Origin of the sequence: Streptomyces yatensis (assembly GCF_018069625.1) — a bacterium.
Taxonomy (GTDB): domain Bacteria; phylum Actinomycetota; class Actinomycetes; order Streptomycetales; family Streptomycetaceae; genus Streptomyces; species Streptomyces yatensis.
Genome location: NZ_CP072941.1, coordinates 1,324,286 through 1,381,956, shown reverse-complemented (window position 1 = coordinate 1,381,956; position 57,671 = coordinate 1,324,286). Strand labels below are relative to the sequence as shown.

Genomic DNA, 57,671 nt, shown 5'->3' with positions numbered 1-57,671 from the left:
GTGACCGACATCAACCGCGGACGGCCGGCGCACAGCACCCGCGCGTCGATCAGCACCGCCGACACGCGGTCCAGCAGCCGCAGCGCGGTGCCGTCCATGGGCACCACACCGTCGCGCGCCAGCACATCGCCCAGCCGGGCGGCGAACGCCTCCCGCCCCATGGCGGCCGCCTTCGGCACGGTGGCCATCAGCGCCTTGGCGGCCTGCGCGGGGTCGCGAGTCCACGCCAGCAGCCCGCCCGCACCGGACAGCGAGGCCAGGGAGGTGCGGTCGATACAGGTCTCCACCGGTCCGTGCGGCAGGGGAGCGGGCCGGGGGGCGGGCGGGTGCGAGCGCTCCGGGAGCCCGTCGCCGCCGGTCACCAACTCCGGCTCCCGGCTCTGCCATACGACCTGCCGGCCGCGGATCTCGGCGAGTTGCAGCACGCGCTGCAGCGCGTCCAGGGCGAGCGGGGCCTCGCCCCTGGTCAGGGCGTGCACCACGGCGTTCGACACGCCGATCAGGGTGTCGGCCTGGGCGCGGCCGAGCCGGGACTCCAGCAGACCGCGCACCCGCGGCTGGATCTCCGCCATCACCAGGGGGACGCGCAGTGCGGGGGAGAGCGCGGGCATCATCGACACCCGCCGGATCGTGGCCGCCACCAGGCCCAGGCAGTCGGCGGCGAGCGCGGTCGCGGCCAGCGTCGCCGGCGCGGAGGCGAACGGCGGCTGCGGACGGCCCGCCGGAAAGGAGTCCACGTCCGTGCCCTGGGCCGCCTCGACGCGCTCGACCACCTTCAGTACGTCCTCGGGGCCGAGCTGGTCCTCGTCGAAGTCGACCAGCACCTGGCCCAGCGCCGCGTTCACCCCGGCCCAGTTGACGCCCGCCACCCGCCGCAGCGCGTCCTCCACCGCGCGGGCCAGCCGCTCATGCCCCTCCCCGTGGCCGGTGAGCCCGAGGACCTCCACATGGGCCCGGCCGGCCCGGGCCCACACCCTCCGGCTGGAGCGCCGGTCGCCGGTGTCGCGCAGGACGTCGGCGATGTCCGCGAGGCGCAGCCGCAGACCGCTGATCCCACGGGACGGGGCGGAGACGAGGCCCGTGAACCCCGTGAACACAGTGATGGGCAGCAACGGCTGCTCTCCCCTCGGTCCTGATATGCCGAGATCGCAAATTCGGCCTATGCTTACCTAATTCAGTCACAAAGTAACCAAATTGACATCCGGTAGGAGGAAGGCGTGAGCGCAGCGACGACATCGTCCAAGACGACCGACACCCGGAAGACGGGCGCGTCCTCGGGGAAGGACCGCACCGTCACCTTCACCGTCCCCCGCGCCGCCATGGCCACGGCCAACGTGGCCACGATGCCGATCAGGACCGCGCGGCGGATCCTGCCCGCCAAGGGCGGGCTTCCGCTCTACCTCGGCCTCGGCGCGATGGGCCTCGCCGGAGTGCTGGAATGGCCGATCGCGGTAGGCGTCGGCGTCGGCTACGCCGTACTGCGCAACCCCCCGCCGGGCGCCGAGACTCCGAACGCGAAGGGCGCCGCGGCCTGAGCGTCGGCCTGGCCCGGTGTCACGTCCGCCCGGTGTCACGTCGGCCCGGTGTCACGTCGCCCCGGTGTCACGTCGGCCCGGTGTCACGTCGGCTTGGTGTCACGTCCGCCCGGTGTCACGTCCGTGACGAGCCGTGGTCCTCCAGCCGGACCGGCGGCAGAAACTCGCTCAGCAGCGTCCGATGCCACCAGGCCCCGGTGGCCCGCCGTTCCGCCGGGGTGGTGAAGCGGTAGAGATACAGCCGTGCGCGCAGATGGGTGGGCGGCGCCTCGGGGAACGGGGTGGCGCGCAGCAGCTTCACCGTCGCCGGGTCGTTGACCAGCAGCTTGCCGATCAGCGGAGTGAACCAGGACCCGGCGTAGGCGGGCGAGAGCCCCGCGAACCACATCATCCAGTCCAGCCGCAGATGGTACGGGGCGTACTGGCGCGGCATCCGCCGCACATCGCCCGGCTTGCCCCGGAACTCGTAGTCCTTCCAGACCGTGTCCGGGGTGAGGACCGCGTCGCCGGTGCCCTGGATCACCACCTCCTGCCGGCTGCGGCTGATGCTGCCGAAGGCCCCGTAGGTGTTCACCAGGTGCAGCGGGTTGAACGAATAGTTCATCAGCTGGCGGCCCGACAGCAGATTGCGGGCCGGCCAGTAGCTGAGCACCAGCACCAGCGCGGCCGCGGCCAGCACCACCACCTCGTACCAGACCGGGGGAGCGGCGAGGGCCGGCGGCCCGGGCAGCCCCAGCACCTCGGCGGCGCGGCGCCCGTCGACCGCCGGGAGCGCCAGCAGGATCGTCAGCCAGTTGAGCCAGGAGAAGTTCCCGGAGGCCACCAGCCACAGCTGGGTGACCACGACGATCCCCGCCGCCACGCTCGCGACCGGCTGCGGGGTGAACAGCAGCACCGGCACGATCAGCTGCGCCACATGGTTGGCCGCCACCTCCGCCCGGTGCAGCGGCCGCGGCAGATGGTGGAAGAACCAGCTCAGCGGCCCCGGCATCGGCTGGGTCTCATGGTGGTAGTAGAGGCACGTCAGGTCCCGCCAGCAGCGGTCCCCACGGATCTTGATCAGTCCGGCTCCGAACTCCACCCGGAACAGCAGCCAGCGCAGCAGCCACAGGACGAGCACGGGCGGCGCGGTGTGCTCATTGCCCAGGAAGACGGCGAGGAACCCCGACTCCAGCAGCAGGGACTCCCAGCCGAAGCCGTACCACACCTGTCCCACGTTGACGATCGACAGATACAGCAGCCACAGCACCAGCCACGCCACCATCGCGACCGCCAGGGGCGCCCGGTCCGCGGCCCCCACCAGCAGCGCGGCCGACAGCGCGGCCCCCAGCCAGGCGCAGCAGACGAAGAACCGGTCGGAGTAGTGCAGATGGAACAGGCTGGGCGAGCTCCGGAACGGCACCCGTTCGAGGAATCGCGGCACCGGGGTCAGCCCCCGCTCGCCGAGCAGCGCCCGGCCCTGCAGGGCCGCCGTCAGAAAGGCGATCAGATAGACGGCGGCCAGCCCCCGTTGAAAGACCAGTCGGCTCAGCCAGTAGTCGGATGAGGTGAACCACTCCATGGGGGCCGCTCCCTGAGCCGGTCTGCCTTCGGCCTGCATGTATCGGTACCACCTTGGGCGGGTGCCCGCCATGTGCCGGCTCATACGGCGGACCGGGTTCATTCGGTAGGGGGCCTAGGGGGGTGAGGGGTTAGGGGTTATCCGTGCCGTGCCCGGTCCGTAGCGTCAATGCCCGGCATGGATCCGGAGGGAACCACTCAATGCTTCTTCTCGAGCACCGCCGAACCCCGCGCACAGCGATGACAGCGATGGCACCGGCGAAGGCGGCGGTGGCCGCCCGGGCCGGGAGACACAGATGACCGACCATCCGGTCCGGACACCGGCCGGCCGGCCCGTCGGGATCCTCGGCACCGGCTCGTATCTGCCGGCCGAGGCCGTGTCCAATGAGCTGGTGGCCGAGCGCGCCGGGGTGACCGCGGAGTGGATCTCGGCCAAGACCGGGATCCGGCGGCGCCGTTACGCCGCCGACCACGAGGCCACCTCCGACCTGGCCGTGGAAGCGGCCCGCGCCGCCCTCGCGGACGCCGGGATCAGCGCCGGTCAGCTCGGCTGGATCGTGGTCGCCACCTCCACCCCCGATCATCCCCAGCCCGCCACCGCGTGTCTGGTGCAGCACCGGATCGGTGCCACGGGCGCGGCCGCCTTCGACCTCAACGCGGTCTGCAGCGGCTTCGTCTTCGCCCTGGTGACGGCGGCCGGGCTGCTGTCGGCCGGCTCCGGCGCCCCCGCCCCGTACGCCCTGGTGATCGGCGCCGATGTCTACTCCCGCATCATCGACCGCACCGACCGGCGCACCGCGGTGCTCTTCGGCGACGGGGCGGGGGCGGTGGTGCTCGGGCCCGTGCGCCCCGGCTACGGCCTCACCGGATCGCTGCTCACCAGCGACGGCGCACTCCACGAGCTGATCCAGGTGCCGGCGGGCGGCAGCCGCGCACCGGCCTCGGAGAAGACCCTCGCCGACGGGGGCCACTTCTTCCGGATGCGGGGCCGCGCGGTCAGCGAGTACGTCCTCGCCGAGCTGCCGCGGGCGATACGGGCCCTGCTGGCCGCGCAGCGCACGGACGCATCGAGCGTGGACCACTTCATTCCCCATCAGGCCAACGGTGTGCTGCTGGCCAAGGCGCTCCCGGACCTCGGGCTGCCGCGGGCACGCACGCATCTGACGGTGTCCGAGCACGGCAACACCAGCGCCGCCTCCATCCCGCTGGCGCTCGACGACGCCCGGCGACAGGGCGTGTTCACCGACGGGGAGTTGCTGCTGCTGGCCGGTTTCGGCGGCGGGATGTCGCTCGGCGCGGCGCTCGTCAGGTGGCAGGACGGCCACGGCGGTTCGTGAGCTACCCAAGGTCCCAGCCAGTGAAAGGACTCATCGGCATGGCACAGCGCTTTCCCACCGTCGCGGTGTTCGGGCTCGGCACCACCGGCTGCCACCTCGTGGACGCCCTGGTCCGCGGCGGTCGGCGGGTGATCGCCGTGGAGCGGGACGAGGCGGCGCTGCGGCGCGGCCGGGGGCGGGTGACCGCGGCGGAACCCGCCGTCGCGTTCACCACCGACCCGGCGGCCGCCGCACGGGCCGACCTGGTGGTCGAGGCGGTCCCCGAACGGCTGGAGACCAAGCGCCGGCTGCTCGCCCGCGCCCACGCCGACTGTCCGCCAAAGACGGTGTTCGCCACCACGACCACCGGGCTCCCGGTGACCGAGATCGCCTTCGGCTCCGGCCGGACCGACCGCACGGTGGGACTGCACCTCTTCCCGCTGGGCCCCGACCGCGAGGACCGGGCGGTGGAGGTGGTGGGCACCCCGCTCACCGGCGACGCGGTCCTGGCGGACGTGCGGGAACTGGTGCGCGACCTGGGCCGGATCCCGGTGCCGGTGGCCGACCGGCCGGGCTTCATCGGGGGCGCGCTCACCATGGCGTACCTCAACAACGCCGTGGCCATGTACGAGCGGCGCTACGCCTCGCGCGACAGCATCGACACCGCCATGACGCTCGGCTGCGGACTGCCGATGGGGCCGCTGGCCCAGCTGGACGCCATGGGCCTGGACACCGCGCGGGACTCCCTGGAGGCGCTGTACGAGCGCACCGGCGATCCGCGGTACGCGCCCGCGCCCACCCTGGCCCATATGGTCACCGCCGGTCTGGTGGGGGTGAAGGCGGGCCGCGGCTTCTACGAGTACGAGGCGGGCGGCGCCGCCCGGGGCGGCGAGGCGGACGGCCTCGGCGAGCCGGTGCCGGCACGCGCGGTGCGGCGGATCGGGGTGGTGGGCTCGGGCACGATGGCCGTCGGCATCGCGGAGGTGTGCGCGCGCTCCGGCTATCCGACGGTGCTGGTGGCCCGCAGCGAGCTGCGCGCCAAGGAGGCCACGGCCGCCGTGGAGCGCTCGCTGGAGCGGGGGGTGCGGCGCGGCAAGCTGGCGCCCGGGCTGCTCACCGAGTCGATGGACCGGCTGGCCGCGGGACGTGACCTTCAGGCGCTCGGCGCCTGCGACCTGGTGGTCGAGGCCGTGGCGGAGGACATCGACGTCAAGCGGGCCGTCTTCGCCGATCTGGACCGGGTGTGCGCACCGGGGGCGGTGCTGGCCACTTCCACCTCGAGCCTGCCCGTCATCGAATGCGCGATGGCGACGCGGCGGCCCGAGGACGTCATCGGGATGCACTTCTTCAACCCGGCGCCGGTGATGCGGCTGGTCGAGGTGGTGCACACCGTGCTCACCTCCAAGGAGGCGCTGGGCACGGCGCACGCGGTGGCCGCGGCGCTCGGCAAGCGTGCGGTGGACTGCCCGGACCGGTCCGGTTTCATCGTCAACGCCCTGCTCTTTCCCTATCTGAACAGCGCGGTGGCGATGGTTGAGGAGGGCTGGGCCACCGCCGAGCACATCGACACGGTGATGGCGGCCGGGCAGGGCTATCCGATGGGTCCGCTGCGCCTGCTGGATGTGATCGGCCTCGATGTCTCCCTCGCCATCCAGCGCACTCTGCACGGCACCTTCCGGGATCCGGCCCTGGCCCCGGCCCGCCATCTGGAGCGGCTGGTCGAGGCGGGTCACCTGGGCCGCAAGGGCGGCAGGGGGCTGCACCTCCACGAGCGCTAGCGGCGGGCCACGGGGGGATGCCGGGGCCGGGGGCACACCGTCCCCGCCCCGGCATCCGTATGCCCCGCGCGATGACAATGGGTATGCACGTGCCATTGGAATAGTCCAAGGGCTTGGATGTGTGGCTGTGGAATTCATTGTGACAGGGATTGGCGCGCCATCCCTCTGTCCGCTTTATGGCATGAGAATTCCCGGCGAATCGCTTGCGGTTACCAGCGGCAACAGACATAAGAATCGCATTAGCGATCAAAACGGGCAAATAAATGTTCGAAGGGGGTCCGCGGTGCCTCAATGGATGACCACTTGGTGTCGAAGTCAAGGATGTCATGGGTTATCCCGGGTCCTGCTAGGGGGTCTCGTGTATGCTGGCCCTTCCGAACAAATGCCCACGTGAACGGGGGTGGCGCAGGGTTGTCAGGGTGTTGGTGCACTTCGGCTTCGCGGTGTCGCCCCAGGTAGGGGCCGGCTCGATCGCATCGATTTTGTCGATCGTCGGGCAGTCCGCTCAGAATTGGTAATTCGTTAACGATGATTTTACGTGCGGCGATGGTGGCGTGGCCGGTGGGCGTATAGCTTGCTGGAGGTCGTTCGGGCTGCCGTGAGCAGTGCTTCGCGTCGCATTCGGGGGTGCGAGCAATGGTATTTTCATCGGCCAGAGCCAGACAATTCGACGCACAATTCGACAGACTTCGTCGGACGTTTTCCCGATGCCTTTCCGGGGAAGCGGGCATCGTGCTCGTCGAGGGCGCGGTCGGTTGCGGCAAGACCCATACGCTCGAAGCCGTCACCGCCCATGCGGCGAAGGCCGGAGCCCTTGTCCTCAAGGCCTACGGAACGTCGGCCGACCGGGCTCCGCTCGGCACGCTGCGCCAGCTTCTGGACTCGCCCCGGCTGCCCAAGGCGACCGCCGACCATCTGCGCAAGGCACTCGACCAGGGCGCCCTCGATGCCGCACAGCCCCGTGAAACCCCTGGTGGCGACCCCGCCGGCGGGACCCCGCCACATATCCAGGCGGCCCGGGAGTTCCGTGCCGCGCTGCATGAACTCGCCTCACGCGAACCGGTGGTGATCTGCGTCGACGAACTCCAGCTCGTCGATGCGGAGTCACTTCAGTATCTGCTGTATCTGGCGACCCGTTCACGCTCCGCCAAACTACTCATGGTGTTCGCACAGGCGACGGACAGCGACCAGAAAGACGCGGTCTTCAATACCGAACTGCTGCGTCAACCCAATTTCCAGCGGCTGCGGCTGGAGAGGCTGTCCTGGGAGGAGACCGCGCATCTGCTGACCACCCGTCTGGGACTCCCGGATTCGGCCGATGTGGCTTACACCTGGTACGAGGTGAGCGGCGGTAATCCGTTGTTGCTACGCGCGGTGATTGACGATTACCGCACCGCCGGGGCGCCCCCACGGCACGGTCGCGCCGTGGAACCCGTGGTGGGTGACATGTTCGTCCAGGCCGTACTCACCTGTGTCTACCGCAGCGGGCGCACCGTCTCCCGGCTCGCCGAGGGCATCGCGGTGCTCGGCGCCTCCGCCTCCCCCGAACTCCTCGGCCGGCTGCTGCGCATCGGCTCCGCCGGCACCCGGCGCGGCGTCGCCGCGCTGGACGCGGCGGGCCTCGTCGACGGTCTCGCCTTCCGTCACCCGTATGTGGAGGCCGCGGTGCTGGAGGACATGGACCCCGAGGTCCGGCTGGACATGAACCGCCGCGCCGCCGTCCTGCTGCACCAGGGCGGCGGGGCCACCCTCGCCGTGGCCCGTCATCTGCTCGCCGCCCAGGGTGCCGACGAGCCCTGGGCGGTGCCGCTGCTGCGGGACGCCGCGCAGCAGGCCCTCGCCGAGGACGACGCCAAACTGGCGGTCGCCTGCCTGGAGTTGGCGTACACGGCCTGCCAGGACGAGGAGCTGCGGGCCGGCATCAGGATCGGCACCGCCGGGATCATGTGGCGGCTCAACCCCTCGGCGTCCGAGCGGATGCTGGAGGAGCCGCTGGCCGCGCTGTACGCCGACCGGCTGCCCGCCGCCCATATCGGACGGCTGATCGAACTCTTGCTCGCCCACGGCCGGATCGAGGAGGCGCGCGGCGCCATCGGCCGGCTCAACGCCGTGATGAGCGACGCGGGACCCACCTCGATGGCCCAGTTCCGGATGGCCGCCCGGTGGGCCCAGGACTCCGGTGCGCCGGACCGCCTCCCCGGGGCCGCGGCGCGCCAGGGCGAGGACGGCGGCGCCTCCTCCCGTACCCCGCTCAGATCCCGCAGACCCTCCTCGCTGTCCACGATCACCGCGGCGTTCAGCGGCTTCTTCGGCCGCGGGGGGAGCGAGGAGTCGCCGGTCGCCGCGGCGGAGAAGGTGCTCGAGGTCTCGCCGCTCACCGACGCCACCTTCGAACCCATCGTCAACTCGGTGAACGCGCTGGTGTACGCGGGCCGCCCGGACAAGGCGGCGCCGTGGTGCGATTCGCTGATGGAGGAGGCCGAGCGGCGCCGGGCACCGGGCTGGCGTGCCATCTTCGCCTCGATCCGGGCCGAGATCGCCCTGCGGCAGGGCAACCTCGTGGAGTCGGCGGCCTATGCCACCATCGCCCTGGACATCGTGCCCGGCAGCGACGGAAGCGTCTTCATCGGCGGCCCCCTGGCCAGCCAGATCCTCGCGTACACGGCGATGGGCAAGTACGACGCGGCGGCGCGGCAGCTGAGCCGCCCGGTCCCCGAGGCGCTGTTCAAGAGCATCTACGGACTCGGCTACACCCGCGCCCGCGGCCGCTATTACCTCGCCACCAACCGCATCAACGCGGCGCTCGGCGAATTCCTGATGGCCGGCCGGCTCGCCCAGCTGTGGGAGCTCGACCAGCCCGCGCTGCTGCCCTGGCGCTCCGACGCCGCCGAGGCGTGGCTGGAGCTCGGCGACCGGGAGAAGGCCGCGAACCTGGTCTCCGAGCAGCTGGCCAGGAACGGTGCCGGGGACTCCCGGGTCCGCGGCGTCTCCTTGCGGTTACTCGCCGCCGCGGGCGACATCGAGAACCGGTCCCGGCTGCTCGGCCAGGCCGTGGAGGAGCTGCAGTGCTCCGGCGACCGGCTGGAGCTGGCCCGGGCGCTGGACGATCTGGGGCGTACGCTGCGCGGCTCCGGGGAGCTCGGACGGGCCGACGCCATCACCGGCCGGGCCTGGCGGATGGCCAAGGAGTGCGGGGCCGAGGAGCTGTGCGACCGGATCCGCCTCGACTCCGGTCTGCAGGCCCGCGATCCAGGGCCGGTGGTACGGCCGGTGTCCGGACCGCTCGGCCCGAAGCCGGCGGTGCCGCCGTCCCTGGGGACGAAGCTCAGCGAATCCGAGGCCCGGGTCGCCGCCCTGGCGGTGGACGGTTATACGAACCGGGAAATAGCCGCCAGCCTGTTCATCACCATCAGCACAGTTGAGCAGCATTTGACGCGGGTGTACCGCAAGCTGAATATCAGGAGTCGCCAGCAGCTGCCGACCGCGCTGCGGGCCCAGGTAGATGAAATCGCCTGAGCGCTGACGGGGGCGAGGTCCCGCGGAAGGGGTGGCGGCAGGATGCCACCCCTGTTCCATGACCACCCCTGATTACCCCCCTATCGCCGCGGCAGACCTGGAGCGCGGGCCGACGGCGTTGATAGCTTCTGGCCGCATGAAGGGCATAGTCCTCGCCGGAGGAAGCGGTACCCGACTGCATCCTTTGACACATGCGGTGTCGAAGCAGATCCTTCCCGTCTACAACAAACCGATGATCTATTATCCGCTGTCGGTGCTCATGCTCGGCGGCGTCAGGGAAATCCAGATCATTTCCACCCCGCTCCATGTGGGGCTGTTCCGCGCGCTCCTCGGCGACGGCCGCCGGCTGGGCCTTTCGATCGAGTACGCCGAACAGCCGGAGGCCAATGGCATCGCCGAGGCATTCATCATCGGAGCCGAGTTCATCGGCGACGACCAGGTGGCGCTGGTCCTCGGCGACAACATCTTCCACGGGCCCGGGTTTTCGAAGATGCTGCACAACGAGGCAAGCCATGTCGACGGCTGTGTGCTTTTCGGCTACGGGGTCAAGGATCCCGAGCGCTATGGTGTCGGGGAAATGGACGAGCAGGGCCGGCTGATCTCCCTCGAGGAGAAGCCGGCCGCCCCCCGGTCCAATCTGGCGATCACCGGCCTGTATCTCTACGACAACGACGTCGTGGACATCGCCAAGAACGTACAGCCCTCCGCGCGCGGCGAACTGGAGATCACGGACGTCAACCGGGTCTATCTGGAGCGCGGAAAGGCCAGACTGGTCGGACTCGGCCGCGGATTCGCCTGGCTGGACACCGGAACCCATGACTCGCTGCTGCAGGCGGGGCAGTATGTGCAGCTTCTGGAACAGCGCCAGGGCGTGCGGATCGCCTGTCTCGAGGAGATAGCCTTCCGCATGGGTTTCATTGACGCGGCCGCCTGCCACGAGCTCGGTGCGGAACTCGGCAAGACCGAATACGGAAAATACCTGATGGATATCGCGGCCAATCATCGCTGAAGGGTTGTCTCCAGTGCGCATAGTTGTGACCGGCGGCGCGGGCTTCATCGGCTCCCACTTCGTCCGGCAGACGTTGACGGGGGCGTACGCCGCCTGGGCGGACGCCCAGGTCGTGGTGGTCGACAAGCTCACCTACGCGGGCAACGAGGCCAACCTGGCCGAGGTCGCCGACAGCCCCCGGCTGCGCTTCGTCCGCGGCGACATCTGCGACGGCGAGCTCGTCGGCGAGCTGCTGCGCGGCACCGATCTGGTGGTCCACTTCGCCGCCGAATCGCATGTCGACCGCTCGATATCCGGCGCCGAGGAATTCGTGCGCACCAATGTCCTGGGCACCCACACCCTCCTGAACGCGGCCGCGAACGCGGAGATCGGGAAATTCGTCCACGTCTCCACGGACGAGGTCTACGGCTCCATCGAAAGCGGCTCCTGGAGCGAGGAGGAACCGCTGGAGCCCAACTCGCCGTATTCCGCGTCCAAGGCATCTTCCGATCTGCTGGCCAGGGCCTTCCACCGTACCCATGGACTGCCCGTCTGTGTGACCCGCTGCTCCAACAACTACGGCCCGTACCAGCACCCCGAGAAGGTCATTCCGCTCTTTGTCACCAACCTCATGGACGGCACACCGGTGCCGCTCTACGGCGACGGCGGAAACGTCCGGGACTGGCTGCATGTGGACGACCACTGCCGCGGTATCGCCCTGGTCGCCGAGAACGGCCGCCCGGGAGAGGTCTACAACATCGGCGGCGGCACCGAACTGACCAATCTGGACCTCACGGAACGGCTGCTCGAACTCCTCGGCGCCGACCGGTCGATGGTCGAGAGGGTGCCCGATCGCAAGGGCCATGACCGCCGTTACTCGGTGGACATCGCGAAAATCTCCACCGAACTCGGCTACCGCCCCGAGATGTCGTTCGAGAACGGCCTCGCGGAAACCGCCAAGTGGTACCTGACACACCGCGGTTGGTGGGAGCCTCTCAAGAAGAGGTGACCACCCCTATACCCACGGTTAGGGGTGCCGATGGTTAGGGGTGGTTGAGGCGACTCCCGAGCCCATACCGTCGACTTCCGGATCATGGTCAGTCCAGTCGCGTCGTATCTCCACTGAGAGAAGAGTCTGAGGTCGTGATGTCGGAGAACTCCCTGGTGCGGCACGGGCACATCGCGGTCATCGGTATGGCATGTCGCGTACCGGGCGCATCGACACCGGATGAGTTCTGGCAGTTGCTGCGCAATGGAGAGAGTGCCATCACGGAGATTCCGGCGGACCGGTATGCCGATGAGCTCCGGGACGCCGGCATTCGATTCGGCGGGTTCGTCGAAACGGCAGCGGAGTTCGATCCTGAGTTCTTCGGGATTTCACCCCGCGAGGCACTGGCGATGGACCCCCAGCAGCGGCTCGCGCTGGAACTGTGCTGGGAGGCCCTGGAAAACGCCGGACTCGTCCCCGCACATCTCGAGGGCAGCCGTACCGGCGTCTTCATCGGCGCCATCGCCGACGACTACGCGACCCTGGTCCACCGCCGCGACCCGGCCGCCATCACCCAGCACACCCTCACCGGCCTGAACCGCGGCATCATCGCCAACCGGGTCTCCTACGCCCTGGGACTGCGCGGCCCCAGCGTGGCCGTGGACACCGGACAGTCCTCGTCCCTGGCCGCCGTCCACCTGGCCTGCGAGAGCCTGCGGCGCGGCGAGACCGAGACCGCCGTCGCCGGCGGCGTCCAGCTCAACCTCGCCCCCGACAGCTTCATCGCCGCCTCCCGGTTCGGCGCGCTCTCCCCGGACGGCCGCTCCTTCACCTTCGACGCCCGCGCCAACGGCTATGTGCGCGGTGAGGGCGGCGGCCTCGTCGTGCTCAAGCGGCTCGCGGACGCCCGACGCGACGGCGACCCCGTACTGGGCGTGATCCGCGGCTCCGAGGCCAACAACGACGGCGGCGGCAGCAGCCTCACCGCCCCCGCGGCCCACGGCCAGGAGGCCATGCTGCGCGCCGCCTACGAGCGCGCCGGGGTCGACCCCGCCCGGGTCCAGTACGTCGAACTGCACGGCACCGGCACCAAGGTCGGCGACCCGGTCGAGGCCGAGGCACTCGGCGCCGTCCTGGGCGCCGGCAGGGCCGACGGCGCGCCCCTGCGCGTCGGATCCGCCAAGACGAACGTGGGCCACCTCGAAGGCGCCGCCGGGATCACCGGCCTCATCAAGACGTTGCTCTCGCTCACCCACCGCGAACTGTTCCCGAGCCTCAACTACGAGACGCCGAACCCCGCCATCCCCCTGGACAGCCTGGGCCTCACGGTCCAGACCGCGCTCGCCCCGTGGGCCCCGGAGGCGGACACCCCACGGCTCGCGGGCGTCAGCTCGTTCGGCATGGGCGGCACCAATGTGCACATGGTGCTGGAGCAGGCGCCCGCCGAAGTCCCGGTCGTGGAACGGCCGCTGGACCTCGACGTGGTGCCCTGGGTGCTCTCGGCCCGCGGCGAGGCCGCGCTGCGGGCCCAGGCGCGGCGGCTGCGGTCGTACGTGGCGGCGCGCCCGGAGCTCGACCCGGTGGATGTGGGCCACTCACTCGCGCTGAGCCGGTCCGCCTTCGGCCACCGGGCGACGCTCGTCGGCCGCGACCGGGACGAGCTGCTGAGGGGCCTCGACGAACTGGCCACGGGTGTGGTCCCGGGCACGGTGGCGGGCCGCGGCGGCACGGCGTTCCTGTTCACCGGGCAGGGCGCCCAGCGGCTGGGCATGGGGCGTGAACTGTACGGCGCCTTCCCGGTGTTCGCGGCGAAGTTCGACGCGGTGTGCGCGGAGCTGGACCGTCATCTGGAGGGTTCGGTCCGGGAGGTGGTCTTCGGCGCGGACGCTGAGGCGCTGGACCGGACGGTGTTCACGCAGACCGGGCTGTTCGCCGTGGAGGTGGCGCTCTTCCGGCTGGTGGCGTCGTGGGGTCTCGCGCCGGATTTCGTGGTGGGGCATTCGGTGGGGGAGCTGGCCGCGGCGCATGTGGCGGGGGTGTTCTCGCTGGAGGACGCGTGTGCGCTGGTGGCGGCGCGCGGTCGGTTGATGCAGGCGCTGCCCGAGGGTGGTGCGATGGTGTCGCTGAAGGCCGCGGAGGCCGAGGTGCTGCCGCATCTGGCCGGTTACGAGGACCGGGTGAGTGTGGCCGCGGTCAACGGCCCGGCGGCGACCGTCATCTCCGGTGAGGAGTCGGCGGTGCTGGCGGTGGCCGAGGCGGTCGGAGGCAAGAGCAAGCGGCTGAGCGTCTCGCACGCCTTCCACTCGCCGCTGATGGAGGGGATGCTGGCCGAGTTCGCCGAGGTGGCGGGCCGGATCGGCTACTCCGCACCGCGACTGGCGATCGTCTCGAACGTCACCGGCGCGTTGGCCGGCGAGGAGGTGTGCTCGCCGGAGTACTGGGTGCGCCATGTGCGTCAGGCGGTCCGCTTCGGGGAGGGCATACGGTTCCTCGAAGGGCAGGGTGTCACCCGCTATGTGGAGATCGGCCCGGCCGGTGTGCTCTCCGCCATGGGCCAGGAGTGCGTATCCGGCCCGGCGGCGTTCGTACCCCTCCTGCGCAAGGACCGTGACGAGGTCGAGGCGCTGCTGTCCGGGGTCGCCCAGGTGCACACGCACGGTGGTGAGGTGGACTGGGAGAGGGTGTTCGCCGGGCGCGGTGCGCGCCGGGTGGAGCTGCCCACCTACGCCTTCCAGCGGCAGCGCTACTGGCTGGACAGCGACCTGCCCGGGATCGAGGAGGCCGCCACCGGTGAACCCCTCTCCTGGCGCGAGGAGTTCGCCGCCCTGACCGACCCCGCCGAGCGCGAGCGCGTGGCGCTGGAGCTGGTCCGTACGCACACCGCCTGGGTGCTGGGCTCCCGGGGACCGGACACCGTCGACCCCGAGAAGATCTTCAAGGATCTCGGCTTCGACTCGCTGATGTCCGTCGAGCTGTGCAACCTCCTCAGCACCGCCACCGGAACACGGCTCGCCGGGACTGTCCTCTTCGACCATCCCACCCCGCTGGCCCTCTCCCGCCACGTCCAGGACGTGGCGGTGGGCTCCCGGACGGCCACGGCCCCGGCCCCGCGTCCGGCCGCCGCCCGGCACGCCACCGGCCACGACGACCCGATCGCCATCGTGGCGATGAGCTGCCGCCTCCCCGGCGGGGTGCGCACGCCCGAGCAGCTGTGGCAGCTGGTCGGCGAGGGCCGGGACGCCATCGCGGGCTTCCCCGCCAACCGGGGCTGGGACCTGGAGGGGCTGTACGACCCGGACCCGGCCCGCCACGGCACCAGCTATGTGCGCGAGGGAGGATTCCTCTACGAGGCCGACCAGTTCGACCCGGCCTTCTTCGGCATCAGCCCCCGCGAGGCCCAGGCGATGGACCCCCAGCAGCGGCTGCTGCTGGAGGCCGCGTGGGAGGCGTTCGAGCGCGCCGGGATCGATCCCACCACGCTCAAGGGCAGCGACGCCGGCGTCTTCGTCGGCACCATGCCGCAGGACTACGGGCCGCGGATGGACGAGGCGTCGGAAGGGTTCGAGGGCTATCTGCTGACCGGCGGCACCACCAGCGTCGCCTCCGGCCGGATCGCCTACACCTGGGGACTCGAGGGCCCGGCGGTCACCGTGGACACGGCGTGCTCGTCGTCCCTGGTGGCGCTGCACATGGCCGTACGGTCGCTGCGTGAGGGCGAGTGCTCGCTGGCGCTGGCCGGCGGCGCCACCGTGATGTCCAGCCCCGGGATCTTCGTCGAACTGAGCCGCCAGAAGGCGCTGTCGCCCGACGGCCGCTGCAAGGCGTTCTCGTCCGACGCCGATGGCACCGGCTGGGGCGAAGGCGTGGGCATGGTGCTGCTGGAGCGTCTGTCGGACGCGCGACGCAACGGCCACCGGGTGCTGGCGCTGGTCCGTGGCTCCGCCACCAACCAGGACGGCGCGAGCAACGGCCTCACCGCCCCGAGCGGACCGGCCCAGCAGCGCGTCATCCGGCAGGCGCTGGCCGACGCCGGGCTCACCACGGCCGATGTGGACGCCGTCGAAGCACACGGCACCGGCACCTCGCTCGGCGACCCCATCGAGGCGGGCGCCCTGCTCGCCACGTACGGCCAGGACCGCCCCGAGGACCGGCCGCTGTGGCTCGGCTCGCTCAAGTCCAACGTCGGCCACCCCCAGGCGGCCGCGGGCGTGGCCGGGGTCATCAAGATGGTGATGGCGCTGCGCCACGGCACGCTCCCCAAGACCCTGCACGTACACGAGCCCTCGCCACATGTCGACTGGACATCCGGGGCCGTGGAACTGCTGACCGAGGCCCGGCCGTGGCCGGAGCCGGAGACCCCGCGGCCGCGGCGCGCGGGCGTCTCGTCCTTCGGCATCAGCGGCACCAACGCCCACGCCATCCTGGAGCAGGCCCCGGCCGAACCGGCCGCCACCTCGGAGGAGCCCCGCCCCGCCGCCCCGGGCCTGCCCGTACTGCCCTGGGTGCTGACCGGGCGCACCGAACAGGCGCTGCGGACCCGGGCCGAGCAGCTGCGCGACCACCTCGCCGACCACCCCGGCACCGACCTCGCCGCACTCGGCCGCGCCCTCGCCACCACCCGGACGGCCTTCGGCCACCGGGCGGTGATCCTCGGCCGGGACCGGGAGCGGCTCCTGGACGGGCTCGGCGCGCTCGCACAGGGCGCCCCGGCGCCCCATGTGGTCCAGGGCACGGCGGGCGGCCGTCGGAAGACCGTGTTCGTCTTCCCCGGGCAGGGCTCGCAGTGGATCGGGATGGCGCTCCCGCTGTGGAACGCCTCACCCGTCTTCGCGGAGCGGCTGGAAGCGTGCGCCGACGCCCTGGAGCCGTTCCTGGACTGGTCGTTGCGCGATGTGCTGCGCGGTGAGCCGGGCGCCCCCTCGCTGTCCCGCATCGACGTGGTCCAGCCCGCGCTGTTCGCGGTGATGGTGTCGCTGGCCGCGCTGTGGCGCTCGTACGGCGTCGAACCGGCCGCGGTGGTGGGCCATTCGCAGGGCGAGATCGCCGCCGCGTACGTGGCCGGAGGGCTCTCGCTGGAGGACGCCGCCAAGGTGGTGGCCCGGCGCAGCCAGGCATGGGCCGAACTGAGCGGCAAGGGCGGCATGCTCTCGGTGCTCGCCTCGGCCGAGACAGTCGCCGAACGGCTCCGGCCGTGGAGCGAACGGCTCGGCATCGCCGCCGTCAACAGCCCCGCGACCGTGACCGTCTCCGGCGACCCGGAGGCCCTGGACGCCTTCATGGCCGAACTCGCCGCCGACTCAGTGAAGTCCCGCCGGGTGCCCGGCGTGGACACCGCCGGACACTCCCCGCAGGTCGACGGCTTGCGCGAGCGGCTGCTGCGCGAGGTGGCGGGGGTGCGGCCGCGCGCCTCGCGGATCGCCTACTACTCCACGGTGACCGGCGGGCCGCTGGACACCACGGAGCTGGACACCGACTACTGGTACCGGAACATGCGCGAGCCGGTGGACTTCGAGCGGGCCACCCGGGCGCTGCTCGCCGACGGCCACACCGCGTTCATCGAGTGCGCTCCGCACCCCATGCTCGCCATGTCGCTCCAGCAGACCGTCGAGGACGCCGGCGGGGACGCCGCCGCCATCGTCGGCACGCTGCGCCGGGACGAGGGCGACCCGGAGCGCTTCGCCGGCTCGTTCGCCGAGGCGTACGTCCAGGGTGTCGAGCCGTCCTGGGACACCGTGTTCGCGGGCGGCCCGGAGCGCGGCGCACCGGACGTGGAGCTGCCGACGTATCCGTTCCAGCGGCAGCGGTACTGGCTGGACAAGCCGGTCGCGGCGAGCGATGTGGCCGCCGCCGGACTCGCCGCGGCCGGACATCCGCTGCTCGGCGCGGCGGTCGCGCTGGCCGGGGCGGACGACCATCTGTTCACCGGCCGGATCTCCGCACAGGACCACCCCTGGCTGACCGAGCGCACCGGCCCGGACGCTGCCGTGCTCCCCGGCAGCGCCCTCGCCGAACTGGCGATCCGGGCGGGCGACCAGGTCGGCCGCGACCGGATCGAGGAACTCTCCCTGGACACGCCGCTGGTGCTGCCCGAGAAGGGCGCCGCGGTCATCCAGGTGCGCGTCGGCGCCCCGGACGGTGGCGGCCTGCGCGCCCTCAGCGTCTACGCGCGCGCCGAGGGCGCGGACTCCGACGAGCCGTGGACCCGGTACGCCACCGCGGTCCTGGGAGCCGGTGCGCCGGTCGCGGACCCGGGCCTCGCCGTGTGGCCCCCGGCCGACGCGGTCCCGGTGGAGGTGGCGGGCGGCGCCGTCGCGGCCTGGCGGCTCGGTGAGGAGCTTTACGCCGAGGTGGGGCTGACCGAGGCCGAGGAGGCCGACGCCCAGCGCTACGGTCTGCACCCGGTGTTGCTGGAGTCGGTGCTCGACGCGGTGGCGGCCCCGGGCGACGGCGGCGGGGCGCGGCTGGCCTCCTCATGGAGCGGTGTCGTCCTGCACGCCACGGGCGCCACGGCGCTGCGGGTACGGCTGACACCGGCCGGTGGCGACACCTACGCGGTGGCCGCGGCCGACCCGAGCGGCGCCCTGGTGGTCTCGGTGGACCGGCTCGTACTGCGCGCGGTGGACACGCCCGAACCGATCGGCGGCCGCTCCGCCCTCCACCCGTCGCTGTTCCGCCTGGAGTGGCCCGCCGCGCCCGCCGCTGACGCCACCGCGGCCCCGGCGACCTGGGCGGTGCTCGGCGACGATCCGCTCGGGCTCTCCCCGGCCGTGGACGCGGTGCCCCATGACGAGGCGGCGGACGTGCCGGACGCGGTGCTGGTGCCGTGCACCAGCACCGCCGGGGGCGACGGGGACGTGGCGGAGGCGGCCCACGCGGCCACCCACCGCGTGCTGGCGCTCATCCAGCGGTGGATCTCCGATGAGCGCCTCGCCTCCTCCCGGCTGGTGTTCGTCACCCGGGGCGCGGTCGCGGCCGTCCCCGGCGAAGAGGTGCCCGATGTGGCACACGGCGCCGTATGGGGGCTGGTGCGCTCGGCGCAGTCGGAGCACCCCGGACGCTTCGTCCTCGTCGATCTCGACGGCCACCCGGAGTCGGTCGACGCCCTCCCGGGCGCGGTGGCCTCCGGCGAACCGCAGTGCGCGGTGCGCGAGGGCCGGGCGCGGGTGCCCCGGCTGGGCCGGGTGGCCAGGGGAGCCGGGGCCGCGGGCACACGGCCCACCGAGGCCCCCGACGTGCACCGACGGCTGGACCCCGAGGGCACCGTTCTCGTCACCGGCGCCACCGGCACCCTCGGCGGGCTCCTCGCCCGCCACTTGGTGACCGAGCACGGCGTACGGCAGCTGCTGCTGACCAGCCGACGTGGGCCCGCCGCCGAGGGCATGGCCGAACTCCGCGCGGAACTGGCCGCGTTGGGGGCCACCGTCACCGTCGCCGCCTGTGATACGGCCGACCGGGAGGCGCTCGCCGGGCTGCTCGGCGCGATACCCGCCGCGCATCCGCTGACCGCCGTGATCCACGCGGCGGGGGTGCTCGACGACGGAGTCGTGGACGCGCTGAATCCCGAGCGGCTCGACCGGGTGCTGCGGCCCAAGGCGGACGCCGCATGGAACCTGCACGAGCTGACCGCGGACCACGACCTCGCCGCGTTCGTCCTCTACTCCTCCGTCGTCGCCACCATCGGCAACGCCGGACAGGCCAACTACGCCGCCGCCAACGCCTTCCTGGACTCCCTCGCCCAGCACCGCAGGGCCCGCGGCCTGGCCGCCCAGTCCCTCGCCTGGGGCCTGTGGGAGCAGCGCAGCGGTATGAGCGGCCATCTCGCCGACGCCGATGTGCGGCGCATGGCGCGCTCCGGTATCCGTCCGCTGCCCAGCGCGGAGGGCATGGAACTCTTCGACGCCGCGCGGACGGCCGGGGATGCCACTCTGGTGCCCGTCCGGCTCGATCTGGCGGATCTGCGCAGGCGGGCCACGAGCGGCACGCCCGGCCAGGACGCCGTACCCGCCTATCTGCGCGGCCTGGTCAGGACGCCGGTCCGCCGGGTGGTACGGGCCGGTGGCGGCGGCGGGGCCGCGGAAACCGACGAGAGCTCGCTCGGCCGTCGGCTGGCCGCCCTGGCGGCGGCCGACCGGGACCCGTTCCTGCTGGACCTGGTGCGGGAACACGCGGCGGCCGTACTGGGGCTCGCCGCCCCGGAGGACATCGAGGCCACCCGCGCCTTCCGGGAGGTCGGCTTCGACTCCCTGACCGCCGTGGAACTGCGCAACCGGCTGGGCGCCGCCACCGGGCTGCGGCTGCCGACCACCCTCCTCTTCGACTATCCGACCCCCGCCGTGCTCGTGGACCACCTGCGGCGCGAGGCGCTCGGCGAGCGGGAGGAGGTGGCGGCCGTGGTCGCCGCCGTCCGGCCCGCCGACGACGATCAGATCGCCATCGTGGCCATGAGCTGCCGGCTGCCGGGCGGGGTCCGCGGCCCCGAGGAGCTGTGGGCACTGGTGGCGGACGGCCGCGATGTGATCTCGGCCTTCCCGGCCGACCGCGGCTGGAACGTCGAGGAGCTCTACGACCCCAACCCCGATACGCCGGGCAGGAGTTACGCCAAGGAGGGCGGCTTCCTCTACGACGCCTACCACTTCGACCCCGAGTTCTTCGGGATCTCCCCGCGCGAGGCGCTCGCCATGGACCCGCAGCAGCGGCTGCTGCTGGAGACCTCCTGGGAGGCGCTGGAGCGGGCCGGGATCGACCCGCACACCACGCGGGGCGGCACCGGCGGCGTGTTCATCGGTTCCACCGGCCAGGACTACGCCTCGGGGCTCGGTGAGATCCCCGAGGACATGGAGGGGTATCTGCTGACCGGCAAGGCCGCCAGCGTGGTCTCCGGCCGTATCGCCTACTCCCTCGGCTGGGAGGGCCCGGCGCTCACCATCGACACCGCGTGCTCCTCCTCCCTGGTCGCCATCCACCAGGCGGCGCAGGCGCTGCGCCAGGGCGAATGCTCAATGGCGCTGGCGGGCGGCACCACGATGATGTCCACGCCGAGCCTGTTCATCGAGTTCAGCCGGCAGCGCGGCCTGGCCCCCGACGGCAGGTCGAAGGCGTTCTCCTCCGACACCGATGGCACCAGCTGGGGCGAGGGCGTCAGCATGGTGCTCCTGGAGCGGCTGTCCGATGCGCGGGCCAACGGCCATGAGGTGCTCGCGCTGGTACGCGGCTCGGCCGTCAACCAGGACGGCGCCAGCAACGGCCTCACCGCCCCCAACGGCCCGTCCCAGCAGCGGGTGATCCGGCAGGCGCTGGCGAACGCCGGGCTGTCGGCCGCCGAGGTGGACGCGGTCGAGGCCCACGGCACCGGCACCACGCTCGGCGACCCGATCGAGGCCCAGGCCATCCTCGCCACCTACGGCCAGGGCCGGGAGGCCGAACGGCCGCTGTGGCTGGGCGCGTTGAAGTCCAACATCGGCCACACCCAGGGCGCGGCCGGTGGCGCCGGTGTCATCAAGATGGTCATGGCGATGCGCCACGGTCTGCTGCCCAGGACACTCCACGTCAAGGAGCCCACCCCGCATGTGGACTGGACGGCGGGAGCGGTCGAGCTGCTGACCGAGGCCAGGGACTGGCCGGTGGGCGAGCGGGTGCGCCGCGCCGCGGTGTCCGCCTTCGGCATCAGCGGCACCAACGCCCACCTCATCCTGGAGGAACCGCCCGCCGAGCCCGCCGCCGACCCGGAGCCGGAGCCGTCTGTGCGCACCGGCGTGGTGCCGTGGGTGGTGTCCGGCCGCACCGAGGTCGCGTTGCGCGCCCAGGCGGAGCGGCTGCGGTCGTACGTGGCGGCGCGCCCGGAGCTGGACCCGGTGGATGTGGGCTATTCGCTGGCCCTGGGCCGGTCCGCCTTCGGCCACCGCGCGGCGGTCGTCGGCCGCGACCGTGAGGAGCTGCTGAGCGGACTGGACCGGCTCGCCACGGGCATCACCCCCGGCACGGTGGCCGCCGAGGAGGGCAGGACGGCGTTCCTGTTCACCGGGCAGGGCGCGCAACGACCCGGTATGGGAAGAGAGTTGTACGCGGCGTTCCCGGTGTTCGCGGCGGCCTTCGACGCGGTGTGCGGGGAGCTGGACCGTCATCTGGAGGGTTCGGTCCGGGAGGTGGTCTTCGGCGGGGACGCTGAGGCGCTGGACCGGACGGTGTTCACGCAGACCGGGTTGTTCGCCGTGGAGGTGGCGCTGTACCGGCTCATCGAATCGTGGGGTCTCGCGCCCGATTTCGTAGTGGGGCATTCGGTGGGGGAGCTGGCCGCGGCGCATGTGGCGGGGGTGTTCTCGCTGGAGGACGCGTGTGCGCTGGTGGCGGCGCGCGGTCGGCTGATGCAGGCGCTGCCCGAGGGCGGCGCGATGGTGTCGCTGAAGGCCGCGGAGGCCGAGGTGCTGCCGCAGCTGGCCGGTTACGAGGACCGGGTGAGTGTGGCCGCGGTCAACGGCCCGGCGGCGACCGTCATCTCCGGTGAGGAGTCGGCGGTGCTGGCGGTGGCCGAGGCGGTCGGAGGCAAGAGCAAGCGGCTGAGCGTCTCGCACGCCTTCCACTCACCGCTGATGGAGGGGATGCTGGCCGAGTTCGCCGAGGTGGCGGGCCGGATCGGCTACTCCGCACCGCGACTGGCGATCGTCTCGAACGTCACCGGCGCGTTGGCCGGCGAGGAGGTGTGCTCGCCGGAGTACTGGGTGCGCCATGTGCGTCAGGCGGTCCGCTTCGGGGAGGGCATACGGTTCCTCGAAGGGCAGGGTGTCACCCGCTATGTGGAGATCGGCCCGGCCGGTGTGCTCTCCGCCATGGGCCAAGAGTGCGTCTCGAAGGCCGCCGCCGCGTTCGTCCCCTTCCTGCGCAAGGACCGTGACGAGGTCGAGGCGCTGCTCGCCGGGGTCGCCCAACTCCACGCGCACGGTGGTGAGGTGGACTGGGAGAGGGTGTTCGCCGGGCGCGGTGCGCGCCGGGTGGAGCTGCCCACGTACGCCTTCCAGCGGCAGCGCTACTGGTTCGACCCCGCCACGCCCGGAACGCCGACCCTCGCCGCCACGGACGCGCCCGCCGTGGAGGCACGCTTCTGGGAGGCGGTCGAGCGCGAGGACCTGGAGGCGCTGACCACCACCCTGGAGATCGACCAGCAGACGCGGCTCAGCGAACTGCTGCCCGCGCTCTCCTCCTGGCGCCGGGGCCAGAGCGACCGCGCCACCGTGGACTCCTGGCGCTACCGGATCACCTGGTCCCCGGTGTCCGTCGAGGAACGTCCGGCGCCGCTGTCCGGCACCTGGCTGCTGGCCGTGCCCGAGGGCCGGGCCGACAGCGCGCGGGTCGCCGCCGTGGCGGCCGCCCTCGACCGGCGTGGCGCGCACGTCACCCCCCTCATCCTGTCCACGACCGGCCGTGACGCGCTCGCCGAACGGCTGCGCCAAGCGGTGGCCACCGCGGGCACCCCGGCCGGTGTGCTCTCGCTGCTCGCCCTCGACGACGGCCCGCACCCCGAACACACCGCGCTCACCACCGGTCTGGCCCTCAACGTGGGGCTGATCCAGGCGCTGGGCGACGCGGGGATCGCCGCGCCGCTGTGGCTCGCCACCACCGGCGCCGTGTCGGTGAGCGAATCCGATCCGCTCGGCAGCCCCGCACAGGCCGCCACTTGGGGCCTCGGCCGGGTCGTGGCCCTGGAACACCCGCAGCGGTGGGGCGGTCTGGTCGACCTCCCCGGGGAGTTCGACGAGCGGACGGCCGACCGGCTGTGCGCCGCGCTCGCCGGCATCGACGGCGACAGCGGTCCGGAGGACCAGCTCGCCCTCCGCGACGCCGGGGTGTTCGTCCGGCGACTCGTCCGGGCGCCGCTGCGCACACCGGGCCGGGAGAGCTGGAAGCCGCATGGCACCGTGCTGATCACCGGCGGCACCGGCGGGCTCGGCGCGCAGGTCGCCCGCTGGCTGGCCCGCTCCGGGGCCGAACATCTCGTGCTCACCAGCCGCCGTGGCCCGGCGGCACCCGGCGCCGCCGAACTGCGCGACGAGCTGACCGCGCTCGGCGAGGGCGGTGTGCGGGTGACGGTGGCGGCGTGCGACGTCCGCGACCGCGACGAGGTGGCGGCGCTGCTGCGCCGGACCACCGCCGGGGGCGACCCGGTGCACGCCGTCTTCCACGCCGCGGGCGTCGTGGAGTTCTCCCAGCTCGCCGACAGTACGGTGGCCGACTTCGCGGAGATGGCCGACGGCAAGGTCCTGGGCGCCGCCCATCTGGACGAGCTGCTGGACCATGACCACCTGGAAGCGTTCGTGCTCTTCTCCTCGATCGCCGCCACCTGGGGGAGTGGCGGGCAGAGCGCCTACGCCTCCGCCAACGCCTACCTGGACGCCCTGGCCGAGCACCGCGCGGCACGTGGCCTCCCCGCCACCTCGGTGGCCTGGGGCCCCTGGGCCGATCACGGCATGATCGAGCACGGTGAGGTGGCGGAGCACCTCAGCCGCCGCGGACTGTCCGCGATGGCACCACAGTTGGCGGTGGCCGCGCTCGGCGAGGCACTGCACTCCGGCGAGACCTCGCTCGTCCTCGCCGATGTGCGCTGGGACCGCTTCGTCCCCGGCTTCACCGCGGCGCGCCCCCGGCCGCTGATCGGCGAACTGCCGGAGGTGCGCGACGCCCTCGCCACCACGGCGCCCGCCCTCGGCGGCGCCGGGCCGGACGGCGTGGCGGACACCTTCCTGGACAGCCTCGCGGGCCTGTCGGGCGAGGGCCTGGACCGGGCCCTGCGGGATCTGGTGCACGCCCAGGCGGCGGCCGTGCTCGGCCACTCCTCGTCCGACGCGGTCGCCGGCGGCCGCCCGTTCAAGGAGCTGGGCTTCGACTCGCTCACCGCCGTCGAACTGCGCAACCGGCTGGCCACGGTCACCGGACTCGACCTGCCCGCCACCCTCGTCTTCGACTATCCGGCGCCCGCGCCGCTGGCCGAGTACCTCCGCGGCGAGCTGCCGTCGGCCCGGCCGATGGACGCGCTCACCCTCCTCGACGACCTGGACCGGTGGGAGTCCGCACTGCCGGAGCTGATCGCCGACGACGGAGTCCGGGAGCGGCTGACGGGGCGTCTCGGCGACCTCATGGCGAAGTTGGGCGGCACGCCCGTGGAGCACACCGGCAGCCCATCCCCCGACACCGAACTCCTTTCCGCTACCGCCGACGAGGTCTTCGACTTCATCGACAACGAATTCGGGGCTTCCTGATGGCGAACGAGAACGAAGAGAAACTCCTCACCTATCTCAAGCGGGTCTCCTCCGACCTCAAGCAGGCCCGTGCGCGGCTGGACCAGATCGAGGCCGACGAGCGGGAGCCGATCGCCATCGTCTCGATGGGCTGCCGCTTCCCCGGCGGTGTCCGCTCACCGGAGGACCTGTGGCGACTGGTGGCCGACGGCCGGGACGCGATCTCGGAATTCCCCGCCAACCGGGGCTGGGACATCGAGGGACTCTACGACCCGGATCCGGGCCGGTCGGGGACCTGCAACACCCGCGAAGGCGGCTTCGTCCACGACGCCGACCAGTTCGACCCGGCCTTCTTCGGCATCTCCCCGCGTGAGGCGCTGGCCATGGACCCGCAGCAGCGGCTGCTGCTCGAAGTGTCCTGGGAGGCGGTCGAACGCGCGGGCATCGACCCGCTCTCGCTGAAGGGAAGCAGGGCCGGGGTCTATGTGGGACTCGCCTCGTTCCAGTACGGCGGAGACCCGCAGTACGCGCCGCGGAGCGTCGAGGGCCATCTGCTGATCGGCAACGTCTCCAGCGTCGCCTCCGGCCGGATCTCGTACACCCTCGGCCTCGAAGGACCGGCCGTCACCCTGGACACCGCGTGCTCCTCGTCGCTGGTGACGATGCATCTGGCGGCCCAGGCGCTGCGCCGCGGCGAATGCTCGCTGGCGCTGGCCGGAGGGGTGGCGGTCATGGCCACCCCCGGTGTCTTCGTCGAGTTCAGCCACCAGCGCGGACTGGCGGCCAACGGCCGCTGCAAGTCCTTCGCCGCGGGCGCCGACGGCACCGGCTGGGGCGAGGGCGCCGGCATGGTGCTGCTCGAGCGGCTGTCCGACGCCCGCCGCAACGGCCACCCGGTCCTCGCCGTCCTGCGCTCCAGCGCCATCAACCAGGACGGCGCCAGCAACGGCCTCGCCGCGCCCAACGGCCCGGCCCAGCGCCGCGTCATCGAGGCGGCGCTGACCGCCGCCGGGCTGACGGTGGACGACGTCGACGCCGTCGAGGCCCATGGCACGGGCACGGCGCTCGGCGACCCGATCGAGGCGGGAGCACTGCTCGCCACCTACGGCAAGGGCCGCGCCCCCGGCCATCCGCTGTGGCTCGGCTCGCTCAAGTCCAACATCGGCCACACCCAGGCGGCGGCCGGGGTCGGCGGTGTCATCAAGACGGTGATGGCGCTGCGCCACGGAACGCTGCCGAGGACACTCCACGTCGACCAGGCGTCACCGGCCGTCAACTGGTCCTCCGGCGCGGTCGAGCTGCTGACCGAGGCCCAGGCGTGGCCGGAGCGTGGCCGCCCGCGCCGCGCCGGGGTGTCCGCCTTCGGCGTGAGCGGCACCAACGCGCATGTCATCCTCGAACAGGCCCCGGTCGCCGAGGAGGACGAAGCAGACGGCGCGCCCGCACTCGACGGGACCGCGCTCGGCGGCCCCGCCGTCCTCTGGGTGCTCTCCGGCAGAAGCGAAGCGGCCCTGCGGGCGCAGGCGGAACGGCTGCTGGCGCGGCTGAACGAGCGTCCCGAGCCGTCCCCGGCCGACGTCGGCCATGCGCTCGCCACCGGTCGCTCGGCCTTCGAATACCGGGCGGCGGTCGTGGGCGCGGACCGCTCCCAACTGCTGGGCCATCTTCAGGCGTTGGCGTCCGGAGGGGTGTCCGCCGGGGTGGTGCGCGGCGAGGGCGCGGTGGTGGTGGAGGCCCGTCCGGTGTTCGTGTTTCCGGGGCAGGGGTCGCAGTGGGTGGGGATGGCGGTGGAGTTGTTGGATGTGTCGCCGGTGTTCGCGGGGCGGATCGCGGAGTGTGAGGCCGCTCTGGCCGGGTTTGTGGAGTGGTCGTTGGTGGAGGTGTTGCGGGGTGGGGGTCCGGGGTTGGGGCGGGTGGATGTGGTGCAGCCGGCGTTGTGGGCGGTGATGGTGTCGTTGGCGGAGGTGTGGCGGTCGTGTGGGGTGGTGCCTGCGGCGGTGGTGGGGCATTCGCAGGGTGAGATCGCGGCTGCGGTGGTGGCGGGTGGGTTGTCGTTGGAGGACGGGGCGCGGGTGGTGGCGTTGCGGTCGCAGGCCATCGCGCGTGGCCTTGCCGGACACGGCGGCATGATGTCCGTTTCGCTCCCGGTCGAGGAGGTGCGGGAGCGCATCGCCGCATGGGACGGCCGTATCTCCGTGGCGGCCGTCAACGGCCCCGGCGCGGTGGTGGTCTCCGGCGAACCGGAGGCGCTGCACGAGCTGCTGGCCCGCTGCGAGGCCGAGGACGTACGGGCGAAGCTGATCCCGGTGGACTACGCATCACACTCCGCCCAGGTGGAGCAGATCCACGACGAGCTGCTGGACATCCTCGCCCCCATCCGTCCGCGCACCTCGCGGACCGTCTTCCACTCCACCGTCACCGGTGAACCCCTCGACACCGCCGGGCTCGACGCCGCCTACTGGGCCCGCAACCTGCGCGAGACCGTGCGGCTCGAAACGGCCACCCGGGCGCTGCTCAGCAGCGGCCACCGGCTGTTCGTGGAGGTGAGCCCGCACCCCGTGCTGGCCGCCGCCATGGAGGCCACCGTCGAGGCCGCCGACAGCGCGGCCGCCGTCATCGGCACCCTGCGCCGCGAGGAGGGCGGCCCCGAGCGGATGCTGCTCTCGCTCGCCCAGGCGTACGTCCACGGCGCGGAGGTGGACTGGCGGGCGCTGTTCGCCGGGCGGGGAGCCGGCCGCGTCGACCTTCCCACATACGCGTTCCAGCGCGCCCGTTACTGGGTCGAGCCCCGGACCGGGCCCGTCGCCGAGGCGGCCACCGGCCCGGCGGAGGCGGAGTTCTGGACCGCGGTCGAGAACGCCGACCTGGACACCCTCACGGCCACCTTGGGCACCGGCCCCGACGCGCCGCTCAGCGAGGTGCTTCCGCTGCTCTCCTCGTGGCGGTCCCGGCTGAGCGACCAGGCGGTGCTCGACTCATGGCGCTACCGCATCGGCTGGCAGCCGGTCGACGGACCGTCGACCCCCGCGCTCACCGGCCGCTGGCTGGTGGCGATGCCCGACAACACCGGGGCCACCGGCACAGGGGCCGCCGGAGCCGTCGACACCGGGGCCACCAGCACCGAGGCCACCGGAGCCGTCGACACAGATGCCATCACCGCCGGGCTCGCCGCGCTCGGCGCCGAGATCGTCCCCCTGCGGATCGGCGCGGACGACACCGACCACGCCCGGCTCGCCGCCCGTATCACCGAGGCCCTCGGGGAAGCCGGGGCGCCCGGCGGCGTGGTGTCCCTGCTGGCCCTCGCCGAGGGACCGCATCCGGCGCAACCCGACGTCCCCACCGGGTTCGCCACCACCCTCGCCCTGGTACGGGCGCTGGGCGACGCGGGCCTCGACGCGCCCCTGTGGTGTGTCACCCGCGGCGCCGTCTCCGCGGGTGGCGCCGACCGTCTCGAGGCCCCCGCACAAGCCCTCGTCTGGGGCCTGGGCGGTGCGGTCGCGCTGGAACACCCGCAGCGCTGGGGTGGCCTGATCGATCTGCCCGCGAGGATCGACGAGGGCTCCCTCAGGGCGCTCGCCCGCGCCCTGACCGGCCAGGACGGCGAGGACCAGCTGGCCATCCGCGCCTCGGGCACCCTCGCCCGGCGGCTCAGGCGGGCCGGTTCCACCTCCTCCGCCGAGCGCTGGCAGCCCCGCGGCACCGTCCTGATCACCGGTGGCACCGGCGGCGTCGGCGCCCAGATCGCCCGCGGGCTGGTCCACGAGGGCGCCGAACACGTGGTGCTCGTCAGCCGCCGCGGACCCCAGGCCCCGGGCGCCGCCGAGCTGGAGGCCGAACTGACCGAGCGCGGCGCCCAGGTGACCGTCGCCGCCTGCGATGTGGCCGACCGCGCGGCGCTGGCACAGCTGCTGGACTCGGTCACCGGCGACGGCGCGGACCACCCGCTGACCGCCGTGGTGCACGCCGCGGGGGCACTGGACGACGCCACCGTCGACGCGCTCACCCCCGAACGGATCGAGGCCGTACTGCGCCCCAAGGTGGCGGGCGCGCGCCATCTGCACGAGCTCACCCGGGACCTGGACCTCGACGCGTTCGTCCTCCTCTCCTCGATCGCCGGCACCGTGGGCGCCGCCGGACAGGGCAACTACGCGGCGGCCAGCGCGTATCTCGACGCGCTCGCCCAACTGCGGCGCGCGGACGGCCTGCCCGCCACGTCGGTGGCCTGGAGCGCCTGGGCGGGCGGCGGAATGATCGACGGAGAGGTGGCGGACCAGCTGCGACGCCGTGGCGCGCCCCCGATCGACGGTGCGCGAGCCCTGGAACTGCTGCGGCAGACGGTCGCGCACGGCGACGGATTCCTCGTCGCCGCCGACATCGACTGGGGCCGTTTCGCACCCGCCCTGTCCGCCACCCGGCCGCTGCCGCTGCTCGCCGACCTCCCCGAGGCGGGCGCCACCGGGCAGGACCCGGCCGCGGCGGACCGGGAGGAGGCCGGTGGCGCCGCCGCGCTGCGCAAGCGGCTCGCGGAGCTGAGCGCGGCCGACCGTCACACCGCCCTGGTGGAGCTGGTGAGCGAGCAGGCGGCCGCGGCCCTCGGCTACGCCGACGCGGGCGCGGTCGAGACCGGACGGGCCTTCAAGGAGCTGGGCTTCGACTCGCTCACCGCGGTCGATCTGCGCAACCGGCTGAACGCCGCCACCGGGCTGCGGCTGCCGGTCACCCTCGTCTTCGACTACCCGACCGCCGACGACCTCGCCGGGCTGCTGCGGGAGGAACTCCTGCCGTCGGACGAGGAGTCCATGGACACCGCGTCACTCGCGGAGCTCGACCGCGCCCAGACCACCCTCGCCGCCCTGGAGCTGGACGACATCGAATCGGCCACGGACGACGAGATGTTCGAGCTGCTCGACGGGATGTTCGAGCTGCTGGGCCGGGATCTGACGGCCCGATGAACCACCGCGCCACCGCCCCGGCCGCCACCGACGTTCCGGCCCTCTTGAGGAGCTGACGACCATGGACAACGAGAAGAAGCTGCGCGACTACCTCAAGCGGGCCACCGGCCACCTCCGCGCGGCACACGGCCGGATCCAGGAGCTGCAGACCCCCGAGCCCATCGCCATCGTGGCGATGAACTGCCGCTACGCGGGCGACATCCGGTCCCCCGAGGACCTGTGGCAGGCCGTCGCCGAAGGCCGCGACGGCATGGGCGACTTCCCGGCCGACCGGGGCTGGGACCTGCCGAACCTCTTCGACCCGGACCCCGACCGGGAGGGCCGCACCTACGCCCGCCAGGGCGGATTCCTCCATGACGTGGACCAGTTCGACCCCGCGTTCTTCGGCATCTCGCCGCGCGAGGCCCTCACCATGGACCCGCAGCAGCGGTTGCTGCTGGAAGTGGTCTGGGAGACCTTCGAACGGGCCGGAATCGACCCGGGCACGCTGCGCGGCAGCGACACCGGCATCTTCATGGGCGCCACCGACTTCGACTACGCCCGCGGTCTGACCGAGCTCCCCGAAGGGCTCGAAGGCCAGATGTCCATGGGCGCCTCGGGCGCCATCCTCTCCGGCCGGGTCGCCTACACCCTGGGCCTGGAGGGACCGGCCGTCACGGTCGACACCATGTGCTCGTCCTCGCTGGTGGCACTGCACATGGCCTGCCAGGCGCTGCGGCAGGGCGACTGCTCGATGGCGCTCACCGGCGGCACCACCGTGATGTCCACACCGAGCGGTTTCATCGAGTTCAGCCGCCAGCGGGCGCTGTCCACCTCCTCCCGCTGCCAGGCGTTCTCCTCGACGGCCGATGGCACCGCCTGGGGCGAGGGCGTCGGCGTGCTGCTGCTGGAGCGGCTCTCGGACGCCCGCCGCAACGGCCACACCGTGCTCGCGGTCGTCCGCGGCTCCGCCATCAACCAGGACGGTGCCAGCAACGGTCTCACCGCGCCCAGCGGCCGTGCCCAGCAGCGGGTGATCCGCCAGGCGCTGGCCAACGCCACGCTGTCCGGGTCCGATGTCGACGTGGTCGAGGCGCACGGCACGGGGACGTCACTGGGCGATCCCATCGAGGCGGGCGCCCTGCTCGCCACGTACGGCAAGAAGCGCCCGGCCGACCGGCCGCTGTGGCTCGGCTCGCTGAAGTCCAACATCGGCCACACGGCGGCCGCCGCGGGGGTCGGCGGCGTGATCAAGATGGTGCAGGCGATCCGCCACGGTGTGCTGCCCAAAACCCTCCACGTCGAGGAGCCGTCGCCCAACGTGGACTGGTCCTCGGGCGCCGTCGAACTGCTCACCCAGGCCCGGCCGTGGCCGGAGACCGGGCGGGTCCGCCGCGCCGGGGTGTCCGCCTTCGGCGCCAGCGGCACCAACGCCCACGCCATCATCGAGCAGGCTCCCAAGGAGGAGGCCGAGGAGCCTTCGGCCACCTCGGCCGAGGGGCCCGCCCCGGTGGGCGGGGGAGTGGTGCCCTGGGTGCTCTCGGCCAAGACCGAGTCGGGGCTGCGGGCGCAGGCGGAACGGCTGCTGGCGCGCCTCGCGGAGGATCCGCGGCTGTCCCCGGCGGACGTGGGCCTCTCGCTGGCCACCACCCGCGCCCTCTTCGACCACCGCGCCGTGGTGGTCGGTGGCGGCGTCGAGGACTTCCGCGGCGGGCTGACGGCGCTCACCCGGGGCGAGCCCGGTGGCCTCGTGGCCCAGGGTGTGGCGGGCCCGGCCGGGAAGCCGGTGTTCGTGTTTCCGGGGCAGGGGTCGCAGTGGGTGGGGATGGCGGTGGAGTTGTTGGATGTGTCGCCGGTGTTCGCGGGGCGGATCGCGGAGTGTGAGGCCGCTCTGGCCGGGTTTGTGGAGTGGTCGTTGGTGGAGGTGTTGCGGGGTGGGGGTCCGGGGTTGGGGCGGGTGGATGTGGTGCAGCCGGCGTTGTGGGCGGTGATGGTGTCGTTGGCGGAGGTGTGGCGGTCGTGTGGGGTGGTGCCTGCGGCGGTGGTGGGGCATTCGCAGGGTGAGATCGCGGCTGCGGTGGTGGCGGGTGGGTTGTCGTTGGAGGACGGGGCGCGGGTGGTGGCGTTGCGGTCGCAGGCCATCGGGCGTGGGCTGGCGGGACGTGGCGGCATGATGTCCGTCGCTCAGAGCGCCGATCGGGTGCGCGAACGCATCACCGCCTGGGACGGGCGCATCTCCGTGGCGGCCGTCAACGGCCCCGGTTCGATCGTGGTGTCCGGTGACCCGGAGGCGCTGCGCGAGCTCCAGGCGGAGTGTGAGGGCGAGGACGTACGGGCGAAGCTGATCCCGGTGGACTACGCGTCCCACTCGGCCCAGGTGGAAGAGCTGCGTGCCGAACTCCTCGACCTCCTCGCCCCGATCCGCCCGCGCACCTCGGACATCACCTTCCACTCCACCGTGACGGGCGCACCCGTGGACACCGCGGGTCTGGACGCCGGGTACTGGTACACCAATCTGCGGGAGACGGTGGAGCTGGAGTCGGCGGTGCGGGCTCTGTCGGCGGCCGGGTTCGGGACGTTCCTCGAAATGAGTCCGCATCCGGTGCTGACGATGCCGTTGCAGGCGACCGTCGAGGACGCGGTGGTGGTGGGGTCGCTGCGGCGTGACGAGGGTGGTCCGGAGCGGTTCCTGGCGTCGCTGGGCGAGGCGTTCGTCCGTGGGGTGGCCGTCGACTGGGCCGCGGTGCTGGCCGGGCTGGGCGCGTCCGTGGTGCAGTTGCCGACGTACGCCTTCCAGCGACAGCGCTACTGGCTGGAGCAGCCCCCGGCCCCGGCGGCCGCCACCGGAGGCGATCCGGCGGACGCCGAATTCTGGGACGCGGTCGAGCGCGAGGACCTGGCCGCGCTGACCGCCGCGCTGGAAGTGGACGCCGACGAGGAGCGGTCGTCGCTGCGCACCGTGCTCCCCGCGCTGTCCTCATGGCGTCGCGGCAGCAGGGAGCGGTTCGTGCTCGACTCCTGGCGTTACCACGTCACCTGGAACCGGGTGCCGGACCCGGCCTCGGCGGCCCTGACCGGCACCTGGCTGCTCGTGGTCCCGGCCGCACCCCCCGGCACCGAGCTCATCGAGGCCGTACGCGACGGTCTGGAGACCCACGGCGCCACGGTGGTCACCGTCGAGGCGGCCGAGGCCGACCGCGCCGCGGTCTCAGCGCGGCTCGCCGAGGCCACCGCCGGAGGCACCCCGTCCGGCGTGCTCTCCCTGCTCGGGCTCGCCGACGCACCGCACCCCGGCCACGCGGGGGTGCCCATGGGCCTCGCGCTCACCCTCGCCCTCGTCCAGGCCCTCGGCGACACCGGGGTCGCGGCCCCGCTGTGGCTGGCCACCCGTGGGGGCGTGTCCGTCGGCGGCACCGATGTGCTCGACAGCCCGGCCCAGGCGGCCGTATGGGGACTGGGCCGGGTCGCCGCCCTCGAACACCCCCAGCGCTGGGGCGGCATGATCGACCTGCCGGGCACCGTCGACGGCCGGGTCACCACACGGCTGTGCGGTGCGCTCGCGGGCCGTCTCGGCGACGAGGACCAGCTGGCCCTGCGGCCCTCCGGTGTGTTCACCCGGCGGCTGGTACGGGCCGCCGGCCACCGGGGGAGCGGCGGAGGCTGGAGCCCCGAGGGCACCGTGCTGCTCACCGGCGGCACCGGTGGCGTCGGAGCCCAGATCGCCCGCCGGCTGGCCCGGACCGGTGCCGAACACCTGGTGCTCACCAGCCGCCGCGGCCCCGAGGCGCCCGGCGCGGACAAGCTCAAGGCCGAACTGACCGAGCTGGGTGCCAAGGTCACCGTGGCCGCGTGCGATGTGGCCGACCGCGCCGCGCTGGAGGCGCTCGTACGGGAGGTGGAGGCCGAGGGCCCGCCGATCCGTTCGGTGCTGCACATCGCGGGCGCCGGTGTGCTCGTTCCGCTCGTGGACACCGATCTGCGGGAGTTCGCCGACACGGCGGAGGCCAAGATCGCGGGCGCCGCCAACCTGGACGCCCTCTTCGACCGGGACACCCTCGACTCCTTCGTGCTCTTCTCCTCCATCTCGGCCGTCTGGGGCAGTGGCGAACACGGCGCCTACGCCGCCGCCAACGCCTATCTCGACGGGCTCGCCGAGAACCGCCGGGCCCGCGGCCTCACCGCCACCTCGGTGGTGTGGGGCATCTGGAGCCCCGAGGAGGGCGGCATGGCCGCCAACCTCGCCGAGGAGCAACTGCGCGGCCGGGGCATCCCGTTCATGACTCCCCGGCTCGCCATCGACGCGTTCTGGCAGGTGATGGACGGGGACGAGACCGTGGTCGTGGTCGCCGACGTGGACTGGGAGCGGTTCGTCCCCGTCTTCACCTCGGCCCGGCCCAGCCCGCTCATCGGGCAGCTGCCCGACGTGGCGCGGATCCTCGCCGCCGACGCCGACACGGGGGCGGACACGACCGGCGAGTCCTCCTCGCTGCGCGACCGGCTGGTTGACATGGCCCCGGCGGACCGGCAGGCGGCCGTGCTGTCGCTGGTGCGCTCCCAGATCGCCACCGTGCTCGGCTATCCCGGCCCGGAGGCCGTCGACGCCCAGCGCGCCTTCCGCGAACTGGGCTTCGACTCCCTGAGCGCCGTCGACCTGCGCAACCGCCTGGGCACCGCGACCGGGCTCCGCTTCCCCGTCACCGTCGTCTTCGACTACCCGAGCGCGGAGGAACTCGCCGGACACATCGGCGCCGAACTCTTCCCCGATGACACCGCGGGCACCGGCCTCGACCCCGAGGAGGCCGAGGTCCGCGCGGCGCTGACCTCCATCCCCCTGCTCCGGCTCCGCGAATCGGGACTGCTGGACGAGCTGCTGCGGCTGGCCGGTTCCGACGACCCCGCCACCGGACCGGTGGACGAGGAGTCCGCCGAGTCCATCGACGACCTGGACGTGGATGACCTCGTCCGCATGGCCTACGACAAGAACGACCTCTGACGAGACTCGACTGCGGAGCTGACAATGGCAAACCCAACCGACAAGATCGTTGGCGCGCTGCGGGAGTCTCTGAAGGAGACCGAACGGCTGCGCCGGGCCAATCAGCAACTCACCGCCGCGTCCCGTGAACCCATCGCCATCGTGGCGATGAGCTGCCGCTACCCGGGCGATGTGCGCGGCCCCGAGGACCTGTGGGAGCTGGTCACCGGCGAGCGCGACGCCATCTCCGGCTTCCCCGGCAACCGCGGCTGGGACCTGGAGAACCTGTACGATCCGGACCCCGACCGGCAGGGCACCGTCTACGCCACCGAGGGCGGATTCCTCCACGACGCCGACCAGTTCGACCCGGCGTTCTTCGGCATCTCGCCCCGCGAGGCCACCGTGATGGACCCGCAGCAGCGGCTGCTGCTGGAGACCTCCTGGGAGGCGTTCGAGCGCGCCGGAATCGATCCGGCGGGCCTGCGCGGCAGCAGAACCGGCATCTTCGTGGGCGCCGCCTACCAGGGCTACATCCCCGACTGGCCCCATATGCCCGAAGGTCTGGAAGGCCACCTGGTCACGGGCATCTCCGCGAGCATCATGTCCGGCCGCATCGCCTACACCCTGGGCCTGGAGGGCCCGGCCGTCACCCTCGACACGGCTTGTTCCTCCTCGCTGGTCGCCCTCCACCTGGCCTGCCAGTCGCTGCGCCAGGGCGACTGCTCCCTCGCCCTCGCGGGCGGCGCCGCCGTGATGGGCGCCCCGATGGGGCTGATCGGCTTCGCCCGGCAGCGCGGACTGGCGCAAGACGGCCGCTGCAAGGCGTTCGCCGAGGGCGCCGACGGCATGGGCCTCGGCGAGGGCGTCGGCATGCTGCTGCTGGAGCGGCTTTCGGACGCCCGCCGCAACGGCCATGAGGTGCTGGCTCTGGTGCGTGGCTCCGCCGTCAACCAGGACGGCGCCAGCAACGGCCTCACCGCCCCCAACGGCCGCTCCCAGCAGCGGGTGATCCGCCAGGCGCTCGCCAACGCCGCCCTGACGGCGGAGCAGATCGACGCGGTCGAGGCCCATGGCACCGGCACCCCGCTGGGTGACCCGATCGAGGCGGGCGCGCTGCTCGCCACGTACGGGAAGGACCGTGCGGCGGACCGCCCCGTACTCATCGGCTCGCTGAAGTCCAACATCGGCCATCCGCAGGCCGCCGGGGGTGTCGGCGGGGTCATCAAGATGGTGCAGGCCATGCGCCACGGCCTGCTGCCCAAGACACTCCACGCCGAGGAGCGCTCCTCGCGGATCGACTGGCCGGCGGGGGCGGTGGAGCTGCTGACCGAGGCCAGGGAGTGGCCGCGCGGCGAGGAGCCCCGCCGGGCCGGTATCTCGGCCTTCGGGGCCAGTGGCACCAATGTGCACACCATCATCGAGGAGGCGCCCGAGGAGGAGCCCTCCGACAGCGTGGCGGAGGGGCCCGCCCCGGTGGGCGGGGGAGTGGTGCCGTGGGTGCTGTCGGCCAAGAGCGCGGCGGGGCTGCGGGCGCAGGCCGAGCGGCTGCTGACCCATGTGACCGCGCGCCCCGGCCTCTCGCCCGCCGACATCGGCCACTCGCTCGCCACCACCCGCGGCCGCTTCGACCACCGTGCGCTGGTCCTGGGCGGCGACCGTGACGAACTGATCGACGCACTGGGCGCGCTGGCGTCGGGCGGCGAGTCCCCGCACGTGGTGCGCGGCGAGGGAGTGCCGGCGACCGACGCCCGTCCGGTGTTCGTGTTTCCGGGGCAGGGGTCGCAGTGGGTGGGGATGGCGGTGGAGTTGCTGGATGCGTCGCCGGTGTTCGCGGGGCGGATCGCGGAGTGTGAGGCCGCTCTGGCCGGGTTTGTGGAGTGGTCGTTGGTGGAGGTGTTGCGGGGTGGGGGTCCGGGGTTGGGGCGGGTGGATGTGGTGCAGCCGGCGTTGTGGGCGGTGATGGTGTCGTTGGCGGAGGTGTGGCGGTCGTGTGGGGTGGTGCCTGCGGCGGTGGTGGGGCATTCGCAGGGTGAGATCGCGGCGGCGGTGGTGGCGGGTGGGTTGTCGTTGGAGGACGGGGCGCGGGTGGTGGCGTTGCGGTCGCAGGCCATCGGGCGTGGCCTGGCGGGACGTGGCGGCATGATGTCCGTCGCCGAGAGCGCCGATCGGGTGCGTGAGCGGATCACGGCTTGGGAGGGCCGTATCTCGGTGGCGGCGGTGAACGGGCCCGGTTCGATCGTGGTGTCCGGTGACCCGGAGGCGCTGCGTGAACTCCAGGCGGAGTGTGAGGGCGAGGACGTACGGGCGAAGCTGATCCCGGTGGACTACGCGTCCCACTCGGCCCAGGTGGAAGAGCTGCGTGCCGAACTCCTCGATGTCCTGGCCCCGATTGCCCCGCGCCGTGCCGAGGTGCCGTTCTGCTCGACGGTCACCGGCGACACCATCGACACCACCGGGCTCGACGCCGGGTACTGGTACACCAATCTGCGGGAGACGGTGGAGCTGGAGTCGGCGGTGCGGGCTCTGTCGGCGGCCGGGTTCGGGACGTTCCTCGAAATGAGTCCCCATCCGGTGCTGACGATGCCGTTGCAGGCGACCGTCGAGGACGCGGTGGTGGTGGGGTCGCTGCGGCGTGACGAGGGTGGTCCGGAGCGGTTCCTGGCCTCGCTGGGCGAGGCGTTCGTCCGTGGGGTGGCCGTCGACTGGGCCGCGGTGTTCGCCGGGCTGGGCGCGTCCGTGGTGCAGTTGCCGACGTATGCCTTCCAGCGACAGCGCTACTGGCTCGAGGGCTCCTCCGCACCCACCGCCGAGGGCGACGCGGTGGACGCGGACTTCTGGGACGCCGTGGAGCGCGAGGACCTGGCGGCGCTGGCCACCGCGCTGGAGGTGGACGCCGAGGAGTCGTCCCTGGCCATGGTGGTCCCGGCGCTCGCCTCATGGCGCCGGGCGCGCCGCGAGCGGTCGGCACTCGACTCCTGGCGCTACCACATCACCTGGAAGCCCCTGGGCGACGCGCTCACCGCCCCGCACGACCGGTCGTCGGCCGGTGCCACCTGGCTGATCGCCGCGCCCGCCGGAGCGCCGGAAGGCCCGCGCGTGGCGGAGGCGCTGCGGGAACGCGGCGCCCAGGTCCGGCTGGTGGAGCTGACCGAGGCGGACGCCGTGCGCGAGGCGCTCGCCCGCAGGCTCGGCGAGGCCACGGCGGACACGCCCTCGACCGTGGACACGCCCCCGACCGTGGACGCGCCCCCGACCGCGGTGCTCTCGCTCCTCGCGCTCGCCGAGGAGCCGTACGCGGCGGGCACGGCGCAGCCGCTCGGCCTCGCCCTCAACCTCGCCCTGCTGCAGGCGCTCGGCGACACCGGCGCCGACGTCCCCATCTGGTACGCCACGCGCGGGGCGGTGTCCGTGGGCCGCGCGGACGTGCTGGACCATCCGCTGCAGGCCCTCACCTGGGGCCTGGGCCGGATCGCCGCCGCGGAGTACCCGCGGCGCCGGGGCGGTCTGGTCGATCTGCCCGGCACCCTCGACGACCGCGCCATCGCGCGGCTGTGCGGTGTGCTCGCGGGCCGGACGACCGGCGAGGACCAGGTGGCGGTGCGCGCCTCCGGTGTCCACGGGCGCAGGCTGGTCAGGGCCTCGGCGGCGCTGACCGACGCCACCGCGCCGTGGCGGCCGCGCGGCACCGTGCTGGTGACCGGCGGCACCGGCGGCCTGGGCGCCCATGTGGCGCACTGGCTGGCCCGGGGCGGCGCCGAACACCTGGTGCTCACCAGCCGCCGCGGCCCCGACGCCCCCGGCGCGGCCGAACTCGCCGCTGAGCTGCGGGAGTCGGGCGCCCGGGTGACCGTGGCCGCGTGCGACGCCGCCGACCGCGACGCACTGGCCGCCCTCCTCGCCACGCTGGACGAGGACGAGGCCCCGCTCGACGCGGTCGTCCACACCGCGGGCGTCCTGGACGACGGGGTGCTCGACACCCTCACCCCCGAGCGCGCCGAGGGGGTGCTGCGCCCGAAGGTGGACGCGGCACTCCATCTGCATGAGCTCACCCGCGACCGCGAGCTGTCCGCCTTCGTGCTCTTCTCCTCCTTCGCGGGCACGCTCGGCGGCCCCGGCCAGGGCAGTTACGCGGCCGCCAACGCCTTCCTCGACGCGCTCGCCCACGCCCGCCGCGCCCAGGGCCTCCCCGCCACCTCCGTGGCCTGGGGCGCGTGGTCCGGCGGCGGGCTGGTCGACGAGGCGGTCGAGGCGCGGCTGCGGGCCACCGGTATGCCCGCGATGGCGCCCGACCCGGCGATCGGCGCCCTGCAGCGCGCCCTGGACGTGGGCGACACCCATGTGGCCGTGGCCGACATCGAGTGGGACCGGCTCATCGCCGCCAACCCCTCGCTGGACGGGGCCGCCGTGCTCGGCGAACTCCCCGACGCCCGGCGGACGGACGCGGCGGACGCCACCACGGCCGCCGCGGACACCCCGCTCGCCCAGCGGCTGGCCGGACTGTCGCCGCAGGAGGCCGAGGACGCGCTGGCCGACCTCGTCAGCACCGAAGTGGCCGCCGCGCTCGGCTATCCCGACACCACGGCGGTCGAGTCCGGGCGCGCCTTCCGCGAGCTGGGCTTCGACTCGCTCACCGCCGTCGACCTGCGCAACCGGCTGAACGCGGCCACCGGGCTGCGGCTGCCGGTCACCCTCGTCTTCGACTATCCGACCGTCACCGCGCTGACCCGCTTCCTGCTGGCCGAGAGCGGCGCCGACGGCACCGATGCCATCGCCCCGGCGGGCCCGGTCCCCGCCACCGTCGCGGTCGACGACGACCCGATCGCCATCGTGGCCATGAGCTGCCGCCTGCCCGGCGGGGTGACCACCCCCGAGGAGCTGTGGCAGCTGCTGATGGACGGCCGCGACGCCGTCTCGGACTTCCCCACCGACCGCGGCTGGGACATCGAGGGCCACTACGACCCCGACCCCGACAAGCCGGGCACCTTCTACGCCACCGGCGGCGGATTCCTCCACGAGGCCGACCACTTCGATCCCGAGTTCTTCGGGATCTCCCCGCGCGAGGCGCTCGCCATCGACCCGCAGCAGCGGCTGCTGCTGGAGACCAGCTGGGAGACGTTCGAACGGGCCGGGATCGACCCGGCCTCGGTGAAGGGCACCCAGGCCGGAGTCTTCATCGGCGCCAGCTACAACGACTACGGATCGCGCTTCGGCCGCGCGCCCGAGGAGTTCGAGGGCTATCTGGCCACCGGCAGCGCGAGCAGCGTGGCGTCCGGGCGCATCTCGTACACCTTCGGCCTCGAAGGCCCCGCGGTCACCGTCGACACCGCCTGCTCGTCCTCGCTTGTCGCCCTCCACCAGGCGGTCCAGGCACTGCGCCAGGGGGAGTGCTCGCTGGCGCTCGCGGGCGGCGTCGTCGTGATGTCCACGCTGGACACCTTCATCGAGTTCAGCCGGCAGCGGGCGATGGCCCCCGACGGCCGCTGCAAGGCGTTCTCGGCGGACGCCGACGGCGCCGGGTGGGCCGAGGGCGTCGGCATGCTGCTGCTGGAGCGGCTCTCGGACGCGCGGGCGAACGGCCATGAGGTGCTGGCGCTGGTACGCGGCTCCGCCGTCAACCAGGACGGCGCCAGCAACGGCCTCACCGCCCCCCACGGCCCCTCCCAGCAGCGGGTGATCCGCCAGGCGCTGGCCGCTGCGGGCCTGTCGGCCGCCGAGGTGGACGCGGTCGAGGCCCATGGCACCGGCACCCGGCTCGGCGACCCGATCGAGGCACAGGCCCTGATGGCCACGTACGGCCAGGGGCGGGACGCGGACCGGCCGCTGTGGCTGGGCGCGCTGAAGTCCAACATCGGCCACACCCAGGCCGCTTCGGGAGTCGCCGGGATCATCAAGATGGTGCTGGCGCTGCGCCGGGGTGTGCTGCCGAAGACCCTCCACGCCGATGTGCTCTCGCCCGATGTGGACTGGTCGGCCGGTGCGGTGGAGCTGCTGACCGAGGCCCGGGAGTGGCCGGGGACGGACCGGCCGCGGCGCGCGGGCGTGTCCTCCTTCGGCGTCAGCGGCACCAATGTGCATGTGGTGCTGGAGCAGGGCCCCGAGCCCACCGCACCGGTGGCCGAGCGGTCGATCGACTCCGATGTGGTGCCCTGGGTGCTCTCCGGGCGCGGCGAGACGGCGCTGCGGGCGCAGGCCGGGCGGCTGCGGGCCCATCTGGAGGAGCGGACGGAGCTGCGCCCGGTGGACGTCGGCTACGCGCTGGCGACCAGCCGCTCGGCCTTCGGCCACCGCGCCGTGGTCGTCGGCGCCGAGCGGGAGGAGCTGCTGCGGGGCCTGGCGGAGCTGGCCTCGGGGACGGCCCGGGAGACGGTGGCCGACACCGGGAAGACGGCCTTCCTGTTCACCGGCCAGGGCGCTCAACGACCGGGCATGGGGCGGGAGTTGTACGACGCCTTCCCGGCGTTCGCGGCGGCGTTCGACGCGGTGTGCGCGAAGCTGGACCCTCATCTGGACGGCTCGGTACGGGAAGTGGTGTTCGGGGCGGACCCGGAGCCGCTGAACCGGACCGTGTTCACCCAGACCGGGCTGTTCGCCCTCGAAGTGGCGCTCTACCGGCTGGTCGAGTCCTGGGGCCTGCGCCCGGACTTCCTGGTCGGCCACTCGGTGGGCGAACTGGCGGCGGCCCATGTGGCGGGAGTGTTCTCGCTGCGGGACGCGTGTGCGCTGGTGGCGGCCCGGGGCCGGCTGATGCAGGCGCTGCCCGAGGGCGGTGCGATGGTGTCGCTCCAGGCGGCCGAGGCAGAGGTGCTGCCGCATCTCGAAGGCCACGAGGACCAGGTGAGCGTGGCCGCGGTCAACGGGCCGCGGGCGACCGTCATCTCCGGTGACGAGGAGACCGTCCTGCGGATCGCGGAGGCGACCGGGGCCAAGAGCAAGCGGCTCACCGTGTCCCACGCCTTCCACTCGCCGCTGATGGACGCCATGCTCGCCGAGTTCGGCACGGTGGCCGCCGGGATCGGCTACGCCGCGCCGCGGATCGCGGTGGTCTCCAACGTCACGGGTGAGGTGGCGGGCGAAGAGCTGTGCTCGCCGGAGTACTGGGTGCGCCACGTCCGCCGGGCGGTGCGCTTCGGGGACGGCATCCGCTTCCTCGCCGAGCGGAAGGTGACCCGCTTCGTCGAGATCGGCCCCGCCGGGGTGCTCTCCGCCATGGGACAGGAGTGCCTGGCCGAGGCCGACACCGACCTCGCGTTCGTCCCGCTGCTGCGCAAGGACCGGGGTGAGGCCGAGTCGCTGCTGGCCGGGGTCGGCCGGGTGCATGCCCACGGTGGCGAGGTGGACTGGGAGAAGGTGTTCGCGGGCCGTGGCGCCCGTCGGGTGGAGCTGCCCACGTACGCCTTCCAGCGGCAGCGCTACTGGCTGGACGCGCCCGCCACCGTGGGCGACGTGGCCTCGGCCGGTCTCGGTGCCGCCGGGCATCCGCTGCTGGGCGCCGCCGTCGAACTCGCCGGCACCGACGGCCTGGTGCTCACCGGGCGGCTGTCCACGCGCGGCCAGCCCTGGCTGGCCGACCACGCGGTCCTGGACGCGGTCCTCTTCCCCGGCACCGCGTTCCTGGAGCTCGCGATCCAGGCCGGTGACCAGGTGGGCTGCGACCGGGTCGAGGAGCTGACCCTCCAGGCGCCACTCATCCTCCCCGAGCGCGGAGCCGTCACCCTGCAGCTGGTGGTGGACGCGCCCGACGAGGACGGCCACCGCACACTGAACGTCTACTCCCGCCCCGAGGACCCGCGGCGCGAGCTGCCGTGGACCCGGCACGCCACCGGTGTGCTGGCGGTCGGCGCCGCCGAGGGCTCCTACGACCTGGGCGGGGCGTGGCCGCCGCCGGGCGCCGAGCCGATCGAGGTCGAGGACCTGTACGAGCGGTTCGCGGCGGGCGGCTTCGGCTACGGCCCCTCGTTCCAGGGGCTGCGCGCGGCCTGGCTGCGCGGCGAGGAGGTGTTCGCCGAGGTACGACTGCCCCAGGAGCAGCAGTCCGCCGCCACCGGCTACGGGCTGCACCCGGCCCTGCTGGACGCCGCGCTGCACACCATCGCGCTCGGCCCGACGTTCCAGGACGGCGAGGGGCGGCTGCCGTTCTCCTGGACCGGCGTGTCGCTGCACGCCGCCGGAGCCGGTGAGGTACGGGTGCGGCTCACACCCGGCGGCGCCGACACGGTGGCCCTGACCGTGGCGGACACCATCGGCCGGCCGGTGGCCACCGTCGAATCCCTCGTGCTGCGCAAGCGGCCCGAACGGCTCGGCGACGCCGCCACCGGCGGTGACACCCTCTACCGGCTCGACTGGGTGGCCGCCGACACCTCCGCTGCCGCGCCCGAGCGGCACCCCGCCGGGAGCTGGGCCCTGCTCGGCGACGACGACTTCAAGCTGGTCGGACTCGACGCACACACCTACCGCGACCTGGCGGCGCTGCCCGCCGACCCGGCCGCCCTGCCCGCCACCGTGCTGGTGCCCTGCGCACCGGAGCCCCAGGGGGTGGCCGACGCCGTACGGACGGCGACCCACCGGGCGCTCGCGCTGGTCAAGGCCTGGCTGACCGAGGAGCGGTTCGCCGACTCCCGCCTGGTGTTCGTCACCCGGGGCGCGGTGGCCACCACGCCCGGCGCGGAGGTGCCCGATCTGGCCCACGCAGCCGTCTGGGGCCTGGTGCGCTCCGCCCAGTCGGAGAACCCCGACCGGTTCGTCCTCGTCGACCTCGATGAGCACGAGGAGTCCGTGGGCGCCCTGCCGACCGCGCTCGCCCTGGACGAGCCCCAACTGGCGGTGCGCCGGGGCGACATCACGGTGGCCAGGCTCGCCACCACCCGCGCCCCCGACACTGCCCCGCCCGCCTGGGACCCCGAGGGCACGGTGCTGGTCACCGGGGCCACCGGCACCATCGGCGGGGTCATCGCCCGCCATCTGGTGGCCGAGGGCGGCGTGCGGCATCTGCTGCTCGCCGGCCGCCGCGGCCCGGACGCCGAAGGCGCCGACGAACTCCGCGCGGAGCTCACCGAGTTGGGCGCCGAGGTCACCCTCGCCGCCTGCGACGTGGCCGACCGGGAGGCGCTGGCGGCACTGCTGGCCACCGTCCCCGCCGCACATCCCCTGACGGCCGTCGTGCACACGGCGGGCGTCCTGGACGACGGTGTGGTGTCCTCGCTCACCCCCGAGCGGATGGACCGCGTGCTGCGGCCCAAGGTCGACGCCGCGCTCGCCCTGCACGAGCTCACCCGCGACCTGGACCTGTCCGCGCTCGTCCTCTTCTCCTCCATCGCCGGCACCTTCGGCGGGATGGGCCAGGGCAACTACTCGGCGGCCAACGCCTTCCTCGACGCCTTCGCCCAGCACTGCCGCGCCCAGGGCCGCCCCGTCCAGTCGCATGCGTGGGGGCTGTGGGCCCAGCGCAGCGACATGACGGGCAAGCTGGAGGGCGCCGATCTGAACCGGCTGGCCCGCGGTGGCATCGTCCCGTTCTCCTCTGAGGACGGCGCCGGACTCTTCGACGCCGCACGCGCCGTGGACGCCGCCGTCTTGCTGCCGATGCGGCTCGACACCGCGGGGCTCGCGGCGCGCTCCGGTGACGTACCGGCGCTGCTGCGCGGGCTGGTGAGGGCCGCGCCCGGCAAGCCCGCCCGGCGGACCGTGGCGGGGGCGGGAGCCGGGGCCGCGTCCGCCCGGTCCGAGGGGCTCAAGCAGCATCTCTCCAGCCTGCCGGAGGCCGAGCGCGGCCGGTTCCTGCTGGACCTGGTGCGCACGACCGTGGCCGGGGTGCTGGGCTTCGACTCGGTGGCCGCCGTCGAGGCGGAGCGCGGTCTGCTGGACCTCGGCTTCGACTCGCTCACCGCGGTCGAACTCCGCAACCAGCTCGGCAAGGCCACCGGCCGGCGCCTGCCGGTCACCCTGCTCTTCGACTACCCCACCTCCACGGCGATCGCCGCCTACCTGGAAGCGGAGATCGCCCCGGAGACCTTCACCGCCGCGTCGATGGCCTTTCCGGAACTCGACGCCCTGGAAAGCAATCTGGCCCGCGTCGCCACCGACGAGGAGGCGCGCACCACGCTCGCCTCACGTCTGCAGGACCTGCTGGTACGGCTCGGCCAGGGCCCGGAGGACGCGGAGGACGCGGTCGCCGGCCGCATCGACGCCGCCTCGGACGACGAGATCTTCGACTTCATCGAGAACGAACTCGGCCTGTCCTGAAGTACCCGGAGTTGGAAATCAAAGAGATGGGCGGTACACGGTGAGCGAGGCAAAGCTCCGCGACTACCTCAAGCGAGTGACCACGGATCTGGCCCGCACTCGCCAGCGCCTTCAGGAGGCCGAGGCCAAGGACCACGAGCCCATCGCCATCGTCGGGATGGCCTGCCGCTATCCCGGCGGTGTGGCGTCGCCGGAGGACCTGTGGGAGCTGGTGGCGAACGGCCGTGACGCGGTCACCGAGTTCCCCGCCGACCGGGGCTGGGACCTGGAGGCCCTCTACGACCCGGACCCGGACAAGCCGGGGACGAGCTATGCGCGGGAGGGCGGTTTCGTCGCCGACGCCGACCACTTCGACCCCGCCTTCTTCGGCATCTCCCCGCGCGAGGCGCTGGCCATGGACCCCCAGCAGCGGCTGCTGCTGGAGACCGGGTGGGAGGCCCTGGAGCGGGCCGGGATCGACCCGGCCACGCTGCGCGGCAGCCGCACCGGGGTCTTCGCCGGGGTGATGTACCAGGACTACGCGACCCGGCTGCGCCAGGTGCCCGACGACGTCGAGGGCTACGTCGGCAGCGGTGGCTCCGGCAGCATCGCCTCCGGCCGTATCGCCTACACCTTCGGACTCGAAGGCCCCGCGGTCACCGTGGACACCGCCTGCTCGTCCTCGCTGGTGGCCCTGCATCTCGCCGCGCAGGCGCTGCGCCGCGCGGAGTGCGAACTCGCCCTCGTCGGCGGGTCGATGGTGATGTCCACACCAGTGGCCTTCGTGGACTTCAGCCGGCAGCGCGGGCTCGCCTCCGACGGCCGCTGCAAGGCGTTCGCCGCCTCCGCCGACGGCACCGGCTGGGGCGAGGGCGTGGGCATGCTGCTCGTGGAGCGGCTGTCCGACGCGCGGGAGAACGGCCATCGGGTGCTCGCGGTCGTCCGCGGCTCCGCCACCAACCAGGACGGCGCCAGCAGCGGGCTCACCGCCCCCAACGGCCCCTCCCAGCAGCGCGTCATCCGGCAGGCGCTGGCCGACGCGGGGCTGACCGCCGCCGATGTGGACGCGGTCGAGGCACACGGCACCGGCACCTCGCTCGGCGACCCCATCGAGGCGGGCGCCCTGCTCGCCACGTACGGCCAGGACCGCCCCGAGGACCGCCCGCTGTGGCTCGGCTCCCTGAAGTCCAACATCGGCCACACCCAGGCCGCCGCGGGCGTCGGCGGGATCATCAAAACGGTGCTGGCGCTGCGCCACGGCATACTGCCCAAGACGCTGCACGCCGAGGAGCCGACCCCCAACGTCGACTGGGAGTCGGGCGCGGTACGGCTGCTGGCCGAGGCCAGGCCGTGGCCCGAGCCGGAGACCGAGCGGCCGCGCCGCGCCGCGGTCTCCGCCTTCGGATTCAGCGGCACCAACGCCCATGTGATCCTGGAGCAGGCCCCCGCCGAAGAGCCCGAGCCCGAGGCTCCGTCGGACACCGTCCCCGCCGCCGGTGACCCGGTGCCGTGGCCGCTGTCGGGACGCACCGAGGAGGCCCTGCGCGCCCAGGCCGCGCGACTGCGGTCGTATGTGGCGGGCACGCCCGAGCCGTCCCCGGTGGACATCGGCTACTCGCTGGCGCTCACCCGCTCCGCCTTCACCCACCGCGCGGTGGTCGTGGGATCGAACCGCGCCGAACTGCTCACCGAGCTCGACCAGTTGGCCTCCGGTGTCATGCCCGGCGCGGTGGCCGGTGCGGGCAAGACGGCGTTCCTGTTCACCGGGCAGGGCGCACAGCGGCTCGGCATGGGACGCGCCCTGCACACCGCCTTCCCGGTCTTCGCCGCCGCGTTCGACACCGTCTGCGCCGAACTCGACCGCCACCTGGACGGCCATGTCGAGCACGCGGTGCGCGACGTGGTCTTCGGCGAGGACGCCGCGTTGCTCGAGCGGACCCTCTACACCCAGACCGGCCTCTTCGCCGTCGAGGTGGCGCTGTACCGGCTGCTGGAGTCGTGGGGTGTGACCGCGGACTTCCTGGTCGGCCACTCGGTGGGCGAGCTGGCGGCGGCCCATGTGGCGGGCGTGTTCTCGCTGCCGGACGCCTGTGCGCTGGTCGCGGCCCGGGGCCGGCTGATGGACGCGCTGCCCGCCGGAGGCGCGATGGTCTCGCTGCAGACCGGTGAGGCCGAGGTGCTGCCCCATCTGGCGGGCCACGAGGACCGGGTGGCCCTGGGCGCGGTCAACGGCCCCGCCGCCACGGTGATCTCCGGTGACGAGAAGGCCGTCCTGCGGATCGCGGAAGCGGTGGGCGTCAAGAGCAAGCGGCTGCGGGTCGGCGTCGCCGCCCACTCACCGCTGATCGAGCCCATGCTCGAGGAGTTCGCCAAGGTCGTCGGTGAGCTGTCCTACGCCACCCCGCGGATCGCGGTGGTGTCCAATGTGACCGGCGGGACGGCGGCCGAGGAGCTGTGCACGCCCGAGTACTGGGTGCGCCATGTGCGCCGGCCGGTGCGGTTCCAGGACGGTATGCGGTTTCTCGAGGACCAGGGCGTGACCCGCTGCGTAGAGCTGGGCCCGGTCGGCGTGCTGTCCGCGATGGGGCAGGAGTGCGTCTCCGGCACCGATGCCGTCGCGTTCGTCCCGCTGCTGCGCAAGGACCGGGGTGAGGCCGAGTCGCTGCTGGCCGGGGTCGGCCGGGTGCACGCCCACGGTGGCGAGGTGGACTGGGAGAGGGTGTTCGCGGGCCGTGGCGCCCGGCGGGTGGAGCTGCCCACGTACGCCTTCCAGCGGCAGCGCTACTGGCTGGACGGCCCCGACCGGGCCGGCGATGTGACCTCCGCGGGCCTCGGTGCCGCCGGGCATCCGCTGCTGGGCGCCGCCGTCGAACTCGCCGACACCGACGGCCTGGTGCTCACCGGAAGGCTGTCCCTGTCCGCCCAGCCCTGGCTGGCCGACCACGCCGTCTCCGGCACCGTCCTCTTCCCCGGCACCGCCTTCCTGGAACTCGCGATCCAGGCCGGTGACCAGGTCGGCTGCGACCAGGTGGAGGAGCTGACCCTCCAGGCGCCGCTCATCCTCCCCGCCCGTGGCGCGCTCACCCTCCGGGTGACCGCAGGGGAACCCGACGAGAGTGGACGCCGCCCGCTGAACGTCCACTCCCGCCCCGAGGGCGCCGGGTTCGGCGAGCCGTGGACCCCGCACGCCACCGGCACGCTCGCCATCGCCGCACCGGCCACCCCCGCGGAGCTGACCGCGTGGCCTCCGGCGGATGCCACCGAACTCGACGTCAGCGACATGTACGAGCGGTACGCGGCGGGCGGCTTCGGCTACGGCCCGGCCTTCCGGGGCCTGCGGGCCGCCTGGCTGCGCGGCGACGAGGTGTTCGCCGAGATACGGCTGGCCCGGGAGCAGCAGCCGGCCGCCGCAGCGTACGGGATCCACCCGGCCCTGCTCGACGCCTCCCTGCACGGCATCGCGCTCGGCACCCTCTTCGCCGGAGAGGACCCCGAGACGGCGCAGGGGCGGCTGCCGTTCTCCTGGACCGGGGTGTCGCTGCACGCCGCCGGGGCCGACGAGGTGCGGGTGCGGATCTCCCCGGCCGGGGAGGACACCGTGGCGCTCGCGGTGGCCGACCCCACCGGCCGCCCGGTGGCCACCGTCGAGGGCCTGCTGCTGCGGAAGATGACCGGCGACCAGCTCAGCGGCGCCCGCGCCGCGAGCAACGAGGCACTGTTCCAGCTCGACTGGCCCGCGCTCGCCGGTTCCGCCCCGGCCACCCCGCTGACCCGGGCCGCGCTGGTCGGCGACGACGGACTGGAGGTGACCGAGAGCCTCTTCGCGGCCGGGGTCCACCTGGAGTCGTATGTGGACCTGGAGTCGCTGGGCGCGGCCCTCGATGCCGGTACGGCCGCCCCCGCGGCGGTCCTGGTGTGCTGCAAGGCCGGGCCCGGCGCACCGGCCGACGCGGTACGGGCCTCCCTGGGCACCGCCCTGGAGCTGGCCCGGAGCTGGTCGGCCGATGAGCGGTTCGCCGACTCCCGGCTGGTGTTCGTCACCCGGGGCGCCGTGGCCACCGCGCCCGGCGCGGACGTCACCGATCTGCCCGGCGCCGCCGTGTGGGGTCTGGTGCGCTCGGCGCAGTCGGAGAACCCCGACCGGTTCACCCTCGTCGACCTCGACGAGCACGAGGAGTCCGTACGGGCCCTCCCGGCGGTCCTCCCCTCCGGTGAGCCGCAGCTCGCGCTGCGGGACGGCCAGGCCCACACCCCGCGGCTCGCCCGCGCCCAGGGCGGGACCGGCGCCACGCGTCCGCTGGACCCCGAGGGCACCGTTCTGATCACCGGCGCCACCGGGGCGCTGGGCGGGCTGCTCGCCCGCCACCTGGTGACCCGGCACGGCGTCCGCCATCTGCTGCTGACCAGCCGCCGTGGACCGGCCGCCGAGGGGGCCGGTCAGTTGCGGGACGAGCTGACCGCGCTCGGCGCCACCGTGACCGTGGCGGCGTGCGACACCGCCGACCGGGACGCCGTGGCCGCCCTGGTGGCCCAGGTGCCCTGCGACCACCCGCTGACGGGGGTGTTCCACACCGCCGGGGTACTGGACGACGGGGTGATCTCCTCGCTCACCCCCGAGCGGATGGACACGGTGCTGCGGCCCAAGGCCGACGCCGTACTCCACCTCCACGAGGCCACCCGGGAGCTGGACCTGGCCGCGTTCGTGCTCTTCTCCTCGGCCGCCGGGGTGCTCGGCGGCGCCGGACAGGCCAACTACGCGGCCGCCAACGGCTTCCTCGACGCCTTCGCGCAGGCCCGCAGGGCGCAGGGGCTGCCCGCCCACTCCCTCGCCTGGGGGCTGTGGGCGCAGGCCGGCACGATGACGGATACGGCGGACACGGCCGGGGCCGCCCGCTCGGGCGTGGCCGCGCTCTCCTCCGAACAGGGCATGGAACTGCTCGACACCGCCCTCGCCCTGGACACTCCGCTGCTGATCCCGATGCGGCTCGACCTCGCGGCGCTGCGCGCGAACGCCGGATCCGGCTCGGTGCCGCTGCTGTTGCGCGGACTGGTGCGGACACCGGCGCGCCGGGCGGGCGCGACCACGCGCGCCGGCTCGCCGGGCGGCGACTCCGCGCTCCGGGACCGGCTCGCCGGGCTGTCCGAGGCCGAACAGGACGCCGTTCTGGTGGAGTTGGTGCGCACGCAGGTGGCCACCGTGCTCGGCCACCCGGACCCGTCCGCCATCGGTGCCACCCATGAGTTCGTGGACTCCGGCTTCGATTCGCTCACCGCGGTCGAGCTGCGCAACCGGCTGAACGCGGCCACCGGGCTGAGGCTTCCCGCCACGCTCGTCTTCGACCACGAGACGCCCACCGATCTGGCCGCCCGGCTCCGCTCGGACCTGGCCGCGGCCCGGCAGTCGGGTCCCTCCGCGGAGACGCCCACGGGCGCGGCGCCCGCCGCCGCGGGTGAGTCCACCACGCTGAGCGCGCTGTACACCCAGGCGTTCGAGACCGGGAAATGGAAAGAGATCTTCGACCTGCTGCACGCCACGGCGGCGCTGCGGCCCCGGTTCAGCGCCACCTCGGAGCTGGAGAAGCTGCCGACGCCGGTCAGGCTCAGCAAGGGCCCGGCCGAGCAGCACATGTTCTGCTTCTCCTCGTGCCTGGCGGTCGCGGGCATCCACCAGTACGCGCGGTTCGCTGCCTCACAGCGGGGCCGGCGCGATGTGTCGGCGCTCGCGCTGCCGGGCTTCGGCCGCGGCGAGCCCCTTCCCGAGACGGCGGACGCGGTGGTCGCCGCCCAGGCCGAGGCGGTGGCGAAGGCCGCGGACGGGGCGCCGATCGTGCTGCTGGGCTCCTCGGCGGGCGGCTGGTTCGCCCATGCGGCGGCCGGACATCTGGAGCGGATGGGCATCCGGCCGACCGCGGTGGTGCTGGTGGACACGTACGTGCCCAAGAGCAGCATCCTCAACCAGTTCGGGCTCTCGCTCATGGACGGGATGACCGAGCGCGAGGGCGTGTTCGTCACCATGGACGACGACCGGCTGTCGGCCATGGGCTGGTATCTCAACCTGTTCGGCAGCTGGGATCCGGAGCCGATCGCGACCCCCACCCTTCTCGTGCGCGCGATGGAGCCGCTGTCCACCGGTTCGCTGAAGCTGGAGGAGCTGCCCGACTGGCGGTCCTTCTGGGAGCTGCCGCACGACATCGTCGATGTGCGCGGCAACCACTTCACCATGATGGAGGACCACTCCCTCCCCACCGCCCAGGCCATCGAGGACTGGCTGGAGTCCCTGCCGCGCGACGGCGCCTGACCACGCCCCGCACACACGCCACCGAGGCGCCCTCCCGCACCGCGAAAGGAACGACGACCATGGCGTTGCCCGTCACCGATGAGAGCCTGTGGTTCCGCAGGTTCCATCCGCGTCCGGAGGCCGAGGTCAGCCTGGTCTGCCTGCCGCACGCGGGAGGAGCCGCCAGCTTCTACTTCCCCATCTCCGAACTGCTGCCGCCGACCGTGGAGGCGCTGGCCGTCCAGTACCCGGGACGGCAGGACCGCCGCCATGACACGCCCATCGAGAACATCCACGAGATGGCGCGCGAGATCTTCGAGGCGCTGACGCCGCTGACGGCACACCGGCCCATCGCGCTGTTCGGCCACAGCATGGGCGCGAGCGTCGGGTTCGAGCTGGCCCGGCTGCTCGAAGGGGAGCTGGGGACCGTGCCCGTGGCGCTCTTCGCCTCGGGCCGGCCCGCGCCCTCCCACCACCGGAGCCTGGACATCCACCGGCGCGACGACGCCGGGCTCATCGCCGAGCTCCACCTGGTCAGCGGGACCGACTCGCGCATCCTCGGCGACGCCGAACTGCTGCGGCTGACCCTGCCCGCCATCCGCAGCGACTACAAGGCGGCCGAGACCTATGAGTACCGGCCGGGCGCCAGGCTGCGCTGCGACATCGTGGGGCTCGCCGGCGACAGCGACATCCGCGTCAGAGCCCCGGAGATGGCGGGCTGGCGGGAGCACACCACGGGCTCCTTCCGGCTGGAGGTCTTCTCCGGCGGCCACTTCTACCTGGGTGAGCAGAAGGCAGCGGTGGCCGGAGTCATCACGGACACCCTGCGGGCGGCCACCGCCCGCCCCCGACGACCCATCGACTGAGAGAGAAACCGACGATGCGTATCCTTTTCGCGACGGTGTCCGAGAAATCGCACCTGTTCACCATGGTCCCGCTCGCCTGGTCGCTGGCCGCGGCCGGCCACGAGGTGCATGTCGCCAGCAACCCCGCGCTGACCACGCACATCAAGAGCACCGGTCTGACCGCCGTCTCCGTCGGCACCGACCACAACCTCCACGAGATGCTGACGCAGAACCGCGACTCGCTGGAGAACCCGCTGTCCGACTGGTCCACTCCGGACCTCGATCAGCACTCCTGGGAACAGGTGCTGATGAAGTTCAAGGTCAGCGTGATGTTCGCGTACCAGACCTACAACGACTGCATGGTCCACGAGCTGGTGGCCTACGCCCGCGACTGGCAGCCCGATCTGGTCATCTGGGACCCCGTCACCTACGCGGGCCCGGTGGCCGCCCGGGTCGTGGGTGCCGCCCACGCCCGGCTGCTGTGGTGTATCGACATCTACTCCACGATGCGCGAGGTGTTCCTGACCCGCCTCGCGGAGCAGCCCGAGGAGCGCCGCGAGGACCCGATGGCCGACTGGCTCGGCGGCATCCTCGCCCGCTACGACCGCACCTTCGACGAGGAGGTCGTGGTCGGCCAGTGGACCATCGACCAGATCCCCACCAGCCTCCAGCTGCCGCTGTCCGTCCACCGGGTCCCGGTCCGCTATCTGCCCTACAACGGCCCCTGTGAGATCCCGGACTGGCTGCGCGAGGTCCCCGAGCGGCCGCGGGCCGTGCTGACCTCCGGCGTCTCGGCGCGGGCGGCCCTGGGCGGCACCTTCATGCCGGTCACCGACATCATCGACACGCTCGGGACCATGGACATCGACGTGGTGGCCGCGCTGCCGCCCGAGGACGTCGCGGCCCTGGAGAAGATCCCCGCCAACACCCGCATCGTCGACTTCGTCCCGCTGCACGCCCTGCTGCCCGGCGCCTCGGTCCTCATCCACCACGGCGGCTTCGGCTCCTGGGGCACCGCACTGGTCAACGGCGTACCGCAGTTCATCCCCACCATCCGCTACGGCGACTGGTGGAACAAGGCGACCAGTCTGCACGAGGCCGGTGCCGGACTGGCCGTGCACGCCTCCGAGCTGACCGCCGAGGTGCTGCGGGAGAGCGTCGAACGGCTGCTGGGCGACGCCACGTACAAGGAGACCGCCGAGCGGCTGCGCGAGGAGAACCTGCACACCCCCACCCCGCACGATGTGGTGCCGGTGCTGGAGAAGCTCACCATGGAGCACGGCCGATGAAGGTGCGCGAGCTGGCGGTCTCCGGCGCCTACGAGTTCAGCCCGGACGTCCACCGCGACGAGCGCGGGGCGTTCGTCGCCCATTACACCGAAGCGGCCTTCGCCGCGGCCGTGGGCCATCCGCTGCGCCTGGGCCAGAACCACCACAGCGTCTCCCGGCGCGGCACGGTCCGCGGGGTGCATTACGCGGACGTACCCCCGGGCCAGGCCAAGATGGTGACCTGCACCAGCGGTGAACTCCTCGATGTGGTGGTGGACCTGCGGGTCGGCTCGCCCACCTTCGGCCACTGGGACAGTGTGCGCCTGGACCCCGTCTCGTACCGGGCGGTGTATCTGGAGGAGGGCCTCGGCCACGCCTTCATCGCGCTGCGGGACGACACCGTGGCGGCCTATCTGAACTCGGCGGAGTACAACCCGGGCGCCGAGCACGAGATCAATCCCTTCGACCCGGCGCTCGGCCTGCCCTGGCCCACGGACCTGGAGTATCTGGTCTCCCGGCGGGACCGGGACGCCCCCGGGCTGGCCGAGGCCGAACGGGCGGGCCTGCTGCCGTCCTACGAGGTCTGCCGGGCGCTGCACCCCCGGTGTGACTGACCCGGCGTACCCCCCTCCACCGATCGGTTGATGCGGCCGGTCAGCCGGTGGGTGGAGGGAGGATCAGCCCGGTGGGCAGCCGATGGGCCGATCCGCGGGGGATACCCGCTTCCTACGGTGGAAGAGTGAAGGAACAAAAGCGAGGAGGACCGGGCCGATGCCGCTGATCGAGGTCAGTAACCTGCGGAAGGAATACCGCAATCACGTCGCGGTACAGGACGTGTCCTTCTCCGTGGAGGAGGGTGAGATCTTCGGCATCCTCGGCCCCAACGGCGCGGGCAAGACCACCGCCGTGGAATGCATCGAGGGGATGCGCAAACGGGACGGCGGCGAGATCTCCGTGATGGGCCTGGACCCGCTGAAGGACCTCGCCGAGCTGCGCGAGTCCATCGGGATCCAGCTCCAGCAGAGCGAACTGCCCCCCAAGATGAAGGTGTGGGAGGCCCTGGAGCTCTACAGCACCTTCTACCGCGACCCCGTCGACTGGCGTGAGCTCATCAAGGACTGGGGCCTGTCCGGCAAGGCCGACACCGCCTACGGATCGCTGTCCGGCGGACAGCAGCAGCGGCTGTCCATCGCACTCGCTCTGGTCGGCAACCCCAGGATCGCCGTCTTCGACGAGCTGACCACCGCACTGGACCCGCACGCCCGGCGCGAGACCTGGAAGCTGATCGAGAAGGTCAGGGAGCAGGACGTGACCGTGCTGCTGGTCACCCACTTCATGGAGGAGGCCGAGCGGCTCTGCGACCGGATCGCCATCATCGAATCCGGCCGGGTCGTCGCCCTGGACACCCCCTCCGGACTGGTGTCCCGGGTCGACGAGCAGCAGATCATCCGGTTCAAGCCGTCCGTGCCGATGGACGACGAACTGCTGACCTCCCTGCCGGAGGTGAGCAGTGTGACCCGGTCCAAGTCCCAGGTGACGGTGGTCGGCAAGGGAAATGTCGTCTACGCGGTGATCTCCGTCCTGGCCCGCAATCAGATCGTGGCCAACGAACTCCGCCTGGAACAGGCGAGTCTCGATGACGCCTTCGTCGCCCTGACCGGCTCCAAGCCCGCCAACTGAACCGCCGAGGAGATCTCTGCCATGTCCGGGCGCACCAAGCTCACCTTCGTCGAGAGCAAGCTGTTCCTGCGCGATCCCACCGCGGTGTTCTTCGTCATCGCGCTGCCCATCATGCTGCTGGCCATCTTCCACTTCGTCACCACCAAGTCCAACGACGACGCCGCCACCAAGGAGTCGATGGCCGCGTTCGTCCCCGCGATGGCCATGTCGCTGTGTCTGACGATGCTGGCCCTCAACCTGCTGCCCACCACGCTGGCCACCTACCGGGAGAAGGGCATCCTGCGGCGCCTGGCCGCCAGCCCCGTGCACCCCGGGAATCTGCTGATCGCCCAGCTCTTCATCAACCTGGTCACCGCGGCGGTCTCCGCGGTGCTGGTGCTCATCGTCGGCAAGGCCGCCTTCGATACCAAGCTGCCCGGTGACGTCCCCGCCTTCCTGGTGAGCTTCGCCCTGGGCACCTGGGCGCTGTTCTCCATCGGCCTGGTGATCGCGGCCATCGCGCCGAGCAGCAAGTCGGCTACCGCGATGGGCCTTTCCCTGCTCTTCCCCAGCCTCTTCTTCGGCGGGGCGTTCCTCCCCAAGGAGGATCTGCCCGAGACCGTGTCCACCATCGGCGACTACACCCCGCTGGGCGCCGCGCTGCAGGCGCTGCGCGACTCCTGGGAGAACCAGTGGCCGCAGGCACTGCACCTGACCGTCCTCGGCGTGATCGCGGTGGCCGCCACGGCGGCCGCGGCCAAGCTGTTCCGCTGGGAGTGAGGTGAGCGCGTCCAAGGACGACGGCGGACGGTGGGAGCGGCACTCCGACATCCTGTTCGGAGGGCTGCCCTACCTTCTGCTGTTTCTGTCCACGGCCCTGAGCCTGGTCCACGGCCCGCCGCCGGGCCGGCGGCTGCTCACCACGCTCGGCCTGGCGGCGCTGGCCGCCCTGTGGATCCTGGGCACCTACACCCTGCCGACGGGCCGCCGCAGCAGACAGCCGTACGGCGTGGCGCGGACGGCCGTGTACTTCACCGGGCTGCTCGCGCTCTCCGCCGCGCTGGTGGCGCGGGACCAGGTGTTCATGGTCTTCGCCGCCACCGGGTTCCTGCAGGCGCTGGTGCTGCTGCCGACGGTCTGGGCGCTGGTGTCCGTGGCCGCCACCTCGTTCGTCGTCAACACCGTGCCGGACGGCCTCCCGCGGCCCACGACCGGCGCGGTGGTCGGCTATATCGCCGCCATCGCCTTCCAGACCGTGGTGATCGGCTGGATCAATCTGCTGTCGAGCCGGCTGAACGAACAGCATCAGCGGCGCAAACGGACCGTGGCCGAACTCCGCTCGGCGCTCAACGAGAACGCCGGGCTCCACGCCCAGCTGATCACCCAGGCGCGGGAGGCCGGAGTGCTGGACGAGCGCCAGCGGATGGCGGGGGAGATCCATGACACCCTCGCCCAGGGGCTGGCCGGCATCATCCGGCAGCTGGAAGCCGCCGAACACGCCGAGGGTGACCACGAGGTGTGGCGCCGCCATCTGGTCGCGGCCAAGGACCTGGCCCGTGACAGCCTGGCCGAGGCGCGCCGGTCGGTCCAGGCGCTCCGCCCCGAGCAGTTGGAGTCCCGGACCCTGCCCGACGCCCTGGAGTGCCTGATCGAGGGCTGGTCACGGGGGCGGGAGGCGAAGGTGGCGTTCGCGACGACCGGGACCGCCACCCCCGTCCACGCCGAACTGGAGGCCACCCTCTACCGGGTGGCGCAGGAGGCCCTGGCCAACATCGCCAAGCACGCCGAGGCGTCGAAGGTGGGCATCACCTTGTCGTACATGGACGACGTGGTCGTCCTCGATGTGCTCGACGACGGCGTCGGATTCGACCCCGCGGCCGCGGAGGCCGAGGCCGGCACCTCCGGTGACCACGGGCTGGGGCTTGTGGCGATGCGGCGCCGACTGGGCCGGGTCGCCGGTACGTTGGACGTCGAAAGCGCCCGTGGCGAGGGCACCGCCATCAGCGCGGCCGTCCCCGTCATCCCCCAGGAAGCCGGTGCATGAGCGGAATCACCCCCAGCGGTAACAACACCCCAGGCGGCGACCCCCACGGCCGCCCCGGCCACGACGGCGGCGCGCCCATCCGCATCCTCATCGTGGACGACCACCCCGTGGTCCGCGACGGGCTGCGCGGGGTGCTGGAGCGGGACCCCGACTTCACGGTGATCGGCGAGGCCGGCGACGGTGCCGAGGCCGTCGAACTGTACGAGCGGCGGCCGGCCGATGTGGTCCTGATGGATCTGCGCATGCCCCGGATGGGTGGGGTCGAGGCCATCAAGCGGCTGCTGCGCGGCGACCCGGAGGCCCGGATCCTGGTGCTGACCACCTATGACACCGACAGCGACGTCATGGGCGCCCTGGCCGCAGGGGCGACCGGCTATCTCCTCAAGGACACCCCGCGCGAGGAGCTCACCCGCGCCGTGCGATCCGCCTCCTCGGGCCAGTCCGTCCTCTCGCCCGCGGTCACGGGGAGGGTTCTCGGCCAAGTTCGCAAACCCACCCAGGGACCGCTGAGCGACCGGGAACTCCAAGTGCTCAGGCTCATCGCGGACGG

Annotated in this window: 20 protein-coding genes (2 of these 20 running past the window's edge); 18 read left to right on the top strand and 2 right to left on the bottom strand. The window is 72.9% G+C overall.

Features of this window, described 5'->3' with window-relative positions; genetic code table 11:
• Nucleotides 1-1,112, bottom strand: the start of a protein-coding gene (locus J8403_RS04930; protein WP_211122044.1) for a cation-translocating P-type ATPase. It extends 3,514 nt beyond the left edge of the window; 1,112 of the gene's 4,626 nt are visible here — the first part of the coding sequence; the start codon lies at nt 1,110-1,112; its stop codon lies beyond the left edge, outside the window.
• A 105-nt stretch (nt 1,113-1,217) separates the two neighbouring features.
• Between J8403_RS04930 and J8403_RS04925 the strand changes: the two genes are divergently transcribed.
• A complete protein-coding gene (locus J8403_RS04925; protein ID WP_211122043.1) occupies nt 1,218-1,535 on the top strand; it encodes a hypothetical protein in 318 nt (105 codons plus the stop codon).
• Between the two features lie 115 nt (nt 1,536-1,650).
• On the opposite strand, the gene J8403_RS04920 is transcribed toward J8403_RS04925, so the two are convergent.
• Entirely contained in the window at nt 1,651-3,096 is a 1,446-nt protein-coding gene (locus J8403_RS04920; protein ID WP_211122042.1) for a lipase maturation factor family protein, read from the bottom strand.
• Between the two features lie 295 nt (nt 3,097-3,391).
• On the opposite strand from J8403_RS04920, the gene J8403_RS04915 reads away from it, so the two are divergent.
• From J8403_RS04915 to J8403_RS04835, 17 genes are all read left to right on the top strand, one after another.
• A complete protein-coding gene (locus tag J8403_RS04915) occupies nt 3,392-4,432 on the top strand; it encodes a 3-oxoacyl-ACP synthase III family protein (RefSeq protein ID WP_211122041.1) in 1,041 nt (346 codons plus the stop codon).
• A gap of 38 nt (nt 4,433-4,470) precedes the next feature.
• Nucleotides 4,471-6,189 (top strand): 3-hydroxyacyl-CoA dehydrogenase family protein, encoded by a 1,719-nt coding sequence (locus J8403_RS04910; protein ID WP_211122040.1) that lies wholly within the window; start codon nt 4,471-4,473, stop codon nt 6,187-6,189.
• Nucleotides 6,190-6,825: 636 nt separating this feature from the next.
• Nucleotides 6,826-9,705 (top strand): helix-turn-helix transcriptional regulator, encoded by a 2,880-nt coding sequence (locus J8403_RS04905; RefSeq protein WP_246585693.1) that lies wholly within the window; start codon nt 6,826-6,828, stop codon nt 9,703-9,705.
• A 136-nt stretch (nt 9,706-9,841) separates the two neighbouring features.
• On the top strand, nt 9,842-10,714 hold the full coding sequence (rfbA, locus tag J8403_RS04900) for a glucose-1-phosphate thymidylyltransferase RfbA (protein WP_211128083.1): 873 nt from the start codon (nt 9,842-9,844) through the stop codon (nt 10,712-10,714).
• Between the two features lie 13 nt (nt 10,715-10,727).
• Nucleotides 10,728-11,702 (top strand): dTDP-glucose 4,6-dehydratase, encoded by a 975-nt coding sequence (rfbB, locus tag J8403_RS04895; protein WP_211122038.1) that lies wholly within the window; start codon nt 10,728-10,730, stop codon nt 11,700-11,702.
• A 137-nt stretch (nt 11,703-11,839) separates the two neighbouring features.
• Nucleotides 11,840-24,928, top strand: coding sequence for a type I polyketide synthase (locus J8403_RS04890; protein ID WP_211122037.1), 13,089 nt, complete (start codon nt 11,840-11,842; stop codon nt 24,926-24,928).
• Nucleotides 24,928-29,859, top strand: a complete 4,932-nt coding sequence (locus tag J8403_RS04885; protein ID WP_211122036.1) for a type I polyketide synthase — start codon at nt 24,928-24,930, stop codon at nt 29,857-29,859. Before J8403_RS04890 ends, J8403_RS04885 begins: the two co-directional genes overlap by 1 nt.
• A 61-nt stretch (nt 29,860-29,920) precedes the next feature.
• Nucleotides 29,921-34,831, top strand: a complete 4,911-nt coding sequence (locus J8403_RS04880) for a type I polyketide synthase (protein ID WP_211122035.1) — start codon at nt 29,921-29,923, stop codon at nt 34,829-34,831.
• A 57-nt stretch (nt 34,832-34,888) separates the two neighbouring features.
• Entirely contained in the window at nt 34,889-45,049 is a 10,161-nt protein-coding gene (locus J8403_RS04875) for a type I polyketide synthase (protein WP_425519882.1), read from the top strand.
• Between the two features lie 40 nt (nt 45,050-45,089).
• On the top strand, nt 45,090-51,326 hold the full coding sequence (locus tag J8403_RS04870) for a type I polyketide synthase (protein WP_211122033.1): 6,237 nt from the start codon (nt 45,090-45,092) through the stop codon (nt 51,324-51,326).
• A 59-nt stretch (nt 51,327-51,385) separates the two neighbouring features.
• On the top strand, nt 51,386-52,171 hold the full coding sequence (locus tag J8403_RS04865; protein ID WP_211122032.1) for a thioesterase II family protein: 786 nt from the start codon (nt 51,386-51,388) through the stop codon (nt 52,169-52,171).
• Nucleotides 52,172-52,206: 35 nt separating this feature from the next.
• Nucleotides 52,207-53,439, top strand: a complete 1,233-nt coding sequence (locus tag J8403_RS04860) for an activator-dependent family glycosyltransferase (protein WP_211122031.1) — start codon at nt 52,207-52,209, stop codon at nt 53,437-53,439.
• Nucleotides 53,436-54,032, top strand: coding sequence for a dTDP-4-dehydrorhamnose 3,5-epimerase family protein (locus tag J8403_RS04855; RefSeq protein WP_211122030.1), 597 nt, complete (start codon nt 53,436-53,438; stop codon nt 54,030-54,032). The genes J8403_RS04860 and J8403_RS04855 overlap by 4 nt, the downstream gene beginning before the upstream one ends.
• Before the next feature lie 157 nt (nt 54,033-54,189).
• Complete coding sequence (locus J8403_RS04850; protein ID WP_093467141.1) at nt 54,190-55,098, top strand: ABC transporter ATP-binding protein; 909 nt, start codon at nt 54,190-54,192, stop codon at nt 55,096-55,098.
• Nucleotides 55,099-55,119: 21 nt separating this feature from the next.
• Nucleotides 55,120-55,857 carry an ABC transporter permease gene (locus tag J8403_RS04845; protein WP_014056964.1) on the top strand — a complete coding sequence of 246 codons (738 nt, stop codon included), beginning with the start codon at nt 55,120-55,122 and terminating at the stop codon, nt 55,855-55,857.
• A gap of 1 nt (nt 55,858) precedes the next feature.
• A complete protein-coding gene (locus tag J8403_RS04840; protein WP_211122029.1) occupies nt 55,859-57,121 on the top strand; it encodes a sensor histidine kinase in 1,263 nt (420 codons plus the stop codon).
• Nucleotides 57,118-57,671: the 5' portion of a response regulator gene (locus J8403_RS04835; protein WP_246585692.1), read on the top strand. Its footprint extends 145 nt past the window's final position; only the first 554 of its 699 coding nucleotides appear in the window; it begins with the start codon at nt 57,118-57,120; its stop codon lies beyond the right edge, outside the window. Before J8403_RS04840 ends, J8403_RS04835 begins: the two co-directional genes overlap by 4 nt.

Coding starts and splice junctions, on each gene's coding strand:
- J8403_RS04885 (WP_211122036.1), top strand. CDS start 24,928: ATGGCGAACGAGAACGAAGAGAAACTCCTCACCTATCTCAAGCGGGTC.
- J8403_RS04910 (WP_211122040.1), top strand. CDS start 4,471: ATGGCACAGCGCTTTCCCACCGTCGCGGTGTTCGGGCTCGGCACCACC.
- J8403_RS04850 (WP_093467141.1), top strand. CDS start 54,190: ATGCCGCTGATCGAGGTCAGTAACCTGCGGAAGGAATACCGCAATCAC.
- J8403_RS04920 (WP_211122042.1), bottom strand. CDS start 3,096: ATGGAGTGGTTCACCTCATCCGACTACTGGCTGAGCCGACTGGTCTTT.
- J8403_RS04855 (WP_211122030.1), top strand. CDS start 53,436: ATGAAGGTGCGCGAGCTGGCGGTCTCCGGCGCCTACGAGTTCAGCCCG.
- J8403_RS04890 (WP_211122037.1), top strand. CDS start 11,840: ATGTCGGAGAACTCCCTGGTGCGGCACGGGCACATCGCGGTCATCGGT.
- J8403_RS04845 (WP_014056964.1), top strand. CDS start 55,120: ATGTCCGGGCGCACCAAGCTCACCTTCGTCGAGAGCAAGCTGTTCCTG.
- J8403_RS04915 (WP_211122041.1), top strand. CDS start 3,392: ATGACCGACCATCCGGTCCGGACACCGGCCGGCCGGCCCGTCGGGATC.
- J8403_RS04905 (WP_246585693.1), top strand. CDS start 6,826: ATGGTATTTTCATCGGCCAGAGCCAGACAATTCGACGCACAATTCGAC.
- J8403_RS04880 (WP_211122035.1), top strand. CDS start 29,921: ATGGACAACGAGAAGAAGCTGCGCGACTACCTCAAGCGGGCCACCGGC.
- rfbA (WP_211128083.1), top strand. CDS start 9,842: ATGAAGGGCATAGTCCTCGCCGGAGGAAGCGGTACCCGACTGCATCCT.
- J8403_RS04865 (WP_211122032.1), top strand. CDS start 51,386: ATGGCGTTGCCCGTCACCGATGAGAGCCTGTGGTTCCGCAGGTTCCAT.